Source organism: Shumkonia mesophila (genome assembly GCF_026163695.1).
Lineage (GTDB): Bacteria > Pseudomonadota > Alphaproteobacteria > Rhodospirillales > Shumkoniaceae > Shumkonia > Shumkonia mesophila.
The window spans coordinates 1-56,217 of record NZ_JAOTID010000012.1 but is presented as its reverse complement, the minus strand read 5'-3'; the positions used below and the strand labels follow the sequence as shown (position 1 = coordinate 56,217).

Here is a 56,217-nt window from a genome sequence, read left to right as displayed (position 1 = left end):
CGGACCAGCGAGAACACCCGCGCGCTGGTGGCCGAGGAGGGCGGCTTCCTCTATGACGCCGACGACTATTCCGACGACCTGCCGTTCTGGAGCCGGGTGGTGGACAAGCCGCACCTGGTGGTACCCTACACGCTGGACACCAACGACATGAAGTTCGCGGCGATCCAGGGGTTCAACAGCGGCGATCAGTACTTCACCTACATGAAGGACGCCTTCGACACCCTTTACGAGGAGGGCGCCGAGCGGCCGCGCATGATGTCGGTCGGCATGCATTGCCGGCTGATCGGCAAGCCGGCGCGCTTCCAGGCGCTGAAAAGGTTTGTCGATTACGTGCTTTCGCACGACAAGGTGTGGGTGGCGCGACGCGTCGACATCGCCCGCCATTGGCGGGAACATCATCCGGTGTGAAGCCGGCGGCTGGGACGCAACGAAAGAAAGGCACGCCGATGGACGACAGCAATCTCGGCCCCCGAGTCGAGGTGTTTCGCCCGTGCGTGCCGGCGGGGTCGGTGCGACGGGCCGCTTTCTTGGGCATGTGCCCGCATCCAATGACGGGCAAAGTGGCAGGAAAGCGCCGTTGCGCCACCGTCGGCGGCCGAACGGCTGAAAAAATCAACATAGCCTTGGCAGGGCGGGGATTTCCTTTCATTCTGACCAATTCTTACGCACGGGGGACACGGGTAACAACATGAACAACGTGGCACAATCGGCGCATGGCCTGAGCATGCGGGTCAACTGGTTCGTCGAACGCTTTTGCGTGCTCCTGATGGTCATCCTGGTGCTCGACGTGTGGCTGGGCGTCTTGGTGCGCTACCTCGTCCCGGTGATGGGATCGCTCTTTCCGGACATCACCGTCCAGGCGACCTGGACCGAGGAATTGGCCCGCTACCTGATGATCTGGATGGCGCTGCTGGCGGTGTCGTCGGGCATCGCGCATCGCGAACACATCGGCGTGCTGTTTGTTTTCGAGAAGTTTCCGCCGCGCTACCGGCGATGGCTGGCGTTGATCTTCGACCTCCTGGCCTTCGCGTTTTTCGCGTTGATCTTCTACTACGGGCTCGGCTTCGTGGAGCGCGGCATGACCCGCTTCACCATGATCTACGAGATGCCGAAGGGCTATCCCAACATCGGCATTCCGCTGTCCGCGGCCATGGCCTGCGTCCAACTCGCCTTGGTCTCGGTTCGCGATTTCATCATGCTGGCGCCGGCGGCTACCGACAAGCCGGCGCAGGAGGTTTGACATGATTCTTGTTGGTGTCATCTTTTTCGGCCTCCTGGCGCTGGGCATGCCGGTCGGTTTCATCCTCGGCGTCGCCGGCGTGGTCGGCATCCTCGACATGGGCGGCGGCCGCTTCCTGACCATGGTTCCGGACCGCTTCTTCGCCGGCCTCGATCTCTTCCCCTTCCTCGCCATGCCGTTCTTCATTCTGGCCGGCGAGATCATGAACAAGACCGGCATCACCGACCAGATCGTCAAGTTCGCCGATTCGCTGGTGGGCTGGCTGCGCGGCGGCATGGCCCACACCAACTTCGCCGCCTCCATCATGTTCGCCGGCATCACCGGGGCGGCCACCGCCGAGGCGGCGGCCTTCGGCAACACCCTGGTGCCGGCCATGGTCAAGTCGGGCTACACCAAGCCCTTTTCCTGCGCGGTGGTGGCCGCCGGCTCGATCATCGGGCCGACCATCCCGCCCTCCACCCTGATGATCATCTACGGCTCGATCATGGGGGTGTCGATCGCCGGCATGTTCGCCGCCGGCATCCTGCCCGGCCTGCTCATCGGCGCCGCCTGCATGGGCATGATCGCCATCTTCGGCAAGCGCTGGAACCTGCCCAAGTCCGACCGCCGGCCGAGCCTGCGCCTGATCGCCACGACGTTCCGCGGCAGCTTCCTGGCGCTGCTGCTGCCGGTGTTCATCCTGGGCTCCATCCTGGGCGGCTGGGCGACGCCCACCGAGGCGGCGGCCATCGCGGTCGCCTACGCCCTCTTCCTCGGCGCCGCGGTCTATCGCAAGCTGAGCTGGCCGGACCTCTACCACACGCTGGTCCGCACGACGATGATCACCGGCGTCATCTTCGTCATCATCGCCTCGGCCACCATCCTCGGCTGGTGGATGACCTACAACCAGATCCCGCAGCTGATCGCCAAGGGCTTCCTCAGCATTTCCAGCAATCCCGCCGTCATCATCGGCATGATCGTGGTGCTGCTGCTGTTCATCGGCCTCTTCATGGACATCAACGCCACGCTGATCATCATGGCCCCCGTGCTGGGGCCGCTGACGCTGGCCATCGGCATGGACCCCATCCACGCCGGTATCGTCATCGTGCTGGCGCTGAACATCTCGCTGATGACGCCGCCGGTGGGGGCCTGCCTGTTCGTCCTGGCCTCGGTGTGCAAGGAGAAGATCGAAAACATCACGCGCTCGCTGTGGCCCTTCATCCTGGCCGAAGTGACCGTTCTCCTCTTGGTGGCCTATTGGCCGGCGGTGACGCTCAGCGTGCCGCGTGCGCTCGGCTTCTGAGACGTTTTTTCGTGTTCGCAGTCTATAAAAAAGGGAGCATTGGAATGACATACCTCAAACATCTGCGACTCCTGGCGGGAGCCGCCACCGTTGCCCTGGTGTCTTCGGGCGCCATGGCGGCGGACGTCACCATCCGTCTGGGCCATATGAACCCCGACGAGCCGCTCGATTCCCACTCGGGTACCATGGCCGCCATCTTCAAGTCGTTCGTCGAGGCCAACACCAACGGCACGATCGAGGTCAAACTGTTCGCCAACGGCCAGCTCGGCAAGGAAAGCGAAGTCATCGACCAGGTCCGCAGCGGCGTCGTCGAATCGTTCATTTCCTCGGCCGGCGGCGTCGCCGGGCACTATCCGCTGGTCGGCGTCTTCGACATGCCGTTCGCCTTCCCGAACATCGCGGTCGCCTCCAAGGTCATCAGCCGGGACAGTTCCTTCGGCAAGAAGTTCGTGGCCGACCTCGAGAAGAAGACCGACCTCAAGGTGCTGGGCCTCATCGATTCCGGCGGCTTCTTCGTGTTCTCCAACAACAAGCGGCCGATCAAGACGGTCGAGGACATGAAGGGGTTGAAGATCCGCACCATGACGCTGCCCACCCACGAGGCGATCGTTTCCTCGCTGGGCGGCCAGCCGACCGCGCTGCCGTGGGCCGAGGTCTATACCGCGCTGCAGACCGGCGTCGCCGACGGCCAGATGAACCCGATTCCGATCATGGCCTTCGCCAAGTTCGACGAGGTCCAGAAGTACCTGTCCATCTCCAACCACGTGATCACGCCCTACGTGTGGTTCATGAACAAGGACTTCCTGGCCAAGCTGAAGCCCGAACAGCGCGACGTCGTCCTGTGGGCGTCCGATGTGGCGAGCGAGGCCGGCCGTGGCATGTCGCGCCTGATCGAGGCCTCGGATCGCGGTCTGCCGCGCCTGGCCAAGAAGATGCAGGTCAACACCATCCCCGCCGCCGAGCTCAAGAAGTTCGCCGACGCGACCCAGCCCGCCGTGCGCAAGCTGATCGAAGGCAAGTACGGCAAGGAAGGCACCGAGATGCTGGATGCCATGCTGGCCTCCATCAAGGAAAACATGTAACCGCTTCGCTTGCGGCGTGAACGGGGCCGGGCGCCGTCGCGTCCGGCCCCTTTCCATTCTTACGGAGGAAACCATGCGCCCATCGTCCCGTCCCGCCAATCTCGGCATCGATCCCGCCCGCCTGATGGGCCGCATCGAGGCGCTCGGGCGGATCGGCGCCCTGCCCGGCGGCGGCGTCAGCCGGCTGGCCCTCTCCGAGGCCGACCGCCAGGGCCGCGATTGCGTGGCCGGCTGGATGCGTGGCCTCGGCCTCGCCGTCACCGTCGATCGCATCGGCAATGTCTTCGGCCTGCGTGCGGGCGCCGAGGCCGGGCCCCCCGTGGTCATCGGGTCGCACATCGACACCGTGGCCACCGGCGGCCTTTACGACGGCGCGCTCGGCGTGCTGGCCGGCCTCGAGGTGGTGAACGTCTTGAACGACGCCGCCATCCGCACCCGCCGGCCGCTGGCGGTGGCCTTCTTCACCAACGAGGAGGGTGCGCGTTTCGCCCCCGACATGATGGGCAGCGGCGTTCTTTCCGGCCATCTCGGCCTGGCCGAAGCGCTCGCCGCCGTCGGCATCGACGGCGCCACCGTGGGCGACGAACTGGCGCGCATCGGCTATGCCGGCGACGCCCCGGTCGGCGCCATCGCCGCCCACTGCTATCTCGAGCTGCACATCGAGCAGGGCCCGGTCCTCGATGCCGGGGGCATCGCCATCGGCGCCGTCACCGGCGTGCAGGGCATCTGCTGGACCGAATACCGCTTCCAGGGCCAGACCAACCACGCCGGTACGACGCCGATGGCGATGCGCCACGACGCCGGCTACGTCGCCGCGCGGGTGGCCGTCGAGGCCCGCCGGCTGGCGGGGGAAATCGGCGGCGTCCAGGTGGCTACCGTCGGGCGCCTCGCCGTCGCACCCGGGCTCGTCAACGTGGTGCCGGGGGAGGCGCTGTTGACCGCCGATCTGCGCAACACCGATGCCGCGACGCTCGCCGCCGCCGACGAAAGGCTCCGGGCCTTCGCCGCCCAGGCCGCCGCCGCCGAGGGGGTGGGGTTCGAGGCCCGTCCGCTGGCCCGCTTCGCCCCGGTCGCCTTCGATCCCGAACTGGTCGCGCTCGTCGAAGAAACCGCCCGCGGCCTCGGCCATTCGGTCAGGCGCATGCCCTCGGGGGCCGGCCACGACGCCCAGATGTTCGCGCCGCACTGCCCGGCCGCCATGATCTTCGTGCCGAGCCGGGGCGGCATCAGCCACAACGTGACCGAGCACACCGACCCGGCGCAGCTTTCCGCCGGCGCCGAGGTGTTGTTGCGCGTCGCCCTGGAAAAGGCCGGCGTCGTTTAAGAATTAAGATTCACCACCGAGAACACGGAGAACACTGAGAAAGACACTGAGAAGGACTTCTGCGCGGGCTCCGCCCGCACTTAAATCTTCTCTGTGACCCTCTGTGTTCTCGGTGTTCTCGGTGGTTCGAGCTTTCTCATTCAGCCCAGGAACGCCGCGCCGGCCAGCACCCAGGTGGCGATGAACAGCGTTTCGGCGACCATCAGGCTGACCGGCACGGCGCCCACCGTCACCAGGGCCTTGAGCGAGGTCTTGACCCCCAGCGCGGCGATCGCCGCCACCAGGCACCAGCTCGACAGCTCGCTCAACGGCTGGCGGGCCGCCTCGGGCACGAGGCCCAAGCTGTTGGCGGCGACCAGCAGGCAGAAGGCGACGACGAACAGCGGCAGCGGCGGCCGCCGGCCGGCCCCGCCCTCGCGGCGCCCGAACACCAGCGACAGCGCGAACACCACCGGCACCAGCATGGCGACGCGGAACAGTTTCGTCACCGTGGCCACGTCGCCGGCCTCGGGCGAAATGCCATAGCCGGCCCCCACCACCTGGGCGACGTCGTGGATGGTGCCGCCGAGGAAGATGCCCGCCGAATGATCGTCGAGCCCCAGGGCCCTGGCGACGATGGGATAGACCACCATGGCGATGGTGGACAGCGTGGTCACCGCGATGACCGCGAAGATGGTGTCGCGCTCGTGGTGCGGATGGCGCGGCAGCACCGCCGAGATGGCCATCGCCGCCGAGGCGCCGCAGATGCCCACCGCGCCGCCCGTCAGCACCCCGAAGCTGCCGCCCCGGCCCAAAAGCTTCGACGCCGCCCAGCCGACGGCGATGGTCATCACCACCCCGGCCCCGACCCAGCCGATCAGGCCCCAGCCCAGACCGGCCACCTGCTCGACCGTGATGCGCAGGCCCAGCAGCGCCACGCCGACGCGCAGCACGCGGGACGCCGTGAACTGGATGCCCGGCACCGAGCGCCGGTCCTCGGCCAGGAAATGGAAGGCCAGGCCCAGCAGCAGGGCGAACAGCATCTGCGGGGCGCCGTAGTGGTCGGAAAGAAAGCGGGCGGCGGCGGCCACCGTAAGGGCCACCACCATGCCGGGAAAGTAGCGCCGCCACCTGCGGATGCGGCGGCCGGCGACGACAAGGCGGCGCACAACGGGACGTGTCACGGCAAAGGACTCCGCTGCGAAGGGGTCGCAGTTGTGGCCGATGGGCCGCGCGCCGTCAATAGAGCATGCCGTGCGCCCCCAGCACGGCGCCGGCCACGGCGATCAGGCTCGCCGCCAGCAGCACCCAGTGGAACCGTTGCACCAGGGCGAAGGTGCCCTCGGGGTCCAGCGCCGCCCGGTCGCGGAACCAGCGGTGCAGGATGAGCGGCTCGGCCGCGAACAGCACGACGGTGAAGATCGCCCACACCGCCACCATGGCATGCATCCACCACAGGCCGGGATCGAGGAAGCGATCCCAGGCGTCCATCCGCCAGGTCATGTAGAACCCGCTCGCCCCGGCCAGCAGGGTCGAGACCTTGGCCTGGCCGCCGAACCGGCCCTCCACCGCCTCGAACAGCGCCAGGCGCTCGGCCGCCTCGCCCCGGCGCCTGAGCGCCGGCAGGATGACGGCGGTGACCATGGCCACCCCGCCGATCCAGTGGACGACGGCCAGAACGTGCAGCGCGCGGGCGATGGTGACGTCGTCCATGGGGCCTCCCTAATTTCGGTGACAGTGCACTTAATTCCCGTCACGTCAGCCCATTGCAACAGGCTGACTCCATGGGAATTAAGTGCACTGTCACCGAAATTGCCACTGTGCCCGACCCGCCGGCCGCCGCCAACCGCCAATCGCGCTTGGCGCCCCCCTCCCTGTCCCTCCCCCGCGAAGGGGGGAGGGAACGCGGCGGCACCCGCCTTCTCCCTTTCTCCATCTCCCAAGATGGTGGGAACGCAGCGGCGCCCGCCTTCCCTTTTCTCCCTCCCCCTCGATGGGGGAGGGTCGGGGAGGGGGTGACATCCGGCCGTGACAAGGCGGTTCAAATTCGACCCGAATGGCCCTATTCTCCGCGCGGTTTTTCCCATGCACCCGCAGAAGCGGAGGGGCGATTGAAGAATTCGCTGTTCAGGTTTCTCGCCGTCGCCGCCCTGGTGGCGGCGCTGCTGGGCTGCCAGTCGGCCCCTCCCCCGGCGCCGGGATACGGGGCGCGGCGCCTTCCCGACCAGCCGTTCGACCCGGCGCTGCCCGATGCCGTGCATTCCGCGCACCACATTTCCGGCACCGGCTGGGTCGACGTCGTCTATCGCGTCGTGGCGATGGAACGGCGGCTGGTCGTGTGCGGGGTGTGGATCGCCCATGGCGGCAAGGGGGTCCAGGGGGCGGCGGCGCGAACCCTCCGCCAGGCCCGCCTGGAGGTCGAGGACGTTCCGGTCGCCGGCCTTGTGGCCTTCAAGGGCTATTGGGAGGGCCAATTGCCGCCCGCCGGCCTCACCGCCGGCTGTGTGGAAGCGGAAAACCCGGTACCGGCCCCGTGGCCCCCGGCCTATACCCAAATCGTGATCGGCTCGGAAAAAAAGGGCGGCGGCGGCTTATAGCGTCGTTTCCGCTCGCACGGAATCGCCAATTAATTCCTCGTCATTCCCGCGCACGCGGGAATCCAGGCCAAACCGCCGTTCTGGACTCCCGCCTGCGCGGGAGTGACGCGAGAGGTGGCTTCGTCTGACTGCAAACTGTCTAGCCGCCCGGACTCTCGCGGCCCATGCCCCTCCTCTCCGCCCCACCGGCGGAGAGGGTAACCGGCCACTTCGGCCCTACAGTTGCTTGCGGTACTGGATGAACCCCGAGCGCTCGGCCACCTTGTCGTAGAGCGCCTGCGCGGTGGCGTTGGTCTCGTGCGTCTGCCAATAGACGCGCGCTAGGCCCGCCGCCCGCGCCCGCGCGTAGACGGCCTCGATCAGCGCCCGCCCCACCCCATGGCCCCGCGCCTCCTCCGCCACGAACAGGTCCTGCATGTAGCAGACCGGGGCGATCATCGACGTGTTGCGGTGCAGGATGGTGTGGGCGAGGCCGATCAGCCCGCCGCCGGCCTCGGCCACCAGGGCCTCGAGCGGCTCGTAGGCGTCGAAGAAGCGGCCCCAGGTGACGCGCGTGACGTCGTCGGCGATGGCCCGCCCATAGAAGCGGTGATAGCCCACCCACAAGGGCAGCCACTGGGCGAAATCGGCGGCCGCCACGGGGCGCACGGTCAAGGCATCGGACAAGGCGGTTCTCCCACGGGGTTGAGGGCCGGGCGGCAGCGTAGGCGGGAAGGCGCGGGGGTGGCAAGGGGGAGGCGGCATTCCATGGTCATAGCTCGGACGGGTCGCGGCCCCCCTCCCCAACCCTCCCCCACGAGGGGGGAGGGAGTTTCCGCCCCGGCATTGCCTTCTTCCCCCTCCCACAAGGGGGGAGGGAGTTTTCGTCCCGGCATTGCCTTCCTCCCCCTCCCACAAGGGGGGAGGGAGTTTCCGTCCCGGCATTGCCTTCTTCCCCCTTCCCCACGAGGGGGAGGGAGATGACGGCGCCGTTGCGTCGCTCTTCTCTTCCCCCTCCCCCTTGACGGGGGAGGGTCGGGGTGGGGGTGCGCCGCCCCCTCACCAATAGCGCAGCGCGCCTTCGAACATCGCGGCCAGCTCGTCCCTGGCGATGGGGCGCGGCGCGTTGTCGATGACCCGCTTCTGCGGCCACGCCTTCTCGGTCAGGGCCGGCACGTCGGCCGCCGTGTAGCCGACGCCCGTCAGCCCGTTGGGAATGCCGATGGCGCGCATCATCTCGATCACCTTGTCGGCCAGGATGTCGCCGGGCGCCTTGTTGACGCCTTCGGTCTTGGCGCCCAACGCGCGGGCGGCCCTAAGATGGCGCTCCGGGCAGGCCGGGCCCATGTGGCGGAACACCGACGGCGAATTGACGATCACCGCGAAGCCGTGCGGCACCAGCGGGTGGTCCTCGGGCCAGCCCTCGGCCCGGTAATCGCGCACCAGCCCGGCCACGGCATAGGACATGCCGTGCGGAATGGCGCAGCCGGCGGTGCCGAAGCCGATGCCGGCCAGCATGCCGGCGAACATCAGCCGCTCGCGGGCCTCCGAATCGGCGGGGTTGGCGACGGCGCGTTCCAGGTTCTCGCCGATCAGGCGGATGGCCTCGATGCAGTTGATGTCGCTGTAGGGGTTGGCCCCCTGGCTCAACGGCCGCAGCGCCGGGTCCTCGGGCGCGGCGCGATGGGTGTGCGGCCGCGCGGTCAGCGATTCGACGGCGTGGCTGAACACGTCCATGCCGTTGGCGGCGACCACCGGGACGGGCAGGGTGGCCAGTGCCTCGGGGTCGACGATGCCCATCGACGGTTTCAATCGCGGGCTGGCGATGCCGGTCTTGGCGTTCATCTCCTCGAAATCGAAGATGGCGATGCCGGTGCACTCGCTGGCGGTGCCGAAGGTGGTGGGGCACGCGATGTGGGGGCGCAGCGGCCCCGGCACATGCCGGCCCTTGCCGATCGGCGCGTTGACGTAATCCAGGAAGTCGGCGGGCGGATGGGTGGCATACAGGTTGGCCGCCTTGCAGGTGTCCATCACCGAGCCGCCGCCGACGGAAACGAAGCCGTCGAAATCGCCCGCCTCGGCGAAGCGGATGGCGGCCTTGAACGACGCCCCGGTCGGCTCGACCGCGCAGCGGTCGTAAAGGGTGACGGCGATGCCCTTGTCGCGCAGCGACCGGGTGGCGATTTCCACGGCCGGCAGCCGGGCGACGCGCGGATCGGTGTACAGCGCGACCCGGCGCATCCCCAAAAAGCGGGCGTGGGCGCCGATCTCGGCCAGCGCGCCGGCCCCGAAGGTCTCCTTGGTCGCCTCGAAGGTGAAGGCGGCATCGCCGCCCGCGCGCAGGGAGAAATAATCCGATACCGCCATGCTCGCCCCCTCTTCCGATCCGTTGAGCCCGCCGCCCGGTTCCTGACGGCATGGTAGTGGAAACGGCCGGTTCGGAGAATAGGGGAAGCGGCAAAATCGAGACCCGGCCGTTACGTCGAAGTGGCGGATAACTGGCACCGCATCGCAAGCATTTTTATTGTTGCATAGCAAGCATCGCAAGCATATGCTTGCGATTGCCTCGAGACTTCCAATGGAGAAAGAGATGCCAGATTATGCGAAAGGTGGGCGAGCCCGGGCGGAATCGCTCTCTCCCGAACAGCGCAGAGACATCGCTCGGAAGGCGAGTCGCGCACGTTGGATGAAGACTCCGTCCCCGATAATGCCCGCAGATGGGGAAACTCCTATCTCCATCGCGATTAATCCTGAGGATTTTGTAGATGGCCCATCTGCCAACCTGCCCGTCGCGAGGTATCGGGGTTATCTCAATATCGTTGGAATGGATGTTCCCTGTTATGTCCTGAGCGATGGTCAGAGGGTAATCGGGAGAACTTCTGCTACAGAGGTTTTGACCGGCATCAAAGGAGGTGGGGCTCTCGAGAAGTATCTTGGGGTCAAGGCGCTTGAGCCTTTCATTTTTATAGACCTCGTACTTGAGAGAATGCTGGCTTTTCGGCTCCCCGAGGTTGAGGGCCTCGAGAAGGCCGTTAAAGGCCTGCCAGCTGACTTGTTTATCGATATCTGCGAAGGATTCGTTGCGGCTCTAAACGCTCACTACGACCCGAATTCCTCACATCCCAAATTGACTGCGCGTCAACAAGAAATGGCCATTAAGGCCGGTATGTTCTTGGCCGGGTGTGCCAGAGTGGGACTCGAGGCCCTTATTGATGAGGCGACGGGGTACCAATACGAACGTGCCGAAGATGCACTGCAGGTCAAACTACGAGCCTACCTCACCGAAGAAATGCGGAAATGGGAAAAGACATTTCCAGACGAACTTTGGCAGGAGTTTGCGCGTCTTACGGGTTGGAAGGGGAGTGTAACCAAACGCCCTAAGTACTGGGGAAAGTTGGTGATGGAATTGGTCTACGAGTATCTGGATTCCGACGTTGCGGATTGGCTGAAAGACAATGCCCCCGCTCCTCGCCACGGGAAAAACTATCACCAATGGCTAAGCGCTCAATATGGTCTCAAGAAATTGGTCGAGCATATTTGGATGCTGATTGGCGTTGCTAAGACTTGCGGTGATATGCGGGAACTTAAGGATCGTATGGCCGAGCTTAACGGAAAGGTACCTATTCAAATTCGAATGTATTTACCGCGTCCAGGAGTCGAATAGTCCGACCTCTGCCGCGCTATCGGCCTAGAGCATTTTCCGCTCAGGCGGGATCATTCTTCATCGTCACCCCCGCGAACGCGTGGGTCCAGGGCGAGTGACGGAGCGGTTGCCCTGAATTCCCGCGTTCGCGGGAATGACGACCAATAAAGGGGTGATTCCATGTGGCCGCAAAATGCTCTAGCGTTACACATATTTCGTACGGCACTAGAGTTGTGACGAAAGTTTAGCTCAGTAGCCAATTCCGTTAGGAGCGCCACAGATGACAGATGCCCCAGTAGTCCATATGGGAGAGAACTCTCCAGAGTTCGTGGCATTCAAGCTCTTCCGAGAAATTGCAGTTGCCGAAGGCAAGTCGCTTTACGATGGGCCCGGTGGAGGGGTGACGGCAGACCGACGGTGGATACTTGATACCTATGCTGAGTGTCTCCGTACAATTCGATCTCCAATGGCTCGCGACCGCTGATCAATCGGCGCAGAATCTAGATTGAACCCGCGCCGAGACCGGTGGTGATGAAAGGAGTTTGTTCGCGATCACCTCACCGTATCACCAATCCATCCCCGAGATAGGATCAAAAACCTTGATATTTGCAAAAATATGAGCTAAAATTCCTCATTTGCTCTTTGACAGGGTGGATCGGATCGTGGGCGCGGGCGGCCGGGGCGGCTGTTCGCGCGGTGTGGGGCGGTTCCGGGCTCCCGCGTGCGCGGGAGCGGCGGGAGGGGAAACGGCCTCGGTGGAGGCGGGTCAACCTGCTGATTTCAAAGGCGGAAACGCCAAAATGATGACAGATGACGACAAAGGATGACGATCCTACGGGGACTCGCCGGTTTCCCCTTTTCCGTCAACGGGTTGGCGTATATTAGGGAAGCGGGATAATCATCATTTCTGGGGCGGCGGGGTCGCCCCCTCCCCGGCCCTCCCCCATCGAGGGGGAGGGAGGGAGAAAAAGGCGGTCGGCCGCTTGGGCCCCCCCTCCCTACCCTCCCCCGCGGAGGGGGGAGGGGAACAAGGGGGCCGGTGTCTGCCCTCGCCTCTTTCCCCCCAAAGAAAAGACCGCGCCGGGGGGGGCGCGGTCGAGGAAGGCGGCGGTCTCGGGGGGAGGGTGCCGCCGCCTGGGGCGGTCCAGCGGGGGGCGCTTGAGCCCCGGCCGCCGGCCGCCGGTCGGTAAGTGGCGGCCTCAGCCCTGGCGGGGCTGGGCGCGGTTGAGGATCTCGCGCAGCTTGTCGGCCGGGTGGCGCAGGCGGGCCAGGAAGATCATCGCCGCGATCACATAGGGCTTGTAGCTGGCCTCCTTGTAGAGCGGCACGCGGTAGCGGTCGAACACGGTGTCGCCCACCTCGCCCTGCTTGCAGGAAACGCCGGTGATGTCGGCCGGCAGGCAGTGCATGTAAAGGGCCGAGCCGTTGTGCGTGGTGGCCATGCGCTTTTCCGTGCACTCCCAATCCTTGTGCTTGGCGTTCTCGGCCAGCAGCTCCTTCTCGAGCGCCTTGATGCCGTCGAAGTCGCTTTTGGCGTAGAGGTCGGTGCGCTTTTCCATGGCCGAGAACGAGGCCCAGCTCTTGGGGTACACGATGTCGGCGCCCTCGAAGGCCTCGTCCATCGAATGGGTGCGCATGAAGCTGCCGCCGGAGGCCCTGGCGTTGCGCTCGGCCACCGCCTCGACCTCAGGCATCACCTCATAGCCCTTGGGATGGGCCAGCACGACCTCCATCCCGAAGCGGGTCATCAGGCCGATGACGCCCTGGGGCACCGAAAGCGGCTTGCCGTAGGAGGGCGAATAGGCCCAGCTCATGGCGATCTTGCGGCCCTGCAGGTTCTCGATGCCGCCGAAGTGGTTGATGAGGTGCAGCATGTCGGCCATCGCCTGGGTCGGATGGTCGATGTCGCATTGCAGGTTGACCAACGTCGGGCGCTGCTCCAGCACGCCGTCGCGGTGGCCCTCCAGCACGGCGCGGCTGACTTCGCGCATGTAGGCGTTGCCCTTGCCGATGTACATGTCGTCGCGGATGCCGATGACGTCGGCCATGAAGGAGACCATGTTGGCGGTTTCGCGCACCGTCTCGCCGTGCGCGACCTGCGACTTGCCCTCGTCCAAGTCCTGGACCTCCAGGCCCAGAAGGTTGCAGGCCGAGGCGAAGCTGAAGCGGGTGCGCGTCGAGTTGTCGCGGAAGATCGAGATGCCGAGGCCGCTGTCGAACACGCGGGGCGAGATGCCCTGCTCGCGCAGGCCGCGCAGGGCCTCGGCCACGGTGAAGACGGCGGCGATCTCGTCGTCGGTCTTCTCCCAGGTGAGCAGGAAGTCCTCGTGATAGAGGCCCCGGGCGTCGAGCCGGCCCAGTTCCTTGACCAATTCTTCGATTCTGACCTTGTCCATCTTTCTTGGCTCCAGTGGTGCGTTTACGGGTTCAAAGGGACATGCAATCCATAAAGAAGGCTGCCGCGCGGGGGGCACCCCCTCCCCAGCCCTCCCCCATCGAGGGGGAGGGGGAAAGAGTGGCCGCCTTCGGCTCCCTCCCCCCTTTGCGGGGGAGGGGTGGGGAGGGGGGGCGATGCCGGGGACTGTCGCATGACGGCCATCCCTCACGGCACGATGGCGGTGCCGGTGGCGCCGTCGACGGCGGCGGCGACGTGGGCGGGGTCGGTGATGACGACGCGTTTGCCGCCGGCCGCCAGGTAGGCCAGCGCCGCCTCGATCTTGGGCAGCATGCTGCCCGGCGCGAAGTGGCCGTCCCGGGCGTAGCCGGCCATCTCGGCGGCGGTCGCGGCGGAAAGGGGGCGCGCTTCGGGGGTGCCGAAGCCCAGCATGACCTGCGGCACGGCGGTCGAGATGACCAGCAGGTCGGCGCCCAACTGGCTGGCCAGCAGGGCCGAGGCGTGGTCCTTGTCGATCACCGCGTCGACGCCCTCGAAGGCGCCGTTCCGCTCGATCACCGGAATGCCGCCGCCGCCGGCGGCGATGACGTGATAGTCGCCTTCCAGCAGCCGGCGCACGGCGTCGAGCTCGGGGAAGGAAACCGGGCGGGGGGAGGGGACGACGCGCCGCCAGCCGCGCCCGGCGTCTTCGCGGAGCACCCATTCGGGGTGCTGGGCGGTCAGTTCGGGCAGCTGTTCGGCGGTGTAGAAATCGCCGATCGGCTTGTCGGGGTGGGCGAGGCCGGGATCGTCGGGGTCGATGACCACCTGGGTCACCAGGGTGGCGACGTTGCGCGGCCGGCCGCGCCGAGCCAGTTCGTTGCCCAGCGCCTGCTGGATCTGGTAGCCGAGCGCGCCTTGGGTGTCGGCGACGCAGCTCACCAGCGGCACGTGGTGCATGCCGGCGGCCTGCCGGGCGATCTCGGAGCGCCGCAGGATGAAGCCGACCTGCGGGCCGTTGCCGTGCGTGATGACCAGCCGCCAGCCGGCCTCGGCCAGCTTCACGACGCTGGCCATGGTCTCGCAGATGGCGGCGTACTGGTCCTCGACGGTCTTCAGTTCCTTGGACTTGAGCAGCGAGTTGCCGCCCACCGCCACCACCGCGATGCGCCCCACCTCTCCCCGGCCCTCTCCGCCCCCCGGGGCGGAGAGGGAGGGACCCGCGGAGCGGGAGGGTGAGGTGGGGGCCGGGCCGCCGCGTCTCATGGTGTCACCTGTTGCCGGACCGCCGTCAGGCCGGCTTGCGTTTGAGGTAGGTCAGCGGCAGCGCCGCGTAAAGGGCGGCGCAGCGGACCAGGTCTTCTTTCCAGGTCTTTTCGTTGGGGGCATGGGCCTCCTTCTCCTTGCCGGGGCCGAAGCCGATGACCGGGATGCCGTACATGCCCATGATCGAGACGCCGTTGGTGGAAAACGTCCACTTGTCGATGCGGGGCTCGGCCTTGAACAGTTCGCGGTAGGCGTCGGCGGCCGCCTGGCAGGCGGCGTGGTCCTCGGGCGCCACCCAGGTCGGGAAGTAGCAGTCGGTGGGATAGACCAGTCCGGTATAGGAGGCCCGCTCATAGGTGTACATGCTGACCTTGGCCTTGGCCGCCTTGACGGCCGGCAGTTCGCGGATCTGGGACAGCGCCAGCTCCTTGTCCTCGCCGACGGTCAGGCGCCGGTCGATGGAGATCGAGCAGCCGTCGGCCACCGCGCAGCGGGAAGGCGAGGAGAAGAAGATCTCGGAGACCGTGAGCGAGCCCTTGCCGAGGAAGGGGTCGTGCTTGAGGCGGGGGTGGAGCGCCTCGAGGTCGGCCAGGATCTTGCCCATGGCGAAGATGGCGTTGTCGCCGCGCTCGGGCGCCGAGCCGTGGGCGCTGACGCCCTTGACGTCGACGCGGATCTCCATGCGGCCGCGCTGGCCGCGGTAGATGCCGCCGTCGGTGGGCTCGGTCGAGACCACGAACTCGGGGCGCAGGCCGCGCTCCTTGACCAGGTACTGCCAGCACAGGCCGTCGCAGTCCTCTTCCTGCACGGTGCCGGTGACCACCAGGGTGTAGTCGTCGGCGAGGTCGAGGTCCTTGATGATCCTGGCGGCGTAGACCATCGAGGCCATGCCGCCTTCCTGGTCCGAGGCGCCGCGGCCGCCGATGGTTTCGTCGTCCTCGTAGCCCTCGTAGGGGTCGAAGGTCCAGTTGGCGCGGTTGCCGATGCCCACCGTGTCGATGTGGCCGTCGAGCGCGATGAGGCGCTTGCCGCGCCCGATGAAGCCCAGGATGTTGCCCATGGGGTCGATCTCGACCTTGTCGAAGCCGACTTTCTCCATCTCCTGCTTGATGCGCAGGATGACGTCCTTCTCCTGGCAGGACTCGCTGGGGATGCGGATCATGTCGCGCAGGAAACGGGTCATCTCCGGCTTGTAGCGGGAGGCGAGGTCGCGGATCTTGTCGAACGGGATGGTGTCGGCCATGGGCGGGTTACTCCTTGGGACAGGGGGATCAGATGATTTTCGAGGGATACTTGCCGAACCAGGCGATGTCGCGGTAGTTGATCGGGTCGGTCGCCCCTTCGGTGTTGAAGCACAGCACCACCGAGCGCGAGGTCAGGCCGAGTTCGCCCTTGAGATCGGCGAAGGCGGGCAGGTTGGCCAGCAGGTGCAGAAGGCCGACCCCGACCGAGCCGGATTCGCCGGCCTCGACGGCGGGGTCGCCGACGATCGGGTTGGCCAGGATGCGGATGCCGTCGGCGGCCACGAAGTCGCCGCAGCGCACGAAGCATTGGGCGGTGGCCTTGAGCACGTCCCAGCCGATGGGATTGGGCTCGCCGCAGGCCAGCCCGGCCATGATGGTCTTGAGCTCGCCGGTCACCGTGTGCGGCTTGCCGTCGCCGGCCGCCATCGATTCGTAAAGGCAGGCGGCGTTGGTCGGCTCGACCACCACGATGGTCGGCGCCCGCTCGCCGAAGCGGTCCGCCAGATAGCCGGCCACCGCGCCGGCCATGGCCCCGACTCCGGCCTGAAGAAAGACGTGGGTGGGGCGGATGCCATAGGCGTCGAGCCGCTCGACCGCCTCGTGGACCATGGTGAGATAGCCCTGCATGATCCAGGTGGGGACCTTGGTGTAGCCTTCCCAGGCGGTGTCCTGCACCACTTCCCAGCCCTCGCGCTCGGCGGTCTGGCAGGCCAGGCGCACGGCGTCGTCGTAGTTGAGATCGGTGACCTCCACGCGGGCGCCATGGGCGCGGATGGCCTCGACGCGGGCCGGCGCCGGGTTCCTCGGCATGAAGATGACGGCCTGCTGGCCCAGCGTGGCCGCCGCCCAGGCGATGCCGCGGCCGTGGTTGCCGTCGGTCGCCGTGGTCAGCGTGACGCGGCCGAGCTTGGCCAGGACCTCGGGGTCGCGCAGGCGGTTGAAGCCGGTCTTGGCGATGTCCCAGCCCAGCTTCTCGCACAGCAGGCGGGCCACCGCGTAGCTGCCGCCCAGCGCCTTGAAGGCGTTGAGCCCGAAGCGCCGCGACTCGTCCTTGACGAAGACGCCGCCGACGCCCCAGGCCGAGGCCAGGCTGATGAGGCCGGCCAACGGCGTCTCGGTATAGCCGGGGATGTCGCGATGAAAGCGATGCACCTGGCGGGCCTTGGCGGCCGAGAAGGCCTCCGGCGTGTCGCCGCCGACGCCCGGGTTCATCACGTATTCGAATTCGAAACCACTGATTTCCGGCATGATCCGGCGTCCCTTCATTCGGCGGTACTGTCGGCCGGCTCGGCCTTGGTTTCCCGCAGATAGCCGTAGATGGTGTAACGCGAGGTGCCCAGCGCGTCGGCCACGTACTGCACCGTGCCCTTGTACATGAACACCCCGGCCTTCCCGAGGTCGGCCACGATCTTCAGGCGGTCCTCCTTGCTCAAGTCCGAAGGGGCCTTGCCGAAGGCGCCGACGATGCCGTCGATGATCGATTCCACGGTCTCGGGAAAGGTGGTGGTGTGGAATTCCTTGCGGGTGGTTTCGGCCACCGGCGAAAACTCGACGTGCTCGGCCAGCACGGCGTTGAGCCGCATGTACTCGCTGACGTCGAAGTTGATCGAAAGGCAGCCGACGACATGGCCCTCGTCGTCGCGCACGAAGACGGTCGAGCACTTGAGCACCCGGCCCTTGCTGGTGACGTTCTTGTAGCCCAGCACGTCCTCGGCGTCGTCGCCCTGCTCCTTGACGATACGAAACGGGAAATGGCTGACCGGCGCCCCGACCTCGCGCCCGGTCAGGTTGCCGGCGACGTGAACGACGGCGTGGTCGGGGTGCGAGAAGTCGTGCACGACCACCTCGGCGTGCGAGCCGAAAACGGCGACGATGGCGTCGGCGGTACGTTTCAGATGGTCGAGAAGATGGGTGTCCATGCGGCGTCTCCCAACACGGACACGGTATAGCAAACAATTTTGTTGAAGGCTACAACAAAATTGTTAAAGGACGTCAGGTCCGCTCGGCGCCGGTGAACAGAACGGCCGCCCGCGCCCCCTCGGGCAACCCCGCCGCCGCCAGGTCGATGAGGCCGGCCAGGCCGGCCGAGCCGGTGTGCGAGACGGCGATGCCGGCGGCCTCGGTCCCCAGGCGATGGGCCTCGATCAGCCGGGGCTCGCCGACGATGCGGGCGTCGCCGTCGGTCACCGCCATGGCCTCGACCAAGGCCAGCCAGTCGTAGGTCTCGTCATCGAGGATGCCGTGCGCCACGCTATGCGGCGTGGCCGGCCACGGCTTCATGAACTCGGCGCGGTTTCGTGCGGCATGGCGCAGCGAACCGGCCAAGTCCTCGGGGTCGGCCTCGCCGGCGAAGCGGGTGAAGGCCTGCTTCAGCGGATAGGCACCCATGGTCTGCACGGTGAAGATGGCGGGCAGGCGCTTGAGCGCGCCGAAATCGCGGGCCTCGCGCAGGCCCTGGTAGCAGGCCGAGCCCAGCGCGCCGCCGCCGACCTGGACGACCAGCAGGTCGAGGTCGGTTCCGGCCGCGCGCAGCGCATCGGCCATTTCCCAGCCCAGCGTGTGGCCGCCCTCGATGGCGAGGCCGACCTCGTTGCCCTGCACGCCGAACGGCAGGCCGCCTTCCGCCACCGCCCGGCGGAAGCCGTGGTAGCAGGGATCGCCCGGCTGTCCCGCCTGGCGCTCCATGACGTGGCAGGTGGCCCCGAGATCCTGGAGCCGCTTCACCACCGGGGCCTCGGCGTCGGGCGGGATGAAGACGTCGAGCGGCCACTCGGCGGCGCTGGCGATCACGGCGGCGGCCAGGGCCGCGTTGCCGCAACTGGCGATGGCGAGGCGCCGGGCGCGCAGGCCCTGGGCGACCGGCAGGCCGGCCCGCTCCAGCACCTTCAAGTAGATCATCACCCCCATCAGGTGGCGGGCCTTGTGCGAGCCGCTGACGTTGGCGGTCTCGTCCTTGACCCACACCTCGGCCCCGGCCGGCATGCCGATGGCGGCGGCAAGCGCCGGCTGTGGCGCGAAGGGCGTGACGCGAAAGCCCCGTCCGTCGACGCGGGCGACGGCGGCATCCAGATCCTCGACCAGGCCGCAGAAGTCGGCGTCGGTCAGGCCGTGGCGGCGCGCCAGGTGATAGCCGAGCAGAAGCCGCCGGTAGCGGATGAACGGGTTTTGGTCGGCGAGTGCGGCGGCCGGTTCCGGGAAGGCGACCTCGGGCCCGCCCAGGCGGCGGACCAGCACGTGGTCGATGCCGTCATCGTCGGCGGCATTGGGGCAGCGGAAGGCCAGCGTCGCATCGGCGGCGACGACGGCACCGCACCCCGAACAGGTGACCCGCACATTGGCCATGGGTCAGAGCGCTTTCGCCGCACCGGTGCGGCCGTTGAACTCCTCGATCATCGCGTCCCAGGCCGGCACCAGGTCCAGGAGGCCGTCCCAGAACTTCTGGTCGCGGCGACGGTTGAAGTCCTCGATGGCGACGCCCTGCTGTTCGACCCAGGTGAAGTAGCCCAGGTTGAAGATCCGCTTGCGATCGACCCGGGAGAGCTCGTGCAGGTGGTCGACGGCAACCCGCTTGATCTCGCCGGCCCACACCTCGGCGGCGTGGATGGTGTCGAAATCGCCGCCGAAATAGCGGCTCGTCGCCATCTCCTTTTCGGTGCCGTACATCTCGGCGCCGTCGGTGGCCACGGTCATGATCACGTCCTCGGGGCCGAGGTCCAGGTACTTCGCCGTCTTGATGGCGGCCAGCAGGTTGCAGATGCCCGAAAGCCCGACGTCGGAAAGGGCGGCCAGCACGTCGGCGGCGATGCCGTGGCGTTCGGCCAGGTAACGGCGGCCGACCTCGGTGTTGAACAGCACGCCGATGGTGTCGGTCGATTCGTCGCTGACGGCGGCCACGAAGTCGGTGTTCATGACGTTGTGAATGTAGGGCACGTGCTTGTCGCCGATGCCCTGGATGTTGTGCTCGCCGAAGCCGTTATAAAGCAGCGTCGGGCATTCCAGCGCCTCGACGGCGATGATGCGGGCGCCGAAGCGATCCTTCAGATAGTCGCCGGCCGCCAGCGTGCCGCCCGAACCGGAGGCCGAGACATAGGCCGCCAGGTTGAGGCCCGCCTTTTCGCCGCCCAGCGACTCGAAGACGGCGCCCAGCGCCGGGCCGGTGCAGACGCGGTGCACCAGGTAGTTCCCGAACTCGCAGAACTGGTTGAAAATGACGTTGGCCGGGTCGCGATCGAGCTCGGCGCACTTGTCGTAGATTTCCTTGACGTTGCTCTCCGAGCCCGGCGTGCGGATGATGTCGCCCATGTCGGTCACCCACTTCTCCAGCCAGGCGAAGCGCTCGCGGCTCATGTTCTCGGGCAGCACGGCGACGCCGCGGCAGCCCATGATGCGCGAGATGGCGACGCCGCCGCGGCAGTAGTTGCCGGTGGAGGGCCAGATGGCGCGATGCTGGCTGGGATCGAACTGTCCGGTGATGACGCGCGGCGCCAGGCAGCCATAGGCGGCCAGCACCTTGTGGGCGCGGATCATCGGAAACCGCTCGCCCAGCGCCAGCACGATGCGGGCCGGCACGCCGGACAGCGCCGACGGAATCTCCAGGAAAGCCGGCTGGGCGACGCTGCCCTTGCGGTCGGCGGCGTTGTACCAGTGCACGCGGAACAGGTTGAGCGGATCGGCGCGGTCTGGATCGGCCGACGCGACGCGGCGGCGCACCGCCTCGGGGATGCGGTCGGGCTCGGCCAACTGCGAGAAGGTGGGCAGCACGATACCGGCGTCGCGGAAGCGGCGGACCGAGTTGTCGTAGATCGCCTTGTCGACGATTCCGGTTTCGAGGCCGAGCGTGGTCATGAAGGAAAGCTCCTGACGGTCGGCGTGTCGGCCCTTCATCATGGCAGAGAAACGGACCCGGCGCGCCGGAAATGGATGATGGGGACGCTTAGTACCTTCTCCGCCGCCGCAAGGCAATGGTCGGGGAGGGGACGGTCCGTTCAGGACAGCGCGCGCAGGTCGGCGCGCAGGCGGTCGGGGTCGGAGCCGGCGAGGCGGCGCTCGACCGCCGCGTGTGACGCCCTCCAAATGGGGAACGCCTTGGCCAGCAATGTCCGGCCGGCGGCCGTCAGCGCCAGGCGGCGGCTGCGCCGGTCGGACTCGTCGACCGATACCGTCAGCAAACCGCGCCGCTCCAGCGGTTTGAGGTTGGCGGTCAGCGTCGTGCGGTCCATGGCCAGCAGGGCGGCGACCTCGCCCATGGCCGGCGGCTTGGGGCGGTTGAGCGACATCAGCAGGGAGAACTGGCCGTTGGTCAGCGCCACCGGCCGCAGCGCCTCGTCGAAATGGCGCGCCATCGCGCGGGCCGCCCGCTGCACGTGAAGGCAAAGACAGGTGTCGCGTACTTTTATTGTGATTTCGTACGGCAGACTATTGTCATCGCGCATGGCGGCACCATATTGCGTTGATATCAATATAATCGCCCGAGCGAGATAAATCCATACCTTTCATCGGGAAATGCGCTGGAGGCCGCAATGACGCAGAAAGTTTTCATCCTGGTCGGCACCAAAAAAGGCGCCTTCATTTTCGAAAGCGAGCCCGGCCGGCGGGCGTGGGCGCAGCGCGGCCCCTACTGCGAGACGTGGCCGTTGAACCACATGGTCGGCGACGCGGCGAGCGGTGCCATCTATGCCGGCGGCGGCAACGAATGGTTCGGCCCGGCGGTCTGGAAATCGACGGATCTCGGCAGGACGTGGACGCATTCGAGCGAGGGGCTGGCCTACGAGGCCGGCGAACAGCCGATCAAGTCGGTGTGGAGTCTGGCGCCTCGCAACGGCAGCCTTTATGCCGGCGTCGAGCCGGCCGGCCTCTTTCGCAGCGACGACGGCGGCCAGTCGTGGTCCCACGTCGCCGGACTTCGCGAGCATCCGTCCCGCCCCCACTGGCAGCCGGGCGGCGGCGGCCTCATCCTGCATTCGCTGGTTCGCCATCCGACCGACGACCACCAGATTTGGGTCGGCATTTCGGCGGCCGGCGTTTTTTACACGGCCGACGGCGGCGCCACCTGGCAGCCGCGCAACCAGGGGACGCGGGCCGATTTCCTGCCGGAAGGGGAACGCTATCCCGAGATGGGCCAGTGCGTGCACTGTCTGGTGATGGCGCCTGGAAAGTCCGAACGGCTGTACCAGCAGAACCATTGCGGCATGTATCGCAGCGACGACGGCGGTGAGCGCTGGGAGAGCATCGAGGCGGGCCTGCCGTCCTCCTTCGGGTTTCCGGCGGCGGCCCATCCGTACGACCCCGAAACCCTCTACCTGCTGCCGCTCAACGGTGATTCGTCGGGGCGCTATGTGCCGGAGGCCAAGGCTGCGGTGTGGCGGACCCGCGACGGTGGCGCCACCTGGCGGGCGCTGCGCAAGGGGCTGCCCCAGGAGAACGTCTATTTCGGCGTGCTTCGCCAGGCCATGGCCACCGACCGGCTGGAGCCGGCCGGCGTCTACTTCGGTACCAACACCGGCATGCTGTTCGCCAGCGCCGACGAGGGCGAAAGCTGGAGCCGCGTCGCCGAGTATCTGCCGCCCATCCTGTCGGTCGAGACGCTGGTGGCCGAGGCATGAGCGCGGCCCCGGTGATCGTGCGCCTGCCCGACGCCCTGCTGGCCCTGTTCCCGGGGGCGCCCCGGCGGCTGGAAATCGCCGCGGCGACGGTCGGCGAGGCGATCGAGGGTCTCGATCGCCGCTGGCCGGGCATGCGCGACCGGCTGTGCGATTCGACGCCGGCCATCCGCCGCCACATCAACGTTTTCGTCGAGGGCGAGCGCGCCACCCTGGAGACCCGAATTCAACCCGGCGCCGAGGTGTTCGTCCTGACGGCCATCAGCGGCGGCCGACCGCCGGCGGACGGCCGGGCATAAAAGCGGCATCGGTGCCGTCTATGGCTATGTCGAAGTGCGGATGAAGGAAAGGACGATGAGCCTTCACGGAAGCTGCCACTGCGGGAAGATTGCGTACACTGTGAACGTGGAGCCACCGACCGACGCCATCGAATGCAACTGCTCGATCTGCCGGCGGAAGGGCTCGCTGTTGGCTTTCTTCACGCCAGACCAATTTACCCTCAAGACGTCGCGCGACGACATATCCGTCTACACCTTCAACCAGCACGTCATTCGCCACCAATTCTGCAAGGTCTGCGGCTGCGGGCCGTTCGCCGAGGGCGTGGGGCCCGGCGGCCAGGCGATGGTGGCCATCAACCTGCGCTGCGTCGAAGGCATCGACCTCGCGAAAATCAGGATCACGCCGTTCGACGGGGCCAGCCTGTAGGACGGCATCAGGCACATCACGGAGGGAGACAGAGGAGAGAAGACAATGAGTCCCGATACGATGACCCACAGGAAGATCGAAACCACCGCCGAGGACGAAATCCGTGCCGCGGTCGACAGCTGGGTGAAAGCCGTTGTCGCGCGCGACATCGAAGGGATCATGTCGCATTACGCCCCGGACGTCGTTTCCTTCGACGCCATCGTGGCCCTGCAATTCAAGGGCCGGGAGGCCTACCGCAAGCATTGGGAAGCCTGCCTTTCCATGTGCGAGGGCGAGATGGCGTTCGAGGTTCACGAACTGGCGGTCGCGGCCGAGCGCGACGTCGCCTTCTGCCACTATCTAGTGACATGCGGCGCCACCAAGGAGGATGGCGAAAAGCAGGTCGGTTGGATGCGCGCCACCGTCTGCTATCGCTCGATCGGCGAGAGGTGGCTGATCGTGCACGAGCACTTCTCGGCGCCGTTCGACATGGAGAGCGGCAAGGCGCTGCTCGATCTCGTGCCCTAGGGCATCCTTTCCACGCGAACCACAAGGAATCCCCCATGCAAGTTCAGCCTTATCTGTTCTTCAACGGCCGCTGCGAGGAGGCCATCGAGTTCTACCGCAAGGCTCTGGGTGCCGAGGTGGAGATGCTTGTGCGTTTCAAGGACAGTCCGGACGAGCACCCCCCGGAGATGGGGGAGATCGATCCAGAAAGCGTGATGCACGCCACCCTCAAGATCGGCGATGCGGTCCTGTTGGCCTCTGACGGTTGCGGCAACGAGCCCACGAGTTTCAAGGGCTTTTCGCTGTCGCTGACGGCCACTAGCAAAACTGAGGCCGACCGCTTTTTCAATGCGCTGGCCGACGGCGGCGAGGTGCAGATGCCGTTGGGAGAGACTTTCTTCTCTCCACGCTTCGGCATGCTGACCGACCGCTTCGGCGTGTCGTGGATGATCTACGTCGCCCCGGCGGCCACCGCGGCGGCAGCCGCTTGAGACGAGGAAAGATGCCATGCGATTCATGATGCTGATGATCCCCAAGGGCTATGAGACGGCCGAGCCGGACACCATGCCGGACGCCGACGCGGTGGCCGCCATGATGAAGTACAACGAAGCCCTGAAGGAGGCCGGCGTGTTGCTTTCGCTCGACGGCCTTCACCCGCCGTCGGCGGGGGTCCGCGTCTCGTTCGCCGGCGGCAAGCCGGAGGTGACCGAGGGGCCGTTCCCCGGCGCGACGGAATGCCTCGGCGGCTATTGGATGATCGACGTGAAGTCGAAGGAAGACGCGATCGCCTGGGCCAAGCGCTGCCCGGCGTCGGAAAACGAGACCATCGAGATCCGCCAGGTGTTCGAGATGGAGGAGTTCCCCGCCGACGTCCAGGAAGCCGCGGCAGGGTTCGCCGATATGCAGGCCGAAACGCGGCAGCGCCGGAAGGCGTGACGTCACTACCCCGGCGCGCCGTCACTCGCGGGTGGCGCGCCGGGGGGCGATGCCGGTGTAGCGCTTGAACAGCCGGCTGAAATAGTAGGGATCGGCATAGCCCAACAGGCTGGCGGTATCCTTGACCGAGCGGCCGGTATTGAGGAAGTCCTTGGCCCGCTCGATGCGCCGGTATTGCTGGAAGCGGGCCGGGGTATAGCCGATGAACTGGCGGAAGACGCGGATGAAATAGTCGCGGCTGTAGGGCACGCGCCCCAGCACCCGCTCCACGTGGTCGCGATCCAGGATATCGTCGCTGATCTTGATGGCGGTGCTGGCGACGTGCCAGGGCAGGCTGTTGCCGCCCTTCCAGGCGATGAAGGCCTCGTTGATGAATTCCAGCAGCAGGGTGAGAAACAGATAGTGCTGCTGGAGCGAGTTGGTCTCCTCGGGGCTGACCGCCATGTAGAACTCGACCAGCGGGCGGATTTCCTTCCAGCGCGAGAAGGTGACCAGCGGCTTGACCGAGATCAGCGAAAAAAGGTCGATCTCGTTGAACAGCTTGAGGTCGAAGTGCTGGGCCGGCCCGGTGTAAAGGCCGCCCCCGGCATGGTGGCCGCGATAGCGGGTGCCGGCCGGCACGAACAACGCCTGGCCCTCGGCGATGGTGTAGGGTTCCTCGTCCAGCAGGTAATGGGCGGCGCCGGTCAGGCAGATGAACAGGTCGTGGCAGTCGATGCGCTTGTCGACGTGCCACTTCTCGTCGTGGCGCATGCGGATGAGCGTGCGCGGCAGGGCCAGCGTCAGGTTGCCAGACGGCAAAACGTTGATGGGATTTTCAACGATTCCGTCCATCTTTTTCGCCCGATCCCTCCATTGCCGCCGGCCCGCTTCCCCGTCATCCTTTTCAGGCTGACCCTATCACGAACGGGGTAGGGTGGCGATGGCGCGGGCGCGTCGGAAATCAACAAGAAGCGCGCCCGGTAGATCTGGGACGCTGCATGTACGAGAACAGGCTTCTCGGCTTCACCTATGTGACGCCCTATGTGATCGGGTTGCTGGTCTTCACGGCCTTCCCGTTCCTGGCCTCCCTGGGGCTGAGCTTCACCGAGTACAACCTGATCGATCCGCCCTATTGGGTGGGCCTCGAGAACTTCGAGTACATGTTCTTCAAGGACCGGGTGTTCTGGAAGTCGCTGTCCGTCACGCTCCTCTACGTCTTCATGACGGTGCCGCTGAAGCTGGTCTTCGCGCTCTACATCGCGCACATCCTCAATTTCCGCTTGAAGGGCATCAACCTTTTCAGGACCGCCTACTACGTGCCCTCGATCCTCGGCGGGTCCGTCGCCATCGCCGTGCTGTGGCGCTACATGTTCGCCGACTACGGGGTGATCAACCTGATCCTGGGCGCCGTCGGCATCGACCCGGTGCCGTGGTTCGGCCAGCCGGGCTGGGCGCTGTTCACCATCACGCTGCTCCGCCTCTGGCAGTTCGGCTCGGCCATGGTCATCTTCCTGGCCGCGCTGCAGAACGTGCCGCAATCCCTCTACGAGGCGGCGCTGATCGACGGCGCCAATAAGTGGCAGGCCTTCCTCAAGATCACCGTGCCCCTGATCACGCCGGTCATCTTCTTCAATTTCGTCATGCAGTTGGTCCAGGCTTTCCAGGAGTTCAACGGCCCCTACATCATCACCGGCGGCGGACCGCTCAAGGCCACCTACCTGCTGCCGCTTTACGTCTATGACGCCGCCTTCCGGGACTTCGAGATGGGCTACGGCTCGGCGCTGGCGTGGGTGCTGTTCACCATCGTTATGGTGTTCACCGTCATCGCGTTTGCCACCTCGAAGTACTGGGTCTTCTATTCCGGCGACAAGCGGAGCTGAGGGGCCATGCACAAGACGCTCATTTCCGAATTGTCCCCGGATGCCCTGGCCGAAGTCCGCCGCACCGAACGGCGCCAGCGGCTCAACGCGGCCGTCCGCTATGCCATCCTGATCGCCTGCGGCTTCGCCATGATCTATCCGCTGCTGTGGCTGGTCGGCGCGTCGTTCAAGACCAACCACGAGATCTTCACCGAGATCGGCTTCATTCCGCTGGCCCCGACGGTGGACGGCTACATCGAAGGCTGGAAGACCTCGACCGAGTACACCTTCGGGCGCTTCTTCCTCAATACTTTCGCCATCCTGATCCCGAAGGTTTTGGCCACCGCTTTCTCCTCGGTGCTGGTCGCTTACGGCTTCGCGCGTTTCGAGTTCCCCGGCAAGAAACTGCTGTTCGCCGTCCTCATCGGCACCCTGCTGCTGCCCAACGTGGTGACCCGCATCCCGCAGTACATTCTGTTCCGCGAGCTGGGCTGGCTGGATTCCTACCTGCCGCTGTGGGTGCCGCAACTGTTCGCGGTCGACGCCTTCTTCGTCTTCATGCTGATCCAGTTCTTAAGGGGCATCCCGCGCGACATGGAGGAGGCGGCGATGATCGACGGCTGCCGTCCGACCCAGGTCCTGATCCACATCGTCATTCCCATCCTCAAGCCGGCCATCATCTCGGTCTGCCTGTTCCAGTTCATGTGGTCGATGAACGACTTCCTGGGGCCGCTGATCTACATCTCGTCGGTCGAGAAATACCCCATCGCGCTGGCGCTCAAGATGTCGATCTCGGTCACCGAATCCTTCGAATGGAACCGCATTCTGTCGATGACGGTGCTGGCCCTCGTCCCGTCGCTCGTCGTCTTCTTCCTGGCCCAGAAGTACTTCATCGAGGGAATCTCGACCACCGGACTGAAAGGATAAGCAGGCCGCCATGTCCGCCGTCATCCTGAGACAGCTTTCCAAGGTCTATCCGAACGGCTTCAAGGCCGTCCACGAGATCGACCTCGACGTGAAGGACGGCGAGTTCATGGTCCTCATCGGCCCGTCCGGCTGCGCCAAGTCGACCACGCTTCGCATGATCGCCGGCCTGGAATCGATCTCCGGCGGCGAGGTGCGCATCGGCGGCAGGATCGTCAACAACCTGCCGCCCTACGAGCGCGGCATCGCCATGGTCTTCCAGAACTACGCGCTCTATCCGCACATGAAGGTGCACCGCAACCTGTCGTTCGGCCTTCGACTCAAGCGCCAGCCCGAGGCGGAGATCAAGAAGGCGGTCGACGAGGTGGCGGCCATCCTGGAGATCGAGGAGCTGCTGGAGCGCCTGCCCAAGGAGCTGTCGGGCGGCCAGGCGCAGCGGGTGGCGGTGGGTCGCGCGCTGATCAAGAAGCCGCAGGTGTTCCTGTTCGACGAGCCGCTGTCCAACCTCGACGCCAAGCTGCGCGCCTCGATGCGTGTGCGCATCACCGAACTGCACCGGCGCCTCAAGGCCGACGGGCTCAACGCCACGGTCATCTACGTCACCCACGACCAGACCGAGGCGATGACCATGGGCGATCGGATCTGTGTGCTCAAGGAAGGCCACATCATGCAGGTCGACACGCCGACCCGCCTCTTTGATCGGCCGGCCAACACCTTCGTCGCCGGCTTCCTGGGCTCGCCCGAGATGAACCTGCGCCCGGCCCGCCTTACCCGCGAGAACGGCGCACCGGCCCTCAGGGTCGGCGGCTTCACCGTGGCCCTGCCCGAAGACAAGGCCAGCTGCCTTGCCGACCGGCCGGACGGCGACGTCGTGCTCGGCATCCGCCCGCCCTTCATCGAACTGGCCAAGCCAGACACCGAGGGCGCGGTGGAAGGCACGCTCAAATTCGTCGAGTTCATGGGCCACGAGGTGTTCATCTATTTCGACCTCGACGGCGAGGAATACACCGCCGTCAACCGCATCGAAAACCCCGGCCTGCTGCATGCCCTGAAAGTGGGGGAACGGGCGCGTTTCCGCCTGCTCATGGACCGCGCCCACGTCTTCGACCCGAGGAGCGGACTCAATCTGACGTTATCAATGAACGCGTGAGGAGGAGAAAAGCGATGAAGTGGTTACCCGCAGTGGCGTCCGCCGTTCTGGCGGGCCTGTTCACGACCACGGTGTCGGCGGCCGATCCCGTGGAAATCCGCATGTCCTGGTGGGGCGGCGAGGCCCGCCACAAACAGACGCAGGATGCGCTGAAGGCCTTCGAGGCGAAATATCCCGGCATCAAGGTGAAGGCCGAGTACACCGGCTGGCAAGGCCATCTGGAGCGCATCACCACCCAGATTGCCGGCGGCACCGAACCCGACCTGATGCAGATCAACTGGCCGTGGCTGCCCTTGTTCTCCAAGCGCGGCGACGGCTTCGCCGACCTCAACGAGTTCAAGGACGTGCTCGACCTCAAGCAGTTCAGCGCCGACGTGCTCAAGACCGGCATGATCAAGGGCAAACTCAACGGCCTGCCGGTGTCGATCACCGGGCGCGTCTACATGTTCAATCCGGCGGTCTTCAAGAAAGCCGGACGGGATATTCCGAAGAGCTGGGACGACATGATTGCCGCCGCCCCCGCCTTCAAGAAGCTCGGCGCCGAGTACTATCCCTTCGACACCACCGACCTGAACCCGTGGTATGCCGCGGTGCACTATGTCACCCAGATGACCGGCAAGTCCTTTATCGACCCGGACAGCAACGAAATCGCCTGGACCAAGGACGAGGTGGCCAAGGGCCTGCAGTTCTATGTCGACCTCGAGGACAAGGGGGTCATCCCGAACTACGAGAAGACCAGCGCCGAGGGCGGCACCAAGCTGGAGCTGCACCAGAAGAAGGCGTGGATCGAGGGCAAGCTCGGCGGTTCCTACGAGTGGGATTCGGTGTGGGCCAAGTTCCGCGACCCGCTGGGCAAGGATCAGGACCTGGTGCCGGTGAAGACGCTGATGTTCAAGGGGGCCAAGAGCGAGGGCCTGCTGCGCAAGCCGACCATGATGTTCTCGATCTCCAAGAACTCGAAGCACAAGAAGGAAGCGGCGACGCTGCTGAACTTCCTGATGAACGATCCGGCGGCGGTCAAGATCCTGGGCGATTCGCGCGGCATTCCGGCCAGCAAGGTGGCGGCCGACATGCTGGTCAAGGAAGGGCTCGTCAACAAGCCGGTGGCCTTCGCCCACGACATCGTCATGAGCGGCCAGGCGCCGCAGCTTTCGACCTTCTTCGAGCATCCCAAGATGCAGGAGCTCTATCGCTCGACCATGGAGCAGCTGAGCTATCGCAAGATCTCGGTGAAGGACGCCGCGGCCCGTCTCGTCGACGAGGGCGGCGACATCCTCGCCAAGGCGACGCGGTGACCTGACGGGGATGGTGGAGTTCGGCTTCGCCATCCCCCTTTTTTCCTGCGGTTTTCCCCACCGGCGCCCGCCGGCCGAAAGGCCCACGATGAACCTGGCTTTGCTTTCCGCCACCGCCCGCACGGCGGCCTTCGAGGTCGTCGACGCGGCGGGCCCCGACCTCGACGCGGCGTTTCCCGTCCGGCTGGACGGCGAGGCCGTGTTCGAGACGGCGGCGGCGGTGTTCGTGCTGAACGACCTGATGCCGGATACCGGCTATGCCGTCCAGGTGGCGGACGGATCGGCTTTGGCGTTTCGCACCCGGGCCGAGACGGCGGCCTTGGACGTGCGCCTGTTCGGCGCCGTCGGCGACGGAACGCACGACGACACGGCGGCGTTGCAGGCGGCCATCGCCGCCTGCCCGGCCGGTGGCACGGTCATTTTCGGCCCCGGCCAGTGGGCCAGCGGCCCGCTCTTTCTCAAGAGCGGCACCACCCTTTATCTGCGTCCCGGCGCCACGCTCAAGGGCCATGCCGCGCGGGCGCGCTATCCGATCCTGCCGGGACGCATCGAACGGTCCGGCCGGCCCGATCTTTTCCTCGGGTCATGGGAAGGCGATCCCGACGATTGTTTCGCCTCCCTGCTGACCGGGCTCGACGTCGCCGACGTCGCCATCGTCGGCGGCGGCGTCATCGACGGCAACGCGGCGGCCGGCGACTGGTGGCAATGGCCGAAGGAAAAGCGCCCGGCCCGCCGCCCGCGCACGCTGTTCTTCAACGCCTGCCGCGACGTCCTGGTCCAGGGCGTGACGATCTGCAACTCGCCGTCGTGGACCGTCCATCCGCTGTTCTCGCGGGGGCTGCGCTTCCACGGCCTGACCATCGAAAACCCGAAGGATTCCCCCAACACCGACGGCCTCGATCCGGAAAGCTGCGAGGACGTCGAGATCGTCGGCGGGCGCTTCTCGGTGGGCGACGACTGCATCGCCATCAAATCGGGCAAGATCTTCCTGGGCCGTTTGCTGAAGCGGCCGAGCCGCGGCATCCGCATCCGCCGCTGCCGGATGGAATACGGCCACGGCGCCGTGGTCATCGGCAGCGAGATGGCGGGCGGCGTCGGCGATGTCGAGATCGGCCACTGTCTGTTCCGCCAGACCGACCGGGGCTTAAGGATCAAGACCCGGCGGGGGCGCGGCGAGGACGGCATCGTCGATGGCATCCACCTGCACGACGTCCGCATGGAGGACGTCGCCGATCCGTTGGTCATCAACGCCTTTTATTACTGCGACCCCGACGGCAAGAGCGACTACGTCCAGGACCGCCGGCCATTGCCCGTCGACGCCGGCACGCCGACGGTACGCAACATCCGCTTCGAGCGGGTGGAAGCCACCGGCGTGCGCCACGCCGCCGCCTATGTCCTGGGCCTGCCCGAGCGCCCGGTCTCGGGGCTCGTCGTGCGTGACGTTCGCATCGGCTTCGCCGCCGACGCCGAGCCGGCGCCGCCGGTCATGGCCTGCGGGGTCGCGCCGCTGGCCCGGGCGGGCTTCGTTTTCATCAATGTCGAGGGGCCCGTCGTCGAAAACGTTTCGGCGCCCGGCGTGGCCGGGCCCCTGTTGGCTTTTCCCGGAGATCAGGACCCGTGATCGATCGCTTTATCCGCCATTACGTCGACGGCTACCATGCCTACAAGAACGGCCGCTGGTGCTACGAGGACGGCTGCTTCTACAAGGGACTCGCCGATCTTTACCTGGCGGGCCAGGGCGACTGGCTGCTCGAGAAGCTGATCGACCATGTCAATCGGCGGGTCGAGCCCGACGGCGTCATCGAAGGCTACGTCATGGACGACTTCAGCCTGGACAATGTCCAGGCCGGCCGGGTGCTGTTCCTGCTGCGTGACGAAACCGGCGATCCCCGCTATGCCAAGGCGCTGCACACCCTGCGCGCGCAGTTGATCGACCACCCGCGCACGCGGGCCAACAGCTTCTGGCACAAGAAGGCCTATCCCTGGCAGGTCTGGCTGGACGGCCTCTACATGGCGCTGCCCCTGCTCGCGGCCTACAGCCTGGACTACGAGGAAGGGGCGGCGCTCGCCGACGTCCGCGGCCAGATCGAGACGGTGCGCCGGGTCATGCATGATGCCCGCACGGGGCTCTACTACCACGGCTACGACGAAAGCCGCGGCGCCGGGTGGGCCGATCCCGAAACCGGCCTGTCGGCGTCGTTCTGGTCGCGCGCCATCGGTTGGTACGCCATGGCGCTCGCCGATCTGGTCGAGATCGTGCCGGCCGGCCATGCCGACCGTGCCTTCTATGCCGGCCTGCTGCAAGAGGTTGCTGACGCCGTGCTGGCCTGGCGGCAACCCGACGGCCTGTGGATGCAGGTGATGGATCAGCCGGGCCGTCCCGGCAACTATCCCGAAAGCTCGTGCACGGCGATGTTCGCCTACGCCTTTCTCAAGGGCCATCGGCTGGGCGTCCTCGATGCGGCCAAGGCCGACGGGGCGCGCCGCTCGCTGAATGGCCTTGTCGAGCGCTACCTGAACGGGCCCGTGAACGGCACCGCGCTTGGCGGCATCTGCCTGATGGCGGGCCTGGGCGACATCAACGGCGAATTCGGCTGTCGCGACGGCTCTTTTGAATATTACGTCCGCGAGCCGGTGGTGGCGAACGATCCCAAGGGGGTCGGCCCCTTCATGATGGCCGAGGCCGAACGCCGCCGGCTGGGCTGAACCGGGTTTCAGATAACGCTCGCACCGATCGCCCACAGGCTGACGGCGAGGCGGGCCAAGTGGGCCCACAGCGGCGGCCCCGTGTAGCGGCCGGCGCTGCGCCACACGGCGATGGCAATGAAGACGTTATAAGGGACAGGCAGCAGAAGGGCGGCCAGGCTCACGGCGTCCGATGCCCCGAGGCTTTGCACGACCACGAAGAGCAAGGTCGCCAAGACGTTGAACAGCGTACCCACCACCATCGCATGCCACCAGAAGACGACCCGCAGCGGGACCTCGCCCAACCACAGCGCCCGCACGCGGGACGGGGATGCCGGCCTTGGGTCGCGCTCCTCGCTCATGGCAGGTTCGGGGTCCTTAGCCTTGCGCCAGACGGCTCAGCGCTTCCTCCTGGATTTCGGAAAGGGTGCGGGTCGGCGTGATCACCTCGGGGTCGAGCAGCAGTTCGAGCACCACCGGCCGGTCGGTGGTCAGCGCCCGTTCGAAGGCGGGCACGAAGTCCTCGGTGCGGTGGATGGTCTCGCCGACGGCACCGAAGGCGCGCGCGAAGGCGGCGAAGTCGGGATTGGCCAGGTCGACCCCGTAGGCACGCTTGGGGTAGTTGCGCTCCTGGTGCATGCGGATGGTGCCGTACATGCCGTTGTTGATGACGATGACGATGACGGCCAGCCGGTACATGACGGCGGTGGCCAGTTCCTGTGCCGTCATCATGAAGCAGCCGTCGCCGACGAAGGCGATGACGGGGCGGCCCGGATAGTGGCGCTTGGCCGATACCGCGGCGGGCAGGCTGTAGCCCATGGAGCCGCAGCGTGGCGCCAGTTGAGTGCGGTAGCGGCGGAAGCGGTAATAGCGATGCACCCAGGTGGTGTAGTTGCCCGCCCCGTTGCAGATGATGGCGTCGGCCGGCAGGGTGTCGCGCAGATAGGCCATGATCTCGCCCATCTGGATGGCGCCCGGCGTTGCCCGGGGCGTCGTCCACTCGATGAATTCCGCCCGCGCCGTCGGCACGCGCTCGGCCCACGGCGCGAAGCCGACCGGTTCCATCGCGGCGGCGGCGGCGGCGAAGGCGGGCATGGAGGCGTGGATCGGCAAATCCGGCCGATAGACGCGGCCCAGTTCCTCGGCTCCCGGATAGACGTGGACCAACGTCTGCTTGGGCTGCGGGATGTCGATCAGGGTGTAGCCCGACGTCACCATCTCTTCCAGGCGCGAGCCGACGTCGATCAGGAGGTCGGCGTCGCGGATGCGCGCCGTCAGCTTGGGATTGATGCCGATGCCGACGTCGCCGACGTAGTTGGGCAGCGTGTTGTCGAAATAGTCCTGGCAGCGGAAGGCGGTGCCGACCGGCAGCTTGTTGCGCTCGACGAACTGGCGGATGTCGGCGCAGGCGGCGGCGTTCCAGCCGCCGCCGCCGAGGATGACGAAGGGGTTTTTGGCCTCGCTCAGCAAGTCGCGCAGCTTGGCCATGTCGGGCGCCCCGGGATGGGTCGCCGCGCGCACGAAGGCGCGGGCGTCCCTGGCGAAGGCGCGCTCGCGAAAGACGTCCTCGGGGATGGCCAGCACCACCGGCCCGGGACGGCCCGACGTCGCCGTATGGAAGGCGCGGCTGATGTATTCCGGTATGCGCGCCGCGTCGTCGATCTGCGCCACCCACTTGGCCATCTGCCCGAACATGCGGCGATAATCGATCTCTTGGAAGGCCTCGCGGTCCAGCATGCGGCGCGCCACCTGCCCGATGATCAGGATCATCGGCGTCGAGTCCTGGAAGGCGATGTGGATGCCGGCACTGGCGTTGGTCGCCCCCGGTCCGCGGGTGACGAAGCAGATGCCCGGGTTGCCGGTCATCTTGCCGTAGGCGTCCGCCATCATGGCGGCGCCGCTTTCGTGGCGGCAGACGATGAGATCGATCTCGGGCGCGTCGTGCAGCGCGTCCAGCGCCGCGATATAGCTTTCGCCCGGCACGCAGAAGGCGCGCTCGACGCCGTGCACGCGCAAGGAATCGATCAGGATCTGGCCGCCGGTGCGCTGGTTGGCCGAAGGCAAGGCGGCCGCCTTTCCGGCGGCGCCGGGCCGTTTGACGACAGTGGGCATGGTCAATCCCTTTGAACCAGTTCGATCTTGTAGCCGTCGGGGTCCTCGACGAAGGCGATCACCCGGGTGCCGTGCTTCATCGGCCCGGCCGGGCGGGTGATCCTGGCGCCGTTCTTCTCCAGGATCTCGCAGGCGCGGTAGGCGTCGGGCACGGCGATGGCGATGTGGCCGTAGGCGGTGCCGATCTCGTAGGGTTCCTTCTGGTCCCAGTTGTGGGTGAGTTCGAGGACCGCGTCCTTTTCCTCGGCGCCGTATCCGACGAAGGCCAGCGTGAACCGGCCACCGGGAAAGTCGGTCCTGCGCAGCAGCGCCATGCCGAAGGCCTTGGTGTAGAATGCGATCGAGCGGTCGAGGTCGAAAACCCTCAGCATGGTGTGCAGGATGCGCGTTCCGACGGGCCGGGCTTCGGTGGACGCGGCGCTCTGGGGGGCGATTTTGTCGGTCATGGCTTCCTCTTTCCGGGTGAAGGGCTTTCTCATTTCAGCACGCGGGGGCGCCCTATCCAAGTCGTTATCGCGGAACCGCCGGAAAAGGGACGGCGGCGCCGCAACCGGGGCTGGCAATGGCGGGCAAATGAGGGTAAACCCTTTGCCCCTTCGGCTGGGATACCCATTTTTGGCCGGGGACATGGTCATTTCGGGTGCGCGGGTCCGATGGATTTTCTGAACGTTTTCGGCGGTCTCAACGAAATCGCCCAGGCGACGCTGCTGCTCAGCATCGTCGCGGCGCTGGGCATCGCCATTGGCAATATCCGCTACAGGGCGGTGTCGCTGGGCATCGGCGGCGTGCTGTTCGCCGGCATTCTGGTCGGCCATTTCAGCGGCGAGGTGGCGCCGGCCGCCATGCACTTCATCCAGGAATTCGGGCTGATCCTGTTCGTCTACACCATCGGCATCCAGGTCGGCCCCGGCTTCTTCGCCGCCTTCAAGCAGTCGGGGCCGGCGCTCAACGCCATGGCCGCGGCCCTGGTGGTGATGGGGACTGCGGTGGCCGGCGGCCTCTACGCGCTAACCGACATTCCGCTGCCGGTGGTCCTGGGCCTTTTCTCGGGCGGCGTCACCAACACGCCGTCGCTCGCCGCCGGCCAGGAAATGCTGCGCACCATGGGCGCGCCCGCCGCCGATCTCGCGCTTCCCGGTCTCGGCTACGCCGTGGCCTATCCCTTCGGCATCGCCGGCATCCTGCTGGCCATGGGGCTCATCCGCCTGTTCCTCGGCATCAACGTCGATCGGGAGGCCGTGGCCTTCGAGAAGGAGCGTCGCTCGGAAGTCGCCGGGCTGGAGGTGATGGACGTCGCGGTGCGCAACAAGAACCTCGACGGCGTGCTGGTGCCCGAGATCCCGGGGCTCAATAGGCTGGAACTGGTGGTGTCGCGCCTTATGCGCGAAGGGCGGGTCGAGGTGCCGACCAGCGAATCGCGCATCGGAGTCGGCGACGTGCTGCGCATCGTCGGGCCCAGGCCGCGCCTCAAGGAAATGCAGATGATCCTGGGCGAGCCGGCGCAGACGGAGATGGAGGCGGCCGCCTCGGACGTGCGCTGGGAGCGACTGGTCGTCACCAATTCGCACATTCTCGGGACCTCGTTGGCCGAGCTCAACGCGGCGGATGCCTACCACGTCGTGATTTCGCGGGTGAACCGGGCGGGAGTCGAACTGTCGCCGACGGCATCGCTCAAGTTCCAGTTCGGCGACATCCTGACCGCCATCGGCACCCCCATCGACATCCGGGGGTTCGCCGCCGTCATCGGCAATTCCGAGCGCCGCCTCCAGCAGGTGCAGTTGGCGCCGATGTTCATCGGCATCGCGCTCGGCGTGCTGCTGGGCAGCATCCCGATCTATCTGCCGGGAATGCCGGCCGCATTGAAATTGGGCTTGGCGGGCGGGCCCTTGATCGTCGCCCTGGTGCTGTCCAGGATCGGCCATATCGGCCCCTTGGTCTGGTTCATGCCGCCAGTCGCCAACCATGCGCTGCGCGAATTCGGCATCGTGCTGTTCCTGGCGGTGGTCGGCCTCAAATCGGGCGATCGCTTCGTCGAAACGCTCGTTCACGGCGACGGCCTGGCGTGGATGGCGGCGGCGTCGCTGATCACCCTCGTTCCGCTGCTGGTGGTCGGCTTTTTCGCCCGCCTTGTCATGAAGACCAACTATCTGACGGTGTGCGGCCTGCTGGCCGGCAGCATGACCGATCCGCCGGCGCTGGCCTTCGCCAACCAGATCTCGACGTCGGAGGCGCCGGCGCTGGCCTATGCCACCGTCTATCCGCTGGTGATGTGTCTGCGCATCCTGGCTCCGCAGATCCTCGTCCTCATCTTCTGGGCCGGCCTCTGAGGCCGGTCGGTGACTGCCCCCGTCATCCACTGGTTTCGTCGGGACCTCCGGCTCGCCGACAATCCGGCGCTGGCGGCCGCCGCCGGCGGTGGGCCGGTGATTCCGCTTTACATCCTCGAAGATGAAACGCCGGAACGGCGGGCCGTGGGTGCGGCCGGCCGCTGGTGGCTGCACCACAGTCTGCGATCCCTGGACGGCGACCTCCGGCGGCTGGGCAGCGCCCTGGTGCTGAGGCGCGGCCGGGCCGAGGAGGGGGTATCCCGCCTGGCCGAGGAGACGGCGGCACAGGCCGTTCATTTCACGCGCGGCTACGCGCAGGATGACGCCGAAACGGAAAGCCGCCTGGGCGACGTTTTGGCGGCGCGCGGCGTCGCTTGCCGCCGCTTCGCCGGTTCCCTGCTGGCCGAACCGGAAGCGGTGCGCACCCGGAGCGGCGGCCCCTTCCGCGTCTTCACGCCGTTCTACAGGGCGTGCCGCGGCGTGCGCATCGAGGCGCCGTTGCCGCCGCCTTCCCGCGTGGTCGCACCCACGGCGTGGCCGGCTTCGGACCGGTTGGAAGACTGGGGATTGCTGCCGTCAAAGCCCGACTGGAGCGGCGGCCTTAATGAGTCCTGGGAGGCGGGCGAGGGGGCTGCCCAGCGGCGGCTCGACACCTTCCTCGATACGGCACTTGCCCGTTACGCGGCGGACCGCGACCGGCCGGCCAAGGCGGGCACTTCGCGGCTGTCGCCGCACCTCAGCTTCGGCGAGATCAGCCCGAGGGACTGCTGGCACCGCGTGGCCCTGGCCGTCGAGGTCGGCGGCGGAGCATTCGCCGCCGGCGCCGAATCCTTTCTCAGGGAACTCGCCTGGCGCGACTTCTCCTATCACCTGCTGCATCACCGTCCGGATTTGGCGGAGGTGCCGTTCCGCCCGGAGTTCGCCGACTTTCCGTGGCGCGAGGACGGTGCGACGCTCACCGCCTGGCAGCGCGGACTGACCGGCTATCCGATCGTCGATGCCGGCATGCGCGAACTGTGGCGGACGGGGTGGATGCACAACCGGGTACGCATGATCGCCGCCTCCTTCCTGGTCAAGGATCTGTTGCTGCCCTGGCAGGCCGGCGAAGCCTGGTTCTCGGATACGCTCGTCGACGCCGATCCCGCCAGCAATGCGGCGAACTGGCAGTGGGTGGCCGGTTGCGGCGCCGATGCCGCCCCCTATTTCCGCATCTTCAATCCGACCCTGCAGGGCGAGAAATTCGATCCCGAGGGCGAATACGTGAAGCGTTGGCTGCCCGAGCTGGCCGGTCTACCGGCAGGCATCGTCCATCGGCCGTGGGAGGCCCCGGGCGCCGTTCTGGCCGAGGCCGGCGTCACCCTGGGCGCAACCTATCCTCATGCCCTGGTCGATCACGCGTGGGCGCGGCGCCGTGCGCTGGATGCCCTTGCCCAAATGCGCGACTGACGCGTCCTACTTGGTGTTGGCGAAAAGACGATTGAAGCGGGTGATGACGGGGTCGCCCTCGATCATCGGCTTGGCCCGGCCGAGGAAAGCTTCGAAGCGCGGGACGTTCAGGTGATCCTCGTCGAAGGCCGCGGCGTCGGTGTAGACCTCGTACAGCAGGAAGGTGCCGGGTTCGTCCTCGCGCTGGCAGACGTCGAATTGCAGGCAACCCTTCTCCTCGGCGATCGAGCGGGAGGACTGCCAATCGATCAGTTTCTTGAAATCCTCGATGCGATCCGGCTTGATGCGGAAATCCGCGGCGACGACGAACATGTTCCCCTCCGGTGAATTGGCCACGCAGGATAATATGGTGAACCGGCCCCGCACTTTCCGCGCCCACGCGGTGAACCGGCCGCCGATCGAGGTGGACATCGCCGACGTCGGCGTGCGCGGCGACGGAGTCGCACTTTGGCAGGGCAAGCGGCTGTTCGTGCCCTTCGCCCTTGCCGGAGAGCGGGTGAGGGCCGAGATTGTCGGCGAAACCGGGGACGGCATTCAGGCCCGCCTGATCGAGGTTCTGAAACCGGCCGCCGAGCGCGTGGTGCCGCCTTGCCGCCATTTCGGCGACTGCGGAGGCTGTTCCTTGCAACACCTGGCCCCGGCCGCCCTGGCGACGTGGAAACGCGAGCGGGTGGTTGCCGCGTTGCGCCAACGGGGCGTCGAGGCGGAGGTCGCCGAAACGACTGCCATACCGCCGGGGAGCCGTCGACGCGCTGTGTTTGCCTATCGCCGGACCACCGGCGGCGCCGTCCTCGGTTTCAACGCCCGGGCCAGCGGGCGCATCGTCGATCAGCGGCAGTGTCCCCTCCTCGATCCCCGGCTGGCCGGCTTGGTCGAGCCGCTGCGGGCACTGATCGCCGGGATCGTCGCCCCCGGTGCGACGGGCGACGTGGCGGTGACGCTGACGGACGGCGGTGCCGACCTCTGCCTCGATCTGGCCGAGGCGCCCTCCGCGGCCGTCTTCGAACGCCTCGGCGCCTTCGGCCGCGCCCACGGCCTGGCCCGCCTGAGCTGGCGGCGCGCCGGGCGGATCGAGCTGGCGGCCGAGTTCCGGTCCCCCTTCCTTTCGGTGGGCGGCATCGCCGTGGTGCCGCCGCCGGCCGCCTTCCTGCAAGCCAGTTCCGAGGGCGAGGCGGCAATTGCGACGCGCGTCGCGGCGGCCGTCGGCGAGGCCTTCCCGGTGGCCGATCTCTTCTGCGGCATCGGCACTTTCGCCCTCCGGCTGGCGGCGAAGGGCCCCGTGCAGGCCTTCGACGGTGACGCCGGGCTGATTGCCGCCTTGGAACGGACGCGGCGCGTCGTCTGCGCGGCGCGCGACCTCTTCCAGAATCCGCTGGCCGGTCCCCAGCTGGGGCGCTTCAAGGCCGTGGTGTTCGATCCGCCGCGCGCCGGGGCAAAGGCCCAGGCGGAAGCCTTGGCGGCCGGCGGGCCGCCGGTGGTTGTGGCGGTCTCGTGCAATCCGGCCACCTTCGCGCGCGACGCCCGCATTCTTATCGACGGCGGCTATCGGGCGGACCCGGTCGTTCCCATCGACCAGTTCCCGTGGTCGGCCCACGTCGAGGTGGTGGCCCGGTTCTCGCGCTGACGGCGCGATCACATCCCATCACGACCCGGTGAGGTGGCCACGAGGCGTCTTGGCATTCCGGTTTGCGGCGCCAACTTCATCGGCGGGTGGCGAATGGTCGCCACCCATCGGGCGGCAAGGGCCGCCTCAGACGAAGAATGAAGGAGAAACACTATGACCCGTATTTTCTTTGCCGCCTTGGTTGGCGCAAGCGCTCTCGGCATCGTCTCGGCGAGCGCGATGACGGTCGACGGCTCGGATATTCCCCAGATCGTCAGCGAGAAGGCCAAGATGCTGGCCGTGTCGCCGGACGACATCGGCAGGATCAGCGTTCTCAACGACTGGAGCGGCGACGGCGAGCTTCAGGGCTACACGGCGTGGGTCAACCTCAAGTCCGGCGGCACCGTGGTCTTCAACCTCGATTCCGACGGCGCGGTGGAACAGGTCTACACGCGGGGGCCGGCGCACGTCGACGGCGTCAAGCAATTCTGACGGCTTTGTAACCAGCACGACCGGGCCCTCCGGGGCCCGACCAGACCGTCGTTCGAATGCCCGGTGGCGATCCCGCTGCCGGGCATTTGAACGTTCATGGCGGCGTTCGCAAATTCGCCGACCGGGCATAAAAAAACGCCCGGCGCCAGGCGCGGGGCGATTCCTCCATCAACTAACAGGATATATGCACCGGGGTCCAATCGGGGATCAAGGAAAATCGGCCGCCGAAAGAGCTAAATCGGCGCATACGGATTCGCCCCGGGTCCGCCGCCGCCGGTCTCGCCGCGGCCGGCGGGCCGAAATAGAACAATATGAAGGAGAAAACGCCGTGTTCTGCTATCAGTGCGAACAGACCGCCCATGGGATTGCCTGCGTCGAGAAGAGCATCTGCGGCAAGACCGAGGACGTCGCCGTCCTCCAGGACCTGCTGATCCACGCCACCAAGGGGATTTCCCAGTACGCCCACCGGGCGGCCCAACTCGGCGTCCGCGATCCGCAGGTGGACCGCTTCGCCATCGAGGCGCTGTTCACCACCGTGACGAACGTCAACTTCGACCCGGCCCGCATGGTCGGCCTGCTGCGCCGCGCCGCCGAGATGCGCGATCGCGCCAAGCGGCTCTACCAAGAGGCCAGCGTGGCGGCGGGGAAGGCGCCGGTTGGTCTCGCCGGCCCGGCGACCTGGGCGCCGGCCGCCGATGATGCCGGCCTGCAGGCGCAGGGTCGCACCGTCTCCATCCTCGGGCGCATCAATGCCCTTGGCGCCGATGCCGCCGGCCTGCAGGAACTGCTGACCTACGGCATCAAGGGTGCCGCCGCCTACGCCGAACACGCGGCGATCCTCGGCAAGGAAGACCCGGTCGTCTACGCCTTCTTCCACGAGGCGCTCGATTTCCTGACCGACCCCGCGCCCACCGTCGATGCGCTCGTTGCCATGAATCTCAAGTGCGGCGAGATTTCGCTGCGCGTGCTCGCCCTGCTCGATTCGGCCAACACCGGCGCCTACGGCAATCCGGTGCCGACCAAGGTGCTGATGGGCCACGTGCCGGGCAAGGCCATCCTGGTCTCGGGCCACGACCTCAAGGATCTCGACGAACTGCTGAAGCAGACCGCCGGCAAGGGCATCAACGTCTACACGCACGGCGAGATGCTGCCGGCCCACGGCTATCCGGAACTGAAGAAGCATCCCCACTTGGTCGGCCACTACGGTGGCGCCTGGCAAAAGCAGGCGGCCGAATTCGACCGCTTCCCCGGCGCCATCCTGATGACCACCAACTGCCTGCAGCGGCCGCGCGAATCCTATCAGGCACGCATCTTCACCAGCGGCCTGGTGGCTTGGCCGGGTGTTGCGCATATCGGCAATCGCGACTTCTCGGCGGTCATCGAGGCGGCACTGGACTGTCGCGGCTTCGTCGATGCCTCGCCCGTCAAGACCCATCACGTCGGCTTCGGCCACCACGCGGTGCTGGGCGTCGCCGACACCGTGATCGACGCGGTCAAGACCGGTGCGATCAAGCGCTTCGTACTGATCGGCGGCTGCGACGGCGCCGAGCCGGGCCGCAATTACTATACCGAGCTGGCCGAAACCATGCCCAAGGACTGGGTGGTCCTGACGCTGGGCTGTGGCAAGTTCCGCGTCGTCGATTGCGATCTCGGCGAGATCGGCGGCCTGCCGCGCCTGCTCGACATGGGCCAGTGCAACGACTCCTTCTCGGCCATCCGCGTCGCCGTGGCGCTGGCCGAGGCCTTCGGTACCGACGTCAACAGTCTGCCGTTGAACCTGGTGCTATCGTGGTACGAGCAGAAGGCGATCTGCGTGCTGCTGGCCCTCCTGCACCTGGGCGTCAAGAACATCCGCGTCGGTCCCAAGCTGCCGGCTTTCGTGACGCCGGCCGTGCTCAAGGTGCTGGTCGATACTTTCAACATCATGCCGATCACCACGGTCAGGGACGACCTCGAAGCCATGCAACCCGGCGTCATGGCCGCCGCCTGACGGGGTGTTGTTAGTTTTTTGTTAAGAAGAAAGGAGGCTTTCTGTAGCCTCCTTTCTTCTTTTGTTTTGGCGAAGAAACTAAATCATGCGTAGAATCAGCGGATCGAGCAGTTACTACGGGGTTCCATGATGCCGGAAAAAGCCAAGATCGAGACTCCCTCGCCGACCATGGCGGACATCATCCGTACTCGAGCCTATCAGCTTTGGGGAGTGAAGCCGCGGGGGACGGCAGGCGGCGCGAAGAAGTCGTCGTCAATGGTAAAGAAGGCGGCCAAGAAGACGGCCGGTACGGTGCAACTTGCAAGGTCGGAGAAAGCGATGAAAACGGAAAAAACGAAAAAGCCGACGAAGCCCGCGAAAGTTGCGGCACCCGCGAAAGCGGTGAAGACAACGAAACCGGCAAAGCCGGCGAAGGCGAAAGCGCCCGCGAAAACGAAGGCGCCTGTGAAGGCGATGAAGACCGCGAAACCGGCAAAGCCGGCGAAGGCGAAAGCGCCCGCGAAAGCGAAGGCGCCTGTGAAGGCGACGAAGACCGCGAAGCCGGCAAAACCGGCAAAGGCGAAAGCGCCTGCGAAGGCGGCGAAGCCGGCAAAGGCCAAGGCGCCCGCGAAGGCGGCAAAACCGGCAAAGGCCAAGACGCCCGCGAAGGCGACGAAGCCCGCGGCGGCGAAGCCGGCGAAAACAACGAAGGCGGCGAAACCGGCGAGCAAGCCCAAGGCCGGCACGTCCCGCTAGATCGCGGGCCGGGCCGCCGGCGGCTATTCCTCGGGAGCACGCAGCCGGATTCCCGGTGGCATTCGGGTCGAGGCATCGGCCCGGACCTTGGCGACTTGTTCCTGGGTGATGCCTAGGGCGCCGCTCAGGTCGGATTTCCGGAGGTCGGCATCCAGCAGGTTGGCGCCGGCGAGATCTGTGCCGGCGAGGATGGCGTTCGTCAGGCAGGCGCCGGCCAGGTCGGCGCCGCGCAGCGACGCTTCGGCCAGCCTCGCCATTCGCAGTCCGGCACCCCGCAGGTTGGCGACCGAAAGGTCGGCGCCGGTCATGTCGGCCGCCGAACAGTCGGCGTGCCTGAGATCGGCCGAGACGAAAATCGCCAGCCGGCAATCGGTGTCCGTGAGATCGGCCCCGCGCAGCCCGGCGCTGGCGAGGTTGACGTTGGCGAGCGATCGGCCGTGCAGGTCGGCGCCCTCCAGCCGGGCCCGGCTTCCCTCGCTGCCGTGCGAGCGCAGCCACGTCGCGTGCTCGGCGAGGATCGGTCCGATATCGAGGCCGGGGTCGGCCGGCGCGGGCACCGCTTCCGGAACCAGGGCCTCCGCCCAAACCTCGGCGTCATGAAAGGAAACCGCTTTGACCGCCGGCTCGACCGGCGGGACCGGCGGACGCGACGTCGCGGTGGGGCGCTCCAGGACTTCGATCCCGTTGCTTTGCGCGGGAGGGGCCAGGCGTGGCGGGACGGCGGGGGCGGCGATCCGGGACGGCGCTGCCGGCGCTGAGATCATGGACGGGCGTCCCGATATTGACGGGGCGACGGTCGTGACGGGACGCCGGTCACGCCGGTCCGTGGGTGACGCCGGGCGCCGGGCGGTGGCCGCAACCGCGATCCGGTCGAGAAAGACATCCGCCGTCATCGGGCGAACGATGACGCCGTCGATGCCGGCTTCTTGGGCTTTGCCGAGCAGGGGGTTGTCGACGTCGGCGATGATGACGACGGGCAGGTGGGGACGGGGGCTGCGTTCGGGGTCGCGCAGACGGCGCACGAACTCAGCCCCGTTCATCTCCGGCTGGCACAACTGAACGATCGCGACGTCGGCGGCGAAGCGCGCCAGCAGGGCGAGGCCGGTCGCCGGCGAGCGGGTGCTCTGGACGCTGGCGACCTTTTGCTTGTGCAGCACGTCATGCGCCCAGCGGCGCACGTGAATATCGCTGTGAACCAGAAGAACCCGTGTCTTCGACCAATCCATCGTCACGGCAACGCCCACCCGCGGGAGCGGACCAACCGGCCGGTCCCCCATCCAACCCCTTCCCCATGCCAAGCCTGTTTCGCCGATCGTCGGTGGAATCGCAAGGCGGAGTTTGTAACGGAATGATGACAGACGGGACGGGGGGCGGCCGGCCGGCGGCTTTCCCTTGATTCCCGCCGGCCCCGCCCTTATGAACCGCTTGCCCGCAAAGGATTGGTCCCCGTGAAGGTCGCCGACTTCGATTTCGATCTGCCGTCCGAGTTCATCGCCCAGCGCCCGGCGGCGCCGCGCGATTCGGCCCGGCTGCTGGCCGTCGCGGACGGCCTTGGCGACTTCGCCATGCGCGACCTGCCGGGGCTTCTGGCGCCCGGCGACCTGATGGTCTTCAACGACACCCGGGTGATTCCGGCCCGCCTCGACGGCCGCCGGGGCCAGGCGCGGATCGAGACTACCTTGATCCGCCAGGTCGCCGCCGACACCTGGAACGCCCTGGTGCGGCCGGCCCGCCGCCTGCATCTTGGAGACGCCATCGACTTCGGGAACGGCCTTGCCGCCCGCGTCGAGGCCAAGGGCGAGGCCGGCCAGGTGACGCTCCTCTTCAACCGCGCCGGGGCCGACCTGATGGCGGCCCTGGAAGCGACCGGCGCCATGCCGCTGCCGCCCTACATCAAGCGCGACGGGCCGGCCGACGCGCGCGATCGCGCCGACTATCAGACGATGTTCGCCCGCCGCGACGGCGCCGTGGCGGCCCCCACCGCGGCGCTGCACTTCACACCCGCCCTGGTGGCCGGCCTGGCCGGGCGCGGCATCGGCACGGCGTTCCTGACGCTGCACGTCGGGGCCGGCACCTTCCTTCCGGTGAAGGTCGACGACGTCGCCGACCACAAGATGCATGCCGAGTGGGGCGAGGTGACGGCGGAAACGGCCGCCGCCGTCAACGCCGCCAGGAAGGCCGGCGGACGCATCGTCGCCGTCGGCACCACGTCCATGCGGCTGCTGGAAACCGCCGCCGCTGCCGACGGCACGCTGGCCCCTTTCAGCGGGGAGACCGACATCTTCATCACGCCGGGCTACCGGTTTAAGGTGGCCGACATGATGCTGACCAATTTCCACCTGCCCCGCTCCACGCTGTTCATGCTGGTCTGCGCGTTTGCCGGAACGGCCCGCATGCGGGCGGCCTACGCGCACGCCAAGGCCGCCGGCTATCGCTTCTATTCCTATGGCGACGGCTGCCTGCTGACGCGGGAGGGCGGACGGTGACCCGCCTTCGCCCGGAGAGCTTTGGCGGGCGGGGCGTCTTTCGCTTCGACGTGCTGGCCACCGACGGCGCAGCCCGCCGGGGGCGCCTGCACACCGCGCACGGGGCCATCGACACCCCGGCCTTCATGCCGGTCGGCACGGCGGCCACCGTCAAGGCGATGATGCCCGAGGCGGTCGCCGAAACCGGCGCCCAGATCCTCCTGGGCAACACCTACCACCTGATGCTGCGTCCGGGCGCCGAGCGCATCGAACGGCTGGGCGGCCTGCACGCCTTCATGAACTGGCCCAAACCCATCCTCACCGATTCCGGCGGCTACCAGGTGATGTCGCTGACCGATCTTCGCAAGATGAACGAGACCGGCGTCACCTTCCGCTCGCACGTCGACGGCAGCGCCCACGAGTTGACGCCCGAGCGCTGCATGGAGATCCAGCGCTGCCTCGATTCCGACATCGCCATGGTGCTCGACGAATGCACGCCCTACCCGGCCACCGAGACCGAGGCGGCGATTTCCATGCGCCTGTCGTTGCGCTGGGCGGCGCGCTGCCGCCAGGCCTTCGCCCGCCGCCCCGGCTATGGCCTGTTCGGTATCGTCCAGGGCGGCGTCTACGAAGCCCTGCGCCGGGAATCGGCGGCCGGCCTGGTCGGCATCGGCTTCGACGGCTATGCGGTGGGCGGCCTGGCGGTCGGCGAGGGCTGGGATCTCACCTGCAAGGTGCTCGATTTCACCATGGCCCACCTGCCCGCCGACAAGCCACGCTACCTGATGGGGGTGGGCAAGCCCGCCGACATCGTCGGCGCCGTGGCGCGCGGCATCGACATGTTCGACTGCGTGCTGCCGACCCGTTCGGGGCGCACCGGCCAGGCCTTCACGGCGAAGGGCCAGGTCAACATCCGCAACGCCCGCCACGCCGAGGACCAGCGGCCGCTCGAAGAGGGCTGCGACTGCCCGGCCTGCCGGCAGTTCGGGCGCGCCTATCTGCACCACCTGGTGCGGGCCAAGGAAATCCTGGGCGCGGTTTTGCTGACCTGGCACAACCTGCGCTACTATCAGCGCCTGATGGCCGAGCTGCGCGGCGCCGTCGCCGCCGGGGCGTTCGCCGAGTTTGCGGCGCGCTTCGCGGCGGAGCAGGCGGCGGGCGACATCGAGGCGCTGTAGGATTGTTTTTCACCCGTCACTCCCGCGAAAGCGGGAGTCCAGACGGACCGGCGGGACTGGATTCCCGCCTGCGCGGGAATGACGAAAAAGGGGGACGGAGAGCCAGATGACTGCAAAGAAGTACGAGAACCTGACCCAGCTGGGTGGCCGCGGCGAGATCCCGGCTTTACCCGAGGCGGCGGTGCTGGAGACGGTGCCCAATCCCAACCCCGGCACCGACTATCTGGTGCGTTTCGCCTGCCCGGAATTCACCGCGCTGTGCCCGGTCACCGGCCAGCCCGATTTCGCCCACCTGGTCATCGACTACGTGCCGGCCAAGAAGCTGGTCGAGAGCAAGTCCCTGAAGCTTTACCTCACGGCCTTTCGCAACCACGGCGGCTTTCACGAGGAATGCACGCTCTCCGTGGCCCGCAAGGTGATCGCGGCGGCGAAACCGAAGTGGCTGCGCATCGGCGGCTATTGGTACCCGCGCGGCGGCATTCCCATCGACGTCTTCTGGCAGACCGGCGAACCGCCGGCCGGCCTGTGGGTGCCCGACCAGGGCGTGGCCTCCTATCGCGGACGGGGGTAGGGCCGGGCCCGCCGGAATGATGATTATTCAGCCCTTCTGATATATCGCAACCCCTTGAAATCGTTGCGGGAAACCTGTTAGGGCGATAGGGTTGTCATCATCTGTCGTCGTCTGTCGTCATTTCGCCGATTTGTCGTTTCGAATCAGGACGATAAATCGCCGATCCAGGCGCGGATGGGCGCATGCCGACGAAGGGTCTATTTACCTGTCAAACAGCAAAATATGATTATAAGCCTTTTCTAGGGAAATATCAATATTCGGCCTCGCCGAGGCGGTAACGATGGCTATCGCAGCCTCCTTTTTGTCGTCATTGCCCGGCGCAGCCCGGGCAATCCAGATTCGGCAACCTGGATGCCCCGGACTTTCGCGGATTGTAAAGGTGCGGGACCCGAACGCGCCTGATTTCATACCGCTATGGTCGGCCCCCCTTCGGCGCCTTCTTATGATATGATAAGGGCCGTTCACCAGGGGACGGCGGCGTGGCCGGTTCCGCCCGTGGCGGCGGAACGCCCCGACAACGACAAAAGCAAAACGACGCAGGCCCAGGCGGCGCGCGCCGGCCCGACCGTCCCGTCATGGGGGGGGAAGGAGGCCGATGATGAATGCCGTGATGATCGTTACCGGGGGAGGGTCGATGATGATCCTCACCTCGCACAAGTCGGTTACCGAGCCGGCGCTGTTGGAAAAGCTGGCCCACAAGGGAATCGACAAGTTCATCGCCTACGAGATCAGCCTCGATCTGGCCAAGGAGCGCTACGGCGGGCACTTTTTCGTGGTCGCCCGCGACCTGCGGGAAAGCGACGATTTGCGGGTGCTCGACTACAACGGGAACCGGGCCTTCAGGCTGTTCTCGTTTGCCGAGTTCGGGCCGCCGATCATGCATGAGGGCGCCCGCGAGGAGGAAGACGAGGCGTGAGCGCCGTTCCGGAACGGTCCCCCACCTCACCCTCCCGTCGCGTGCCGCGACGGGTCCCTCCCTCTCCGCCCCGCGGGGGCGGAGAGGGCCGGGGAGAGGTGGGGCTGTCCGAAGGCCGATATCAGGCGTCCAGGCCGAGCAGGCCGCCGATCCTGGCGCTTGCCTTGAGCCCGCTGCCGGTGAGGATGAGCACCGTCGTGTCGTTGGCCGCGATAGTGCCGGCGGCGATGAGTTTGCCCAACCCGGCGGCGCCGGCCGCCGAGGTCGGCTCGACGAAGAGGCCCTGGCGGAGCAGGGATTTGAGCGCCGCCACGATCTCGTCCTCGGCGACCGCCGCGATGGCGCCGCCGGTCTGGCGCGCGGCGGCCAGCATCTGGCGCAGGCGCACCGGGCGGGAAAGCGCGATGCCGTCGGCGACGGTGGCCGTCGTTTCCGTCGGGATGTAGTCGTCGGCGCCGGCGGCGAAGGCGGCGGCGACCGGGCCGCAGTTGGCGGCCTGGATGCCGAAGATGCGGGGCATGCGATCGATCTGGCCGGCCGCCAGAAGCTCGCGGAAACCGATGTGGCAGCCGATCACGTTGCTGCCGCCGCCGGCCGGCGCGATGACGTTGTCGGGGGCCCGGAAGCCCAGTTGTTCCCAGATCTCGTAGGCCACCGTCTTGGTGCCTTCGAGGAAGAAGGGCTGCCAGTTGTGGCTGGCGTAGAAGGTTTTCTCCGCCTCGGCCAGCGCGGCGTCCGAGACGTCCTGGCGGCTGCCCTCGATGGGCACCACGTCGGCGCCCATGGCCCGCATCTGGACAAGCTTGCCGGCCGGCGCGCTGGCCGGCACCAGGATGCGGCAGGCGATGCCGGCCGCCGCCGAATAGGCGGCCATGGCCGCCCCGGCGTTGCCCGACGAATCCTCGAGGATGGAAGCGACGCCGTGCTGCTTAAGATAGCTCATCAGCACGGCGACGCCGCGATCCTTGAAGGACCCGGTGGGGGCCAGGTAGTCCATCTTGAGGTGAACGGCGCGCCCGTTCCATCGCCGCTCGATCAGCGGCGTCCCCCCTTCGCCCATCGAGATGGCGCCATCGCGCGGCACCCTAAGCGCGGCGGCGTAGCGCCATGGCGAGGTGTCGGTCTTGTCGATGGCCGCCGGCGTCAGGCCGGGGCCGTCGGCGAGATCGAGGATGGAGGCGCATTCGGGGCAGCGCCACAGCGGCGTCTCGGTATCGCGGGTGGCGGCGCAGGCGGGGCAGACGTAACGGGCGGACGACCGAGCCATTTCCTGGCCCCCTGTTGTTGACGAATGAAATCAGCCGGCGGCGGGCTCGCGGCGGCGGACCAGCCACCAGACGATCAGCGCGCCCACCATCTTGCTCGCCGTCATGGCGATCACCCCGGCGGTCGAGAGAAGGCCGATGCCGGACAGGAAGACCAAGCTGTCGACCGGCGCGCCGAGGGCGCTGGAATAGAGGATGCGCTGCGACAGCGGCCGCCGGGTGAAGCTGTAGATGGCCCAGTCGACCAGTTCGCTGATCAGGAAGGCGGCGGCGCTGGCGACCGCGATCATCGGGCTGGCCATGAAATAGCTGACGGTGGCCCCGATCAGCATGGCCAGCAGCACCCTGTGCCCGATCTCGCGCTGGGCGAAATCGCGGGCGACGAAGACGAAGCCGACCACGAGCGAAATCGGCGGCCACATGGTGCCGTCCGGCAGCTTGACCAGCGGCGAGATGGCAAAGCCGTAATTCACCGCGACGATGAAGAGAATATAAAGGGCCGTGTACTTCAGCTTCATGGGCAGGGGCTCCCGTTTCAGGCCGGTTCATTATCACACGGCACGGGGATCTGGCGAGACGGAATGCGACGCGAAAAAAGGCGGGGCGCTTTTGAAAGCGCCCCGCGCGAAGTTGGGACTTGCCGGGAGGTGAAAAGGAACACGTCCGAAAAAACGCTCCTTGGGGTCGGGAGACCCCTGGCTTAGACTAAGCAAGAGGGATGCCAACTTTGGACGAGGCCATAAGTCCCTTGAAAACAAGGATATAAAGAAAATGGGCGGCCAGCGGCGCGCCGCATATGTGATTAAATTTTAATCTAAAAAATAATGACGGCTAAAAAATAGCCATTTCGGAGGGGGCGACGGCCGTTGGGTTTTCCCTTTCGTACCTTATTATAATGGGCGCAACCGCAGACGAGGGACGATGGCCGGACAGACACCCGAGCGGAGAGCCGAGCGACCGGCCGCCCCCGGGGCGCCGGACTTCGCGACCAAGGAGGCCATCCGCGCCCGGGCGTTCGAGATGGGCTTCGACGCCGCCGGCTTCGCGAAGGCCGGGGCGCCGCCCGCCGACGGCGCCAACCTGGCCGCCTTTCTGGGCGGCGGCCGGCACGGCGACATGACCTGGCTGGCCGAGACCTTCGCCCGGCGGGCCGATCCCCAGGCGTTGTGGCCGGAAGCCAGAACCGTCATCGCGCTCGGCGTCAACTACGGGCCGGCCGAAGATCCCCGCGCCTTGCAGGGCCGCGCCGACCGTGGCGCCGTCAGCGTCTATGCCCGCAACCGCGACTACCACGACGTGGTCAAGAAAAGGGTCAAGCGGCTGGCCCGCTGGATCGTCGAAACCCGGGGCGGCGAGGTGAAGGTGTTCGTCGACACCGCGCCGGTGATGGAAAAGCCGCTGGCCGCCCGCGCCGGCATCGGCTGGCAGGGCAAGCACACCAACCTGGTGTCGCGCACCTTCGGGTCGTGGCTGTTCCTGGCCGAGGTCTTCACCACGCTGGCGCTGCCGCCCGACGCCCCGGAGACCGACCTTTGCGGCAGCTGCAACCGCTGCGCCGAGGCCTGTCCCACCGACGCCCTGGCCGAACCCTATCGGATGAACGCCGCCCGTTGCCTTTCCTATGTGACGATCGAGCATAAGGGCGCCATCGCGGCGGACCTGCGCCCGGCGCTGGGCAACCGCATTTACGGCTGCGACGACTGCCTGGCCGCCTGTCCGTGGAACAAGTTCTCGCGCCCGACCGCCGAGGCGGCGTTCCAGGCCCGGCCCGATCTCGACGCCCCCCGCCTGGCCGAGCTTGCGGGGCTCGACGACGCCGCCTTCCGCCGGGCCTTCGCCGGCACGCCGATCAAGCGCACCGGGCGCGACAGATTGTTGCGCAACGTCCTGATCGCCATCGGCAACAGCGGCGACGCCGCGCTGCTCTCGGTGGTGCGGCCGCGCCTGGAAGACGAATCCCCCCTGGTGCGCGAGGCGGCGCAATGGGCGTTCGGGCGGCTGAGCGGCGCGCCGGGGCCGGCTTCCCAAGGCTAGCCCTCTTGCGGCTGCTTCCGAATACTTGCGCCGCCCTTGCCGGAGGGCGTGGGAAGATCGTTTCCAAATAGTGGAAAAGGCCAGGGCAGCCGGGGGTTAGGGAGATTACAGTCTTGCTATCGGAAGAGGAATCACGTATACCCTTCCTGCGCCAAAAAACCCGCGGAAATATTCTTTCTGTATATCATAATCTTAGGCATAAGTATTGCGGGAAATTAATAATCATTTGCAATCAGACCTTTTTATTTGGTTCTTGTGAAAGCAGCAACCGGCATCCGGAAGAACCCGGTGCCGTCCGTGTGACATATGAAAATCAAGAGGAGTGATCCCATGGCGGAAAGGCGAATGATTACGGTGGATGGCAACGAAGCCACCGCTTCCGTTGCCCACCGTACAAATGAAGTAATCGCCATTTACCCGATCACGCCGTCGTCGGATATGGGTGAGCACGCGGACGCGTGGTCGGCCGACGGTCGGAAAAACATCTGGGGCACCGTTCCCCGGGTGGTCGAGATGCAATCCGAAGCGGGTGCCGCCGGTGCTGTGCACGGCGCGCTTCAGAATGGTGCGCTGACGACGACCTTCACGGCGTCGCAGGGCCTGCTGCTGAAGATCCCGAATATGTACAAGATCGCCGGCGAGCTGACGAGCTTCTGCATGCACGTCTCCGCCCGGACCATCGCGACGCACGCGCTGTCCATTTTCGGCGATCACTCCGACGTCATGGCCGCCCGCCAGACCGGCTTTGCCATGCTGTCCTCGGGCTCCGGCCAGATGGCGCATGACTTCGCCTGCATCGGCCAGGCCGCGACGCTCAAGTCGCGGGTTCCCGTGCTGCACTTCTTCGACGGCTTCCGCACCTCGCACGAGGTGACCAAGCTCGAGGAGCTGACCAACGAAGACCTGCTCGCCATGATCGATCCCGAGCTGGTCGCCGCCCATCGCAAGCGGGCGCTGTCTTCGGACCATCCGGTCATCCGCGGCACCGCGCAGAACCCCGACACCTTCTTCCAGATGCAGGAAGCGCGGAACCTGTTCTACACCGCCGCTCCCGAAATCATGCAAGAAACGATGGACAAGTTCGCCCGTCTGACCGGCCGCCAGTACAAGCTGTTCGAGTACTTCGGCGCCCCCGATGCCGAGCGTATCGTCATCATCATGGGCTCGGGCGGGGAAACGGTTCACGAGACGGTCAACGCGCTGGTCAAGCGCGGCGAAAAAGTCGGCGTCCTCAAGGTCCGCCTCTATCGTCCGTTCTCGCTCGACCACTTCATCGCCGCGCTGCCCGTCAGCGTCAAGGCGATCGCGGTGCTCGACCGCACCAAGGAACTCGGCGCCCTCGGCGAGCCGCTCTATCTCGACATCATGAGCGCGTTCTTCCAGGCCAAGCAGTCGGGCGTGCGGGCGGCGGCGGCCGATCCGGTCGTCATCGGCGGCCGCTACGGCCTGTCCTCCAAGGAGTTCAATGCGTCCATGGCCAAGGCCGTGTTCGACGAGCTCAAGAAGGACAAGCCGAAGATGCACTTCACGGTCGGCATCACCGACGACGTGACCGGCCTGTCGCTGACCCCCGATCTCAGCTTCAACGCCGAGTTGGAAGGCGTGAAGCGCGCGGTCTTCTTCGGTCTGGGTGCGGACGGTACCGTCGGCGCCAACAAGAACTCGATCAAGATCATCGCCGAGAACACCGACAACTACGCCCAGGGCTACTTCGTCTACGACTCGAAGAAGGCCGGCGCGATGACCATTTCGCACCTGCGCTTCAGCCCGAAGCCGATCCAGTCGCCCTACCTGATCGATCAGGCCCAGTTCGTCGCCTGCCATCAGTTCTCGTTCGTCGAGAAGCGCGACATGCTGAAGTACGCGGCGCCGGGCGCCACGTTCCTTCTCAACACGCCCTACGGCGAAGACGAGATCTGGGACCACCTGCCCCGTTCGGTGCAGGAAGCGCTGATCGACAAGAAGCTGAAGTTCTTCGTCATCAACGCCGACAAGGTGGCTTCCGAGACCGGCATGGGCCGTCGCATCAACACGGTGATGCAGACGTGCTTCTTCGCCATCTCGGGCGTGCTGCCGCGTGACGAGGCGATCAAGCAGATCAAGAAGTACATCGACAAGACCTACGGCATCAAAGGCAAGGAAATCGTTCAGCTGAACTACAAGGCCGTCGATGCCACCCTGGTCAACCTGCACGAGGTCAAGGTTCCGGCCCAGGCGACCGCCAACTACGACCGCGCTCCGCTGGTTCCGGACGATGCGCCCGACTTCGTGCGCAACGTCACGGCCCGCCTGCTGGAGTTCGAAGGCGATTTCGTTCCGGTCAGCGCCTTCCCCGTTGACGGCACCTGGCCGACCGGCACCACCCAGTGGGACAAGCGCAACATCGCGCTCGAAATCCCGGTGTGGGAGCGGGATCTCTGCATCCAGTGCAACAAGTGCGCCCTGGTCTGCCCGCACGCCGCCATCCGCGCCAAGGTTTACGAGGCCGGGGAACTGAAGAACGCTCCCTCGACCTTCAAGGCCATGGACTACAAGGGCAAGGAATTCGGCGAGGGTGCCAAGTACACCATCCAGGTGGCCCCGGAAGACTGCACGGGTTGCCAGCTCTGCGTCCAGGTTTGCCCCGGCAAGGACAAGAAGGATCCCGAGCGTCGTTCGCTCGTGATGGTGGCCCAACCGCCGCTGCGCGAGAAGGAGCGGGACAATTGGGAGTTCTTCCTTAAGCTCTCGAACCCGGACCGCTCCAAGCTCAGGGCCAACGTCAAGATGTCGCAGTTCGCCGAGCCCCTGTTCCAGTTCTCGGGCGCCTGCGCGGCCTGCGGCGAAACGCCTTACATCAAGCTGATGACCCAGCTGTACGGCGACCGCGCGCTGATCGCCAACACCACCGGCTGCTCGTCGATCTACGGCGGCAACCTGCCGACCCACCCCTACACGACCAACTGCGAAGGCCGTGGTCCGGCATGGGCGAACTCGTTGTTCGAAGACAACGCCGAGTTCGGCCTGGGCTTCCGTCTGGCGGTCGACAAGCACCATCAGCAGGCCTGCGAGATCCTGGTCCGCATGAGCGACAAACTGGGCGCCGACTTCGTCCAGGAAATGGTCAAGGCGAACCAGAGCGACGAGGCCGGCATTGCCGCGCAGCGTGGCCGGCTCGAGGTGTTGCGCAAGAAGCTGGCCGCCATCCATACGCCGGAGGCCCGCTGGCTTGAGAACATCGCGGAGTTCCTGGTCAAGCGGTCGGTGTGGATCGTCGGCGGCGACGGATGGGCCTATGACATCGGCTACGGCGGTCTCGACCACGTGCTGGCGTCGGGCAACAACGTCAACGTCCTGGTGATGGATACCGAGGTGTACTCCAACACCGGCGGTCAGGCTTCGAAGGCGACCAACCTGGCGGCGGCGGCGAAGTTCGCCATGGCCGGCAAGTCGCAGCCGAAGAAGGACCTGGGCCTGATCTCGGTCTCGTACGGCAACATCTACGTCGCCTCGGTGGCTCTTGGCGCCAGCGACGCCCAGACCGTGCGGGCCTTCCAGGAAGCCGAGTCCTACGACGGGCCGTCGATCATCATCGCCTACTCGCCCTGCGGCGAGCACGGCTTCGAACTGCTCGACGGCGCCCGGCACCAGAAGCTGGCGGTCGACTCCGGTTACTGGCTGCTCTATCGCTACGACCCGCGCAAGCTGGGCACGGGCGAGAAGCCGCTGACCATCGACAGCAAGATGCCGAGCATCTCGCTCGACGACTTCCTGTCGACCGAGAACCGGTTCCAGATCATCCGGCGCAAGAATCCGGAACGCTACAAGGCCCTGGTGGCGGATGCGGAGTACGAAATCCGTCGTCGCCGGACCGTCTACGAAAAGCTGGCCGAGGTATCGATGCCGGCGGTCGCGGTTCCGACCGAGGCAGCCGAGTAACCGGCCTGCCCCGAAAGTAACGACAGACGCCCGGCGGACCTTCCGCCGGGCGTTTTGTTATCTAGAAGCCCTGGACGGCGAACCATAGGATAGTTTCGAAAAAATCGAAATTTTTTCTGTTGTCAAACGCCGTCAAATCGCTAAGGTGGGCCCCAGATAGGCGCCTGCCTAAACCATCGAGAAATCATCCCGGCCAAGTAAGGCGAACGATGATCGAAGTAAGACCCCATGGTCGCCAACGCGAGCGCAGTGGGTCGCTTTTGGCACACGGTAAGACCGGACGGCAGCAGGAACGCGCAGCGTGGCGCGATGCTGTTCCGGCGTTCAAAAATCCCAAAACATGAAGAGATCACCGATGCTGTCCACAGCCGAATCCACCCGCGCTTCCGGGTCGTCCGAAGCCAACGAACCTTCCGAACCCTCGCGACCGTCGCGCGCCCGCAAGTCGGCGCGGGACGCCCGTATGGCCTCGTCGGTGTCGATCGCCTTGACGGGCAGTGGGGGCTCCGGCGTGATGACGGCGGGCCAGATGCT

The 56,217-nt window shown here is 66.6% G+C and carries 52 protein-coding genes (1 of these 52 only partly in view); 31 read left to right on the top strand and 21 right to left on the bottom strand.

Annotation, left to right across the window (positions count from 1 at the left end; translation table 11 throughout):
- The 5 genes from puuE to ODR01_RS17990 all read left to right on the top strand — a co-directional run.
- Positions 1-408, top strand: partial view of an allantoinase PuuE gene (gene puuE, locus ODR01_RS18010; RefSeq protein WP_394356850.1) — the final stretch only. The gene continues 498 nt to the left of window position 1, outside the view; 408 of the gene's 906 nt are visible here — the last part of the coding sequence; the start codon falls outside the window, past its left edge; it ends in the stop codon at positions 406-408.
- Positions 409-688: 280 nt separating this feature from the next.
- Positions 689-1,240 carry a TRAP transporter small permease gene (locus tag ODR01_RS18005; RefSeq protein WP_316979082.1) on the top strand — a complete coding sequence of 184 codons (552 nt, stop codon included), beginning with the start codon at positions 689-691 and terminating at the stop codon, positions 1,238-1,240.
- Between the two features lies 1 nt (position 1,241).
- Positions 1,242-2,522: a TRAP transporter large permease gene (locus ODR01_RS18000; RefSeq protein ID WP_316979081.1), complete on the top strand. Its 1,281-nt coding sequence runs from the start codon at positions 1,242-1,244 to the stop codon at positions 2,520-2,522.
- Between the two features lie 44 nt (positions 2,523-2,566).
- Positions 2,567-3,604, top strand: coding sequence for a TRAP transporter substrate-binding protein (locus tag ODR01_RS17995; RefSeq protein ID WP_316979080.1), 1,038 nt, complete (start codon positions 2,567-2,569; stop codon positions 3,602-3,604).
- A gap of 73 nt (positions 3,605-3,677) precedes the next feature.
- The gene (locus ODR01_RS17990) at positions 3,678-4,928 is read left to right on the top strand and encodes a Zn-dependent hydrolase (RefSeq protein WP_316979079.1); all 1,251 of its coding nucleotides are present in this window, start codon (positions 3,678-3,680) and stop codon (positions 4,926-4,928) included.
- A 140-nt stretch (positions 4,929-5,068) separates the two neighbouring features.
- On the opposite strand, the gene ODR01_RS17985 is transcribed toward ODR01_RS17990, so the two are convergent.
- Together ODR01_RS17985 and ODR01_RS17980 are read right to left on the bottom strand one after the other, a co-directional pair.
- The gene (locus tag ODR01_RS17985) at positions 5,069-6,091 is read right to left on the bottom strand and encodes a YeiH family protein (RefSeq protein WP_316979078.1); all 1,023 of its coding nucleotides are present in this window, start codon (positions 6,089-6,091) and stop codon (positions 5,069-5,071) included.
- A 55-nt stretch (positions 6,092-6,146) separates the two neighbouring features.
- The gene (locus tag ODR01_RS17980; RefSeq protein ID WP_316979077.1) at positions 6,147-6,620 is read right to left on the bottom strand and encodes a hypothetical protein; all 474 of its coding nucleotides are present in this window, start codon (positions 6,618-6,620) and stop codon (positions 6,147-6,149) included.
- A 398-nt stretch (positions 6,621-7,018) separates the two neighbouring features.
- On the opposite strand from ODR01_RS17980, the gene ODR01_RS17975 reads away from it, so the two are divergent.
- A complete protein-coding gene (locus ODR01_RS17975) occupies positions 7,019-7,504 on the top strand; it encodes a hypothetical protein (protein WP_316979076.1) in 486 nt (161 codons plus the stop codon).
- A 216-nt stretch (positions 7,505-7,720) separates the two neighbouring features.
- Here ODR01_RS17975 and ODR01_RS17970 read toward each other — a convergent pair whose 3' ends face one another.
- Together ODR01_RS17970 and ODR01_RS17965 are read right to left on the bottom strand one after the other, a co-directional pair.
- Positions 7,721-8,170, bottom strand: coding sequence for a GNAT family N-acetyltransferase (locus tag ODR01_RS17970; protein ID WP_316979075.1), 450 nt, complete (start codon positions 8,168-8,170; stop codon positions 7,721-7,723).
- A 372-nt stretch (positions 8,171-8,542) separates the two neighbouring features.
- On the bottom strand, positions 8,543-9,850 hold the full coding sequence (locus ODR01_RS17965; RefSeq protein WP_316979074.1) for a hydroxyacid-oxoacid transhydrogenase: 1,308 nt from the start codon (positions 9,848-9,850) through the stop codon (positions 8,543-8,545).
- Positions 9,851-10,061: 211 nt separating this feature from the next.
- Here ODR01_RS17965 and ODR01_RS17960 point away from each other — a divergent pair, with 211 nt between their 5' ends.
- Positions 10,062-11,147, top strand: coding sequence for a P63C domain-containing protein (locus ODR01_RS17960; RefSeq protein WP_316979073.1), 1,086 nt, complete (start codon positions 10,062-10,064; stop codon positions 11,145-11,147).
- 1,178 nt (positions 11,148-12,325) lie between these two features.
- Here ODR01_RS17960 and ygeW read toward each other — a convergent pair.
- The 8 genes from ygeW to ODR01_RS17920 all read right to left on the bottom strand — a co-directional run bounded on the left by ygeW (position 12,326) and on the right by ODR01_RS17920 (position 21,352).
- The gene (ygeW, locus tag ODR01_RS17955) at positions 12,326-13,522 is read right to left on the bottom strand and encodes a knotted carbamoyltransferase YgeW (protein WP_316979072.1); all 1,197 of its coding nucleotides are present in this window, start codon (positions 13,520-13,522) and stop codon (positions 12,326-12,328) included.
- Between the two features lie 206 nt (positions 13,523-13,728).
- Positions 13,729-14,676 (bottom strand): carbamate kinase, encoded by a 948-nt coding sequence (locus ODR01_RS17950; protein ID WP_316979071.1) that lies wholly within the window; start codon positions 14,674-14,676, stop codon positions 13,729-13,731.
- A 115-nt stretch (positions 14,677-14,791) separates the two neighbouring features.
- Positions 14,792-16,009, bottom strand: a complete 1,218-nt coding sequence (locus ODR01_RS17945; protein ID WP_316979070.1) for a YgeY family selenium metabolism-linked hydrolase — start codon at positions 16,007-16,009, stop codon at positions 14,792-14,794.
- A gap of 28 nt (positions 16,010-16,037) precedes the next feature.
- Positions 16,038-17,258: a diaminopropionate ammonia-lyase gene (gene dpaL / locus ODR01_RS17940; RefSeq protein WP_316979069.1), complete on the bottom strand. Its 1,221-nt coding sequence runs from the start codon at positions 17,256-17,258 to the stop codon at positions 16,038-16,040.
- 14 nt (positions 17,259-17,272) lie between these two features.
- Positions 17,273-17,929, bottom strand: a complete 657-nt coding sequence (locus ODR01_RS17935; RefSeq protein WP_316979068.1) for a helix-turn-helix transcriptional regulator — start codon at positions 17,927-17,929, stop codon at positions 17,273-17,275.
- 73 nt (positions 17,930-18,002) lie between these two features.
- A complete protein-coding gene (locus ODR01_RS17930; protein WP_316979067.1) occupies positions 18,003-19,352 on the bottom strand; it encodes a pyridoxal-phosphate dependent enzyme in 1,350 nt (449 codons plus the stop codon).
- Positions 19,353-19,355: 3 nt separating this feature from the next.
- Entirely contained in the window at positions 19,356-20,855 is a 1,500-nt protein-coding gene (locus ODR01_RS17925; RefSeq protein WP_316979066.1) for a pyridoxal-phosphate dependent enzyme, read from the bottom strand.
- Between the two features lie 140 nt (positions 20,856-20,995).
- Positions 20,996-21,352 carry a MarR family winged helix-turn-helix transcriptional regulator gene (locus ODR01_RS17920; protein WP_316979065.1) on the bottom strand — a complete coding sequence of 119 codons (357 nt, stop codon included), beginning with the start codon at positions 21,350-21,352 and terminating at the stop codon, positions 20,996-20,998.
- A gap of 177 nt (positions 21,353-21,529) precedes the next feature.
- On the opposite strand from ODR01_RS17920, the gene ODR01_RS17915 reads away from it, so the two are divergent.
- The 6 genes from ODR01_RS17915 to ODR01_RS17890 are packed head-to-tail and all read left to right on the top strand — an operon-like array spanning position 21,530 to position 24,736.
- Complete coding sequence (locus tag ODR01_RS17915) at positions 21,530-22,612, top strand: WD40/YVTN/BNR-like repeat-containing protein (RefSeq protein WP_316979064.1); 1,083 nt, start codon at positions 21,530-21,532, stop codon at positions 22,610-22,612.
- Positions 22,609-22,908 carry a MoaD/ThiS family protein gene (locus ODR01_RS17910; protein WP_316979063.1) on the top strand — a complete coding sequence of 100 codons (300 nt, stop codon included), beginning with the start codon at positions 22,609-22,611 and terminating at the stop codon, positions 22,906-22,908. The genes ODR01_RS17915 and ODR01_RS17910 overlap by 4 nt, the downstream gene beginning before the upstream one ends.
- A 55-nt stretch (positions 22,909-22,963) precedes the next feature.
- The gene (locus ODR01_RS17905; RefSeq protein ID WP_316979062.1) at positions 22,964-23,314 is read left to right on the top strand and encodes a GFA family protein; all 351 of its coding nucleotides are present in this window, start codon (positions 22,964-22,966) and stop codon (positions 23,312-23,314) included.
- A 45-nt stretch (positions 23,315-23,359) separates the two neighbouring features.
- On the top strand, positions 23,360-23,821 hold the full coding sequence (locus ODR01_RS17900) for a YybH family protein (RefSeq protein WP_316979061.1): 462 nt from the start codon (positions 23,360-23,362) through the stop codon (positions 23,819-23,821).
- Positions 23,822-23,856: 35 nt separating this feature from the next.
- Positions 23,857-24,291, top strand: coding sequence for a VOC family protein (locus ODR01_RS17895; RefSeq protein ID WP_316979060.1), 435 nt, complete (start codon positions 23,857-23,859; stop codon positions 24,289-24,291).
- A gap of 16 nt (positions 24,292-24,307) precedes the next feature.
- Complete coding sequence (locus ODR01_RS17890) at positions 24,308-24,736, top strand: YciI family protein (protein ID WP_316979059.1); 429 nt, start codon at positions 24,308-24,310, stop codon at positions 24,734-24,736.
- 21 nt (positions 24,737-24,757) lie between these two features.
- On the opposite strand, the gene ODR01_RS17885 is transcribed toward ODR01_RS17890, so the two are convergent.
- Positions 24,758-25,570, bottom strand: coding sequence for a helix-turn-helix transcriptional regulator (locus ODR01_RS17885; protein ID WP_316979058.1), 813 nt, complete (start codon positions 25,568-25,570; stop codon positions 24,758-24,760).
- A 146-nt stretch (positions 25,571-25,716) separates the two neighbouring features.
- Here ODR01_RS17885 and ODR01_RS17880 point away from each other — a divergent pair, with 146 nt between their 5' ends.
- From ODR01_RS17880 to ODR01_RS17855, 6 genes are all read left to right on the top strand, one after another.
- A complete protein-coding gene (locus ODR01_RS17880) occupies positions 25,717-26,598 on the top strand; it encodes a carbohydrate ABC transporter permease (protein ID WP_316979057.1) in 882 nt (293 codons plus the stop codon).
- A 6-nt stretch (positions 26,599-26,604) separates the two neighbouring features.
- Positions 26,605-27,504 (top strand): carbohydrate ABC transporter permease, encoded by a 900-nt coding sequence (locus ODR01_RS17875; protein WP_316979056.1) that lies wholly within the window; start codon positions 26,605-26,607, stop codon positions 27,502-27,504.
- A 10-nt stretch (positions 27,505-27,514) separates the two neighbouring features.
- Positions 27,515-28,651 carry an ABC transporter ATP-binding protein gene (locus ODR01_RS17870; RefSeq protein WP_316979055.1) on the top strand — a complete coding sequence of 379 codons (1,137 nt, stop codon included), beginning with the start codon at positions 27,515-27,517 and terminating at the stop codon, positions 28,649-28,651.
- A gap of 14 nt (positions 28,652-28,665) precedes the next feature.
- Positions 28,666-29,946 carry an ABC transporter substrate-binding protein gene (locus ODR01_RS17865; RefSeq protein WP_316979054.1) on the top strand — a complete coding sequence of 427 codons (1,281 nt, stop codon included), beginning with the start codon at positions 28,666-28,668 and terminating at the stop codon, positions 29,944-29,946.
- Positions 29,947-30,034: 88 nt separating this feature from the next.
- Positions 30,035-31,567, top strand: a complete 1,533-nt coding sequence (locus tag ODR01_RS17860) for a glycoside hydrolase family 28 protein (protein ID WP_316979053.1) — start codon at positions 30,035-30,037, stop codon at positions 31,565-31,567.
- Complete coding sequence (locus tag ODR01_RS17855) at positions 31,564-32,652, top strand: glycoside hydrolase family 88/105 protein (protein ID WP_316979052.1); 1,089 nt, start codon at positions 31,564-31,566, stop codon at positions 32,650-32,652. The genes ODR01_RS17860 and ODR01_RS17855 overlap by 4 nt, the downstream gene beginning before the upstream one ends.
- 8 nt (positions 32,653-32,660) lie before the next feature.
- On the opposite strand, the gene ODR01_RS17850 is transcribed toward ODR01_RS17855, so the two are convergent.
- From ODR01_RS17850 to gloA, 3 genes are read right to left on the bottom strand one after another with little or no spacing between them, the layout of a single operon-like run.
- Complete coding sequence (locus ODR01_RS17850) at positions 32,661-32,993, bottom strand: hypothetical protein (RefSeq protein ID WP_316979051.1); 333 nt, start codon at positions 32,991-32,993, stop codon at positions 32,661-32,663.
- A gap of 16 nt (positions 32,994-33,009) precedes the next feature.
- Positions 33,010-34,743, bottom strand: coding sequence for a thiamine pyrophosphate-binding protein (locus tag ODR01_RS17845; protein ID WP_316979050.1), 1,734 nt, complete (start codon positions 34,741-34,743; stop codon positions 33,010-33,012).
- Between the two features lie 2 nt (positions 34,744-34,745).
- A complete protein-coding gene (gloA, locus tag ODR01_RS17840; RefSeq protein WP_316979049.1) occupies positions 34,746-35,189 on the bottom strand; it encodes a lactoylglutathione lyase in 444 nt (147 codons plus the stop codon).
- 207 nt (positions 35,190-35,396) lie between these two features.
- Here gloA and ODR01_RS17835 point away from each other — a divergent pair, with 207 nt between their 5' ends.
- Both ODR01_RS17835 and ODR01_RS17830 read left to right on the top strand, forming a co-directional pair.
- The gene (locus tag ODR01_RS17835; protein ID WP_316979048.1) at positions 35,397-37,070 is read left to right on the top strand and encodes a putative transporter; all 1,674 of its coding nucleotides are present in this window, start codon (positions 35,397-35,399) and stop codon (positions 37,068-37,070) included.
- A gap of 9 nt (positions 37,071-37,079) precedes the next feature.
- Positions 37,080-38,516 (top strand): cryptochrome/photolyase family protein, encoded by a 1,437-nt coding sequence (locus ODR01_RS17830; protein WP_316979047.1) that lies wholly within the window; start codon positions 37,080-37,082, stop codon positions 38,514-38,516.
- Between the two features lie 6 nt (positions 38,517-38,522).
- On the opposite strand, the gene ODR01_RS17825 is transcribed toward ODR01_RS17830, so the two are convergent.
- Positions 38,523-38,828, bottom strand: coding sequence for a putative quinol monooxygenase (locus ODR01_RS17825; protein ID WP_316979046.1), 306 nt, complete (start codon positions 38,826-38,828; stop codon positions 38,523-38,525).
- Between the two features lie 34 nt (positions 38,829-38,862).
- Between ODR01_RS17825 and ODR01_RS17820 the strand changes: the two genes are divergently transcribed.
- From ODR01_RS17820 to ODR01_RS17805, 4 genes are all read left to right on the top strand, one after another.
- Positions 38,863-40,140 (top strand): class I SAM-dependent RNA methyltransferase, encoded by a 1,278-nt coding sequence (locus ODR01_RS17820; RefSeq protein ID WP_316979045.1) that lies wholly within the window; start codon positions 38,863-38,865, stop codon positions 40,138-40,140.
- A gap of 153 nt (positions 40,141-40,293) precedes the next feature.
- Entirely contained in the window at positions 40,294-40,611 is a 318-nt protein-coding gene (locus tag ODR01_RS17815; RefSeq protein WP_316979044.1) for a hypothetical protein, read from the top strand.
- 328 nt (positions 40,612-40,939) lie between these two features.
- Complete coding sequence (gene hcp / locus ODR01_RS17810; RefSeq protein WP_316979043.1) at positions 40,940-42,601, top strand: hydroxylamine reductase; 1,662 nt, start codon at positions 40,940-40,942, stop codon at positions 42,599-42,601.
- Positions 42,602-42,727: 126 nt separating this feature from the next.
- On the top strand, positions 42,728-43,336 hold the full coding sequence (locus ODR01_RS17805) for a hypothetical protein (protein WP_316979042.1): 609 nt from the start codon (positions 42,728-42,730) through the stop codon (positions 43,334-43,336).
- A 23-nt stretch (positions 43,337-43,359) separates the two neighbouring features.
- Here the strand turns inward: ODR01_RS17805 and ODR01_RS17800 are convergent, their stop codons facing one another.
- The gene (locus tag ODR01_RS17800) at positions 43,360-44,562 is read right to left on the bottom strand and encodes a pentapeptide repeat-containing protein (protein ID WP_316979199.1); all 1,203 of its coding nucleotides are present in this window, start codon (positions 44,560-44,562) and stop codon (positions 43,360-43,362) included.
- 222 nt (positions 44,563-44,784) lie between these two features.
- On the opposite strand from ODR01_RS17800, the gene queA reads away from it, so the two are divergent.
- The 4 genes from queA to ODR01_RS17780 all read left to right on the top strand — a co-directional run bounded on the left by queA (position 44,785) and on the right by ODR01_RS17780 (position 48,466).
- Positions 44,785-45,822 (top strand): tRNA preQ1(34) S-adenosylmethionine ribosyltransferase-isomerase QueA, encoded by a 1,038-nt coding sequence (gene queA / locus ODR01_RS17795; RefSeq protein ID WP_316979041.1) that lies wholly within the window; start codon positions 44,785-44,787, stop codon positions 45,820-45,822.
- Positions 45,819-46,979 (top strand): tRNA guanosine(34) transglycosylase Tgt, encoded by a 1,161-nt coding sequence (gene tgt, locus ODR01_RS17790; RefSeq protein WP_316979040.1) that lies wholly within the window; start codon positions 45,819-45,821, stop codon positions 46,977-46,979. The genes queA and tgt overlap by 4 nt, the downstream gene beginning before the upstream one ends.
- Before the next feature lie 106 nt (positions 46,980-47,085).
- Positions 47,086-47,550: a preQ(1) synthase gene (gene queF, locus ODR01_RS17785; RefSeq protein ID WP_316979039.1), complete on the top strand. Its 465-nt coding sequence runs from the start codon at positions 47,086-47,088 to the stop codon at positions 47,548-47,550.
- Positions 47,551-48,145: 595 nt separating this feature from the next.
- Positions 48,146-48,466, top strand: coding sequence for a hypothetical protein (locus ODR01_RS17780; protein WP_316979038.1), 321 nt, complete (start codon positions 48,146-48,148; stop codon positions 48,464-48,466).
- 121 nt (positions 48,467-48,587) lie between these two features.
- Here ODR01_RS17780 and thrC read toward each other — a convergent pair whose 3' ends face one another.
- Both thrC and ODR01_RS17770 read right to left on the bottom strand, forming a co-directional pair.
- Positions 48,588-49,733: a threonine synthase gene (gene thrC, locus ODR01_RS17775; RefSeq protein WP_316979037.1), complete on the bottom strand. Its 1,146-nt coding sequence runs from the start codon at positions 49,731-49,733 to the stop codon at positions 48,588-48,590.
- A gap of 30 nt (positions 49,734-49,763) precedes the next feature.
- The gene (locus tag ODR01_RS17770) at positions 49,764-50,249 is read right to left on the bottom strand and encodes a VUT family protein (RefSeq protein ID WP_316979036.1); all 486 of its coding nucleotides are present in this window, start codon (positions 50,247-50,249) and stop codon (positions 49,764-49,766) included.
- A 403-nt stretch (positions 50,250-50,652) separates the two neighbouring features.
- Here ODR01_RS17770 and queG point away from each other — a divergent pair, with 403 nt between their 5' ends.
- Positions 50,653-51,765 carry a tRNA epoxyqueuosine(34) reductase QueG gene (gene queG / locus ODR01_RS17765; RefSeq protein WP_316979035.1) on the top strand — a complete coding sequence of 371 codons (1,113 nt, stop codon included), beginning with the start codon at positions 50,653-50,655 and terminating at the stop codon, positions 51,763-51,765.
- 330 nt (positions 51,766-52,095) lie between these two features.
- Positions 52,096-55,683, top strand: coding sequence for a pyruvate:ferredoxin (flavodoxin) oxidoreductase (nifJ, locus tag ODR01_RS17760; RefSeq protein WP_316979034.1), 3,588 nt, complete (start codon positions 52,096-52,098; stop codon positions 55,681-55,683).
- 324 nt (positions 55,684-56,007) lie between these two features.
- On the opposite strand, the gene ODR01_RS17755 is transcribed toward nifJ, so the two are convergent.
- On the bottom strand, positions 56,008-56,217 hold a 210-nt coding region (locus tag ODR01_RS17755; protein ID WP_316979033.1), incomplete at its 5' end, for a hypothetical protein.

What these genes read in the sequence shown, in the direction of transcription:
- ODR01_RS18005 (WP_316979082.1), top strand. Translation starts at nt 689, where the DNA reads ATGAACAACGTGGCACAATCGGCGCATGGCCTGAGCATGCGGGTCAAC.
- ODR01_RS18000 (WP_316979081.1), top strand. Translation starts at nt 1,242, where the DNA reads ATGATTCTTGTTGGTGTCATCTTTTTCGGCCTCCTGGCGCTGGGCATG.
- ODR01_RS17995 (WP_316979080.1), top strand. Translation starts at nt 2,567, where the DNA reads ATGACATACCTCAAACATCTGCGACTCCTGGCGGGAGCCGCCACCGTT.
- ODR01_RS17990 (WP_316979079.1), top strand. Translation starts at nt 3,678, where the DNA reads ATGCGCCCATCGTCCCGTCCCGCCAATCTCGGCATCGATCCCGCCCGC.
- ODR01_RS17980 (WP_316979077.1), bottom strand. Translation starts at nt 6,620, where the DNA reads ATGGACGACGTCACCATCGCCCGCGCGCTGCACGTTCTGGCCGTCGTC.
- ODR01_RS17965 (WP_316979074.1), bottom strand. Translation starts at nt 9,850, where the DNA reads ATGGCGGTATCGGATTATTTCTCCCTGCGCGCGGGCGGCGATGCCGCC.
- ODR01_RS17960 (WP_316979073.1), top strand. Translation starts at nt 10,062, where the DNA reads ATGGAGAAAGAGATGCCAGATTATGCGAAAGGTGGGCGAGCCCGGGCG.
- ygeW (WP_316979072.1), bottom strand. Translation starts at nt 13,522, where the DNA reads ATGGACAAGGTCAGAATCGAAGAATTGGTCAAGGAACTGGGCCGGCTC.
- ODR01_RS17945 (WP_316979070.1), bottom strand. Translation starts at nt 16,009, where the DNA reads ATGGCCGACACCATCCCGTTCGACAAGATCCGCGACCTCGCCTCCCGC.
- dpaL (WP_316979069.1), bottom strand. Translation starts at nt 17,258, where the DNA reads ATGCCGGAAATCAGTGGTTTCGAATTCGAATACGTGATGAACCCGGGC.
- ODR01_RS17935 (WP_316979068.1), bottom strand. Translation starts at nt 17,929, where the DNA reads ATGGACACCCATCTTCTCGACCATCTGAAACGTACCGCCGACGCCATC.
- ODR01_RS17930 (WP_316979067.1), bottom strand. Translation starts at nt 19,352, where the DNA reads ATGGCCAATGTGCGGGTCACCTGTTCGGGGTGCGGTGCCGTCGTCGCC.
- ODR01_RS17925 (WP_316979066.1), bottom strand. Translation starts at nt 20,855, where the DNA reads ATGACCACGCTCGGCCTCGAAACCGGAATCGTCGACAAGGCGATCTAC.
- ODR01_RS17920 (WP_316979065.1), bottom strand. Translation starts at nt 21,352, where the DNA reads ATGGCGCGCCATTTCGACGAGGCGCTGCGGCCGGTGGCGCTGACCAAC.
- ODR01_RS17915 (WP_316979064.1), top strand. Translation starts at nt 21,530, where the DNA reads ATGACGCAGAAAGTTTTCATCCTGGTCGGCACCAAAAAAGGCGCCTTC.
- ODR01_RS17910 (WP_316979063.1), top strand. Translation starts at nt 22,609, where the DNA reads ATGAGCGCGGCCCCGGTGATCGTGCGCCTGCCCGACGCCCTGCTGGCC.
- ODR01_RS17905 (WP_316979062.1), top strand. Translation starts at nt 22,964, where the DNA reads ATGAGCCTTCACGGAAGCTGCCACTGCGGGAAGATTGCGTACACTGTG.
- ODR01_RS17900 (WP_316979061.1), top strand. Translation starts at nt 23,360, where the DNA reads ATGAGTCCCGATACGATGACCCACAGGAAGATCGAAACCACCGCCGAG.
- ODR01_RS17895 (WP_316979060.1), top strand. Translation starts at nt 23,857, where the DNA reads ATGCAAGTTCAGCCTTATCTGTTCTTCAACGGCCGCTGCGAGGAGGCC.
- ODR01_RS17890 (WP_316979059.1), top strand. Translation starts at nt 24,308, where the DNA reads ATGCGATTCATGATGCTGATGATCCCCAAGGGCTATGAGACGGCCGAG.
- ODR01_RS17885 (WP_316979058.1), bottom strand. Translation starts at nt 25,570, where the DNA reads ATGGACGGAATCGTTGAAAATCCCATCAACGTTTTGCCGTCTGGCAAC.
- ODR01_RS17880 (WP_316979057.1), top strand. Translation starts at nt 25,717, where the DNA reads ATGTACGAGAACAGGCTTCTCGGCTTCACCTATGTGACGCCCTATGTG.
- ODR01_RS17875 (WP_316979056.1), top strand. Translation starts at nt 26,605, where the DNA reads ATGCACAAGACGCTCATTTCCGAATTGTCCCCGGATGCCCTGGCCGAA.
- ODR01_RS17870 (WP_316979055.1), top strand. Translation starts at nt 27,515, where the DNA reads ATGTCCGCCGTCATCCTGAGACAGCTTTCCAAGGTCTATCCGAACGGC.
- ODR01_RS17865 (WP_316979054.1), top strand. Translation starts at nt 28,666, where the DNA reads ATGAAGTGGTTACCCGCAGTGGCGTCCGCCGTTCTGGCGGGCCTGTTC.
- ODR01_RS17860 (WP_316979053.1), top strand. Translation starts at nt 30,035, where the DNA reads ATGAACCTGGCTTTGCTTTCCGCCACCGCCCGCACGGCGGCCTTCGAG.
- ODR01_RS17850 (WP_316979051.1), bottom strand. Translation starts at nt 32,993, where the DNA reads ATGAGCGAGGAGCGCGACCCAAGGCCGGCATCCCCGTCCCGCGTGCGG.
- ODR01_RS17845 (WP_316979050.1), bottom strand. Translation starts at nt 34,743, where the DNA reads ATGCCCACTGTCGTCAAACGGCCCGGCGCCGCCGGAAAGGCGGCCGCC.
- gloA (WP_316979049.1), bottom strand. Translation starts at nt 35,189, where the DNA reads ATGACCGACAAAATCGCCCCCCAGAGCGCCGCGTCCACCGAAGCCCGG.
- ODR01_RS17835 (WP_316979048.1), top strand. Translation starts at nt 35,397, where the DNA reads ATGGATTTTCTGAACGTTTTCGGCGGTCTCAACGAAATCGCCCAGGCG.
- ODR01_RS17825 (WP_316979046.1), bottom strand. Translation starts at nt 38,828, where the DNA reads ATGTTCGTCGTCGCCGCGGATTTCCGCATCAAGCCGGATCGCATCGAG.
- ODR01_RS17820 (WP_316979045.1), top strand. Translation starts at nt 38,863, where the DNA reads ATGGTGAACCGGCCCCGCACTTTCCGCGCCCACGCGGTGAACCGGCCG.
- ODR01_RS17815 (WP_316979044.1), top strand. Translation starts at nt 40,294, where the DNA reads ATGACCCGTATTTTCTTTGCCGCCTTGGTTGGCGCAAGCGCTCTCGGC.
- ODR01_RS17805 (WP_316979042.1), top strand. Translation starts at nt 42,728, where the DNA reads ATGATGCCGGAAAAAGCCAAGATCGAGACTCCCTCGCCGACCATGGCG.
- ODR01_RS17800 (WP_316979199.1), bottom strand. Translation starts at nt 44,562, where the DNA reads ATGGATTGGTCGAAGACACGGGTTCTTCTGGTTCACAGCGATATTCAC.
- queF (WP_316979039.1), top strand. Translation starts at nt 47,086, where the DNA reads ATGACTGCAAAGAAGTACGAGAACCTGACCCAGCTGGGTGGCCGCGGC.
- ODR01_RS17780 (WP_316979038.1), top strand. Translation starts at nt 48,146, where the DNA reads ATGATGAATGCCGTGATGATCGTTACCGGGGGAGGGTCGATGATGATC.
- thrC (WP_316979037.1), bottom strand. Translation starts at nt 49,733, where the DNA reads ATGGCTCGGTCGTCCGCCCGTTACGTCTGCCCCGCCTGCGCCGCCACC.
- ODR01_RS17770 (WP_316979036.1), bottom strand. Translation starts at nt 50,249, where the DNA reads ATGAAGCTGAAGTACACGGCCCTTTATATTCTCTTCATCGTCGCGGTG.
- queG (WP_316979035.1), top strand. Translation starts at nt 50,653, where the DNA reads ATGGCCGGACAGACACCCGAGCGGAGAGCCGAGCGACCGGCCGCCCCC.
- nifJ (WP_316979034.1), top strand. Translation starts at nt 52,096, where the DNA reads ATGGCGGAAAGGCGAATGATTACGGTGGATGGCAACGAAGCCACCGCT.